Source organism: Neobacillus drentensis, from assembly GCF_036962125.1.
GTDB classification, from domain to species: Bacteria; Bacillota; Bacilli; order Bacillales; family Cytobacillaceae; genus Neobacillus; species Neobacillus drentensis_B.
Map to the genome: position 1 here is coordinate 1 of NZ_JBALOA010000002.1, position 56541 is coordinate 56541.

The following is a 56541-nucleotide window of genomic DNA, read 5'->3' on the forward strand; positions in this document are numbered from 1 at the left end:
GCAGCGGAAGCTCAGGCAGCGGAAGCTCAGGCAGTGGAAGCTCTGGAAGCCATGGAAGCAAGGGAAAAAAAGGTCCTAAAGGTCCAAAAGGTAAAAAACATTAACCAGCTTAAAACCGATACTTTCAAAGTATCGGTTTTTTTTGTCTATTTTTTTGAAAATAAACTTAAAAACTTCAGGGACAAGCGTCTATATTTTAAAAAATAGGTAAAAAACCAGACACCTTTCTATTAATTTTTCTAGATGAATGCTGATTTATCCATCTACGAGACATTCGTTTAGAACAAGCCTTCACAGTGGGACGTACTATGAAGCAAGGGACAAGAATAAAAAAAACGGAAAATGAAGAAGGAAACTTAAGTGAAGGGAGTAAATAAATTTTTATGTATCATCAATCGACGGTAATTATCACCATCTTTGCTTTTATCCTAACAATGGTTCTGATCTTTATCCGTCCAAAAAATATGAACGAAGCAATCCCAGCTACATTAGGAGCCATTCTCGTCTTTATTAGTGGAAGCGTTTCGATTGCGGATTTACTTGATATTAGCTCAAAGGTTACGGGGGCTGCCATTACCATCATAGCCACAATCGTTATGGCTATCGTACTCGAAAGTTTTGGATTTTTTAGTTGGACAGCCGCTTTAATGTTAAAAATCTCAAAGGGGTCTGGACTCCGGTTATTTTGGAATACCTTGTTACTCTGCTTTTTGATGACTCTATTTTTTAATAATGATGGAAGTATTTTAATTACAACACCGATATTGATTTTAATATTAAATAACCTAAAGTTAAAAAATCGTCAAAAAATCCCGTTCCTATTAAGTGGTGCTTTAATTGCGACAGCCTCAAGTGCTCCAATCGGTGTTAGTAATATTGTTAACCTCATCGCACTTAAAATTATTGGAATGGATTTGTATCTTCAAACGGAAATGATGTTTGTTCCTGGGGTGTTGGGATTACTATTTTTATCCTATTTATTGTTCCTAGTCTTCAAGAAAAACATTCCGAAAGAAATTCGCTTCCACTCCTTCTCAATCCCACTGCAAAAAAACCGCCCATACCATCCACTACAACAAGGGGCTGAAAATTTATTTAATCAACAAAAGAATCTCATGATCAAGATGCTCATCTTTGTATTCTTAGTAAGAATAAGTTTATTCGTAGCTTCCTTTATTGGCATCTCTGTCTCATTGGTTGCTGTATGTGGTTCCATCATCTTATTAATTTGGAGATGGATCTATTTAAAGGTAAACCCAAAGGATGTAGCCGGAAAAATTCCATGGCATATCTTAATTTTTGCCTTTAGTATGTATGTCATTATGTATGGATTACACAATATTGGACTATCCAATCTCTTAATAAACTATCTAAAGCCAATTGTGAATGATAGCTTGTTCCATGCTAGTTTAACCATGGGTGCCATTACGGCCTTCCTTTCGAATATTTTTAACAATCATCCGGCCTTAATGATATCAACTTTTGCCTTGACAGATATGGGACTAACCCCACTATTAACGAAAACCGTATACTTATCCAACATTATTGGCAGCGACATCGGATCACTCATTCTCCCAATTGGTACATTAGCGACACTACTTTGGATGCATATATTAAAAAAGAATAAGATTAAAATCACTTGGATGGAATATATCAAAGTTACCATCATTGTTATCCCTGCCACACTGATCTTCACACTGATTTGCTTATATTTATGGCTATTGCTTGTATTTGCATCATGATTATTCGAAAAAAGGACTCATCAATTGATGGGTCCTTTTTTCAGTGGAATATAGACAACTTGCCGAACAAAAGGAAAGAAAATGAGACCTAGGTAAACCCCAAAAACGTTCAAAATCAAATCGTCAATATCCAAACTGCCGCGATGGGTTAATAATTGCAGAACTTCAATGAATGAGATCAGTAAGCCTGCAATCGTTACTGCCTTCCATTGAGTAAACCGTCTAAACCTTAGGAAGATACCATAAGGTATGAACAAACCAATATTAGCAGCTAGATTATAAAAGGCAATTAACCAGTTTACTTTTCCTGACAAATAAAAAGCAACTGTAGAAAATGGAACAAGATTCATGGTGTTATAGTTTTGCTCATTTGGTCGAAAAAATAATAAAATCACCAGTGCCAACGTATACAGAATGATCAAGGACAACATAAGTGAATAGGGAATACTAATCGTTTCTTTTCTAAATAATAGAACCAAAAAACTGACCATCCACATAATACCTAACAAGACAACAATTAAAACAATGGGGTGTAAATAGGTAACCAAACGAATAAACACAGGGGATAAAACAATAAAAATTCCAATAGATATTGACGATGCAATAAAAAGTGTTTTTTTCACTTAAATAGTCCCTTTTTGGTAATATTCCTGCATCATTTCAGCAGGGACCATTCTTCCGCCAGTTGCCCAAATGATATGCGTGGCATTATTCATTTTTTTCGATAAATCATGCTTCTCTAAATAATCGCTTCCATCTCTGTTTAAGAAAGTAGGTCCCGCCATACCAGCTAGTGCAGAAGGTTCAAGATAAATTCCCTCCGTATCAACAAGGTCCTTAAGAAGTTTGTATAAGTTTTGATCACTAATCGTATAGCTTCCACTTAGAAAAGGCTCTATTATTTTCCCGACAAATCCAGAGGGTCTGCCAACAGCAAGGCCGTCTGCGTCTGTTAGATTATCGATTCCGACGTCTTGAACCGAGATTTGATCATGCAATCCCGTCATTAACCCTAGTACCATACAGGGGGAATGGGTCGGTTCTGCAAAGAAACAGTGCACATGATCTTTAAACAGTTGTTTTAACCCAAAGGCTACTCCACCTGGACCACCGCCAACTCCGCATGGAAGATAAACAATTAAGGGGTGGTTTTCATCGACAAGGATTTCTAACTGATCTAATTGCTTCATCAACCGTGAGGCGGCCACAGAATAGCCTAAAAATAAATCACTTGAATTTTCATCATCCACAAAATAGCAATTCGTATCTGCTTCCGCTTGGATGCGCCCTTGTTCGACCGCTTTGCTATAATCCGCTTCATATTCTATCACTGTCACATTTTTACTCCGCAGCAAGTCCTTTTTCCATTGTTTTGCATCCGCGGACATATGCACGGTTACCTTAAATCCTAATTTGGCACTGATAATTCCAATACTCAATCCTAAATTCCCAGTCGAACCGACAGCAATCGAATACTGGGAAAAGAACGCTTGAAACCTTTCACTTGCCATTATTGAATAATTATCCTGTTTCGTTAGTAAATGGTGAGAGAGCGCGAGATTTTCTGCATGTTTTAGTATTTCATAAATCCCACCTCTGGCCTTTATCGAACCAGAGATTGGAAGATGACTATCACACTTTAGTAGCAATGTCCCCGGAATAGATTGTCCGAAATGATGGGCTAACTTTTGCTGCATCGAGGGGATTCTCACTAATGGAGACTCAATGATCCCATTATCTGCTTTTGTTTCTGGAAAGACCTTTGAGATATAGGGAGCAAAACGTGCTAATCTTTCCTCTGCATCCTTAATATCTGCCGAAGTAAGCGGTGAATGAAGGATTCCTTGGTGGGTATTTTTTAAGTTTGGATTGATCCAAAATACTTCCTCTAAGGATTTCATTTTTTCCACTAAGGGGATGGGATGACTTTCGAGCCAAATTTTAAGTTCTTGGTTATTAAGTTTATTCATAGGATACCTCTGTTGTTGGAATAATTTTGGTGATTAGGTTTATTTTATCATATGACTTTTTTCAGCCGGAGCTTTAATAATAAAATTAGTGAAATAGTTCGCTATCTTTAACACAAAGCTCATTTTTGAATAGTATTTATATAAAAGGCATGTGAGGGAAATGTATTTAGTTGGCTTTTATTCTCCAAAAGCAAAATCAGGTGTGACTGAATTAGCCTTATCCATCTATAATTGGCTTAAATTAAATACAAATGTAGCTGCAGCTTTTATTTCGTATGGGACCTTAGAAAAAGAAACGACCTCAAACGAGCTTGTCCATGAGTTTTCACACTTATCATTAACTGAACAAAAACGGAAAGTGAAATTAATGAAAAACCAATATGATATCATCATTTATGATGCCTCCAGTCAACTGTCAGAGGGGGTATTAAGACTACTGCCGATTGTTGACCGCCTATTTGTAGTAGGGGAAGAACATACCGATTTTGCCGTAAAACTTCAAAAAATTATTCAGTTTGATAAAATTTTTGATAAAAGCGTTAAAAATTTTATTACCCATTTACGAGGGAGTAAAACGTATATCATCCGTGAAAATAAAGAAGATCGAGTGATTGGCTTCAATTTCACTAAGAATGAAACCAATACAATCGGGCAGATGGTGTACACAGATTATGTAACCCGTTATATTGAAGAAAAATTTATTGATAAAAATATCAAAATCTTTAATAAGATTATAAAAATACCAAAAAAGGAATTGTACAAAGGTCTCCACGAATTAGGAATTGATTTTGAAAAAGCACTCCTTTTTCATGAATACGTTTTTCTCAGGGAAGCGTTAGGTCAGGATTATCAAGAAGCCATCGAAAATTTGTTCCCCTTATTAATAAATTCCACGTACAAAGAAATTTTTGAAAAATTTCAACTTGAGATTAATTTTATCAAGAAAATAAAATCATTATGAATACAAAAAATACAGAGTCAGGATTACTGCTCTGTATTTTTTGCTTTTTTCAAGCTCAGAAAGTGCTAGGCATGGATTTTACCTTTGTTTAAATGTACAATCTAATAGGTGAACAATATTTAAGATCAATTATATAGGTGGGAAAAGAAATGATTGCAAAGACAGAAGAAGATTTTAACGGCTTAAAAGAAATTGGCCGAATTGTTGCTTCGATTCGCGATGAATTAGTCAGAAGAGCGGTACCAGGAGTTACTACGAAAGAACTCGATGATATAGCTGCAAAGTTATTTGAACAGGAAGGAGCTATTTCTGCTCCAAAAGGCGAATACGATTTTCCAGGCTACACATGTATTAGTGTCAACGAGGAGGTCGCTCATGGAATTCCAAGTGACCGAGTCATTAAAGAAGGCGACCTTGTTAATATTGATGTTTCCGGCTCCAAAAACGGTTATTTCGCTGATACAGGCGTCTCGATTGTTGTTGGCGAAGGGGAAGAAATTTTATCTAAAATCTGCGAAGTAGCAAAAGAAGCCTTTGAAGCTGGACTTAAAAAGGCAAAACCAGGTTCCAAAATTACCGGAATGGGGAAAGTAGTTTTCCAAACAGCAAGAAATCATGGATTAACAGTGATTAAAAATTTAACTGGTCATGGTATTGGCCGAACCATCCATGAACAGCCAGAATATATTTATAATTATAATGAAACCTCAGACCATGGTTTGTTAAAGGAAGGGATGGTTATTGCCTTCGAACCGTTTATTTCCACTCATGATGAAGAAGTATTTCAACTGGATGATGGCTGGACATTTGTCACGGAAAGAAGTTTTGTTGCTCAGTACGAACATACGATGATCATCACCAAAAATGGACCGATTATATTAACACGATAACGAAGCGGATATAGAACCATTTTTTGGTTCTATATTTTATTTTTAATAAGACCTAAACCATTGCTCTAACCGTTACGTTGACTGTACGGTTATCAATATGATATATTAATAGTAACATTTATTTTGGAAGGGGTGAGTAATTTGGGGAGTTGTATCGTATAGGTGAAATAGCAAAATTAAAGAATATTTCTAAACGGACAATTGATTATTACACCCAGATAGGCTTACTTAACCCTATTCGGACGGAATCTAATTATCGATTGTACGGGGAAGACTGCATAAAAGTGTTGAATATGATTGAGCATTATAAAAATCTCAACATACCTTTAGAGGATATCAAGTCCACGATTGAAATGATGAAGTCAGACAATACGCTTGATAAACAAAAGGTTGAAAAACATTTTGAGCAGATTGCTAGTATTATGCAGCATTTGAAAGAAGAAATTCATGTGATGGAGCCTATTCTACAAAGATTAAACCATCAACAAAAAGAATTGCTTGTGAACAGGCTATCATCAGAAGGTCGAAATCTGGCCCAATCCTTATTATTACTCTTTAGCTAAATGACTTTATATTAACTTGTAAAATAACAGGAGGTGTATTCCTTACTTAATGATTAAGTAAGGAGACCATTGATCATTAGTAATCTACTAATAATAGCAATTTTAATTGCTTTTACAGCATTTTTTGTGGCTTATGAATTTGCTATTGTTAAAATCCGCGGTACACGTATTGATCAACTCGTAAGTGAGGGGAACAAGAACGCCATTGCCGCGAAAACAATTGTTACAAACCTTGATGAATATTTATCAGCTTGTCAATTAGGTATCACCGTTACTGCTTTAGGTTTAGGGTGGTTAGGAGAACCAACGGTTGAACATATTCTTCACCCGCTCTTAAGTTATTTCAATATGCCTGAATCCATTTCAAGCGTTACTTCATTTATTTTAGCTTTTGCTTCCGTAACCTTTATCCATGTGGTGGTTGGGGAACTAGCACCGAAAACCTTTGCGATACAAAAAGCAGAAGAGGTTACTTTGTTTTTTGCAAGGCCGATGATTCTTTTTTATAAAATCATGTTTCCGTTTATTAAAGCACTAAACGGCTCTGCTCGTTTCATTACTGGAATTTTCGGGTTGAAACCGGCATCGGAGCATGAGGCTGCTCACTCAGAAGAAGAGCTTCAAATAATTATTTCTGAAAGCTACAAAAGCGGTGAGATTAATCAATCGGAATATAAATATGTAAACAATATCTTTGAATTTGATAATCGAAATGCAAATGAGATCATGGTTCCTCGAACGGAGATTGTTGCCTTTGATATTTCGCAGTCTTTAAATGAATGTCTGCAAATTGTGACGAAAGAAAACTACACAAGGTATCCAGTGATCGATGGTGAAAAGGATAATATCATCGGTATGGTCAATATGAAAGAAGTCTTTACGGAATATATCAGAGGTAAGAATGTGGAAACATCGATTCAAGAATACGTTCGTCCAGTCATACAAGTAATTGAATCGATTCCCATTCATGATTTACTTGTCAAAATGCAAAAAGACCGTGTTCATATGGCCATCCTAATGGATGAATACGGTGGTACTGCAGGATTAGTTACAGTCGAAGATATTTTAGAAGAAATTGTCGGCGAAATCCGTGATGAATTTGATGCTGATGAAGTACCAGAAATCAATAAAATAAGTGAAAACAAGACTATCGTAGACGGAAAAGTTCTGATTGATGAAATCAATGACTTATTTGGTCTCGATCTTGAAAATTCAGATATGGATACCATTGGCGGCTGGATTTTATCAGAAAAAATGGATGTCGTTGAAGGCGATAAAGTGAGATATGATGATTATGAATTTAAAGTGCTCGAAATTGATGGTTACCACATTAAATCTCTAGAAATTTTAAGAATTGCCAAACAAGAATCGATCGCTTAAACCACTCCCTCTTGTCTTATCAAGAGGGAGTTTTTATTTATAGTGGCAATTGCTCATGAATGTAGGTAAAGATGCTGAAATTAACGTGAGGATATTAAAGGATTGCTTACACTGTGGGTAAATGTGCACACGAACATGAAAATGTTCATACAGATTCCCATGAGTAACCTATAGGCAGCCTATCACATATAGTATCAATAAGCCAAAGGATAGAAAGGTGTTAAAGATGCCATCGGTTGTAATCAATTTATATTATTTAAAAATCAACAGTATCTCGGGTAATGGTTCCATCACGATTGGGGAGGCATCTCATAATAGTCCTACTTCTAATACAAAATCACAAGGAATAAATGCTTCATATGGAGATACTTCACCGACTGAGGCGATGATGGAAAACCTATTAAATGATCCTGATGTCAATGATCAAACTTCCATTGGAACTTCTGATGTTGCGAATGTAAATAGTGCCATTCCGCTTGTACCGCCAATCTAAATTATAGGAGTTATCTGATATGCCATTTCAAATCAATATTTTAAACTTTAAGATTAATGGAGCTAACCAAAATGGAAATGTTGATATAGGACCAACCGTCCATAACAGTCACACGGCTAATAGCAAATTTGTAGGTGCTAATTTTTCTTTAGGCGATTTTTCACCAGCCTCTTCTCTTATGAGCTCAGGTAATCTAGATCCAGATATCAGTGATCAGGATCAAATCGCTAATCCATCGATGCCTATTGCCAATCAATTATAAAGGAGGATTAAGATGGATATAGAAAAAATGAGAAAATGGCTAGAAATTACTAATGACTATAGAGAGAGTAATTTTTGGTCTAACGTACTTAAGCAAAAACATCCTGATGAATTTTTTAAAGAAGAGACCTGTAAACCTAAATTTGATATTTATCAAAATGAAACCTATAACTTTATTATTATTGAAATACCTGGGGTCAATCAAGAAGACTTGTCTATTAACTTAATCTCCAATACACATTTAAAAATTAATGGCAATATAAAGCCAATTTTACCTCTTGAAATGGAAATGAGAAGAGAGCGAGTTTATGGTGAATTTGAACGTGTCATTGAACTTCCGGAGGCAACACAGGCGCATTTAATGAATATTCAAATTTATAATGGACTACTTCATATATCATATCCTAGAAAATCCCATAATTATTAATTCTTGAACAAAAAGAAGAAAAAATCCATATGTTAGTAATAGGTAGTAAGCCTCAAAAAAAAAGACCGTGAGAAAAGACGCGGCCAAAAACATCTATATAAATGATAATTAATCCAACCTCGTCGGCCAAACAGGATGGATTTTTCTTTGTGACCATTTTTTTCTCTTAAATCTAAAAGATCAATATTCATTTTACTTCTCCTTTTTGAACTTTATGAGTTCTGAAGAGTTCCGCCAAAAAGCCAAGAAACCCAATAATAGAGAATGACCAAGGTTTGTACCTGTTTTTCCAAGAATCCGCTGAAGTCTAAAAAAAATAGCGCAAGCGCCTTGGAGCTGGACAATAATCGAGGTTCAAACTTTTGTACTAATCCTTTAAAAAATTTAATTGACAATCATTCTCACAAGAAATAGAATAATAGATAAGAAAATGATATTGAAATTCATTCTCAATTAAAATGATTCCAAATAAGGAGGTTCCAATGGGAAAGAACATATTACATAAAATAATTTTTATTCTCTTATTAATCGGAATTGGGATTCATAACCCTGTACATGCAGCAGGAAATTCCAGTGAAGATATGATGCTGGCTGAGGAATCAGTTGAAAAAGCGATTGAATTTACATCTAATGGGAACCTCTCAGAAGCTGAAAAGGCTTATGACCAATTTAATCAAACCTGGCGGAAAATTGAGGAAGGGATCAAAGCAGACTCAGCCACAGCCTATCGGGATATTGAATCCAATATGGGAAAGGTTGTCTATGCTCTTACCATTAAAAACCAAGACCAGGTTCTACAAGCTTTACAGGGGTTAAAGGCTGTAAATGAAAAGGTAGTTAGTGGTGGGTATCCTAAAGAAGCTGGTTTTAAAAAGGAAGATATTTCTTTAGAGGATTTTATTTTGCTTCTCCAAGAAACAAAAAATGAAGTTAAGGAGCAAAAACAAGCTGAAGCCCTCGAAGGTATTAAAAAGGCCAGCAGCAGCTGGCTAAGCGTGGAAGGAGTTGTTGTTTCACAATCAGCGTCCGTTTATAGTGATTCTGAAAGAGATATAGTAACTATTCAGGCCATGCTTGCAGCAAATCCTCCTAATTTCGAGGCTGCAAATAAAACAATCAATCAAATGGTCAAATACCTAACCCCCTTAGCTGAAAAATCGAGTTACAGCTATTGGGACGCAGCAATGATTCTTATACGAGAAGGATTAGAAGCATTACTTGTAGTCATTGCTCTTATGTCGTTTGTAAAAAAATCAGCCGACGGGAAGGGAAAAGGCTGGATTTGGACTGGTGTATTTTCGGGTCTAGGAGTTAGTATGATTCTTGCACTGATTGTGAAGTTCGTCATTTCATCAGGGGCGTTTGGAAGTAATAATGCCTTAATCGGTGGATGGACCGGAGTTTTTGCAGCAGTGATGTTATTGTATATGAGTTATTGGCTTCATAGCCAATCCAATATCGCTGATTGGAACAGATATATTCGTGAAAAAAGCCAAACAGCATTAACCACAGGTAAACTTGTTTCGTTAGGTGTGTTAGCCTTTCTAGCGGTCTTTAGAGAAGGCACAGAAACTGTTCTGTTTTATATCGGAATGGCAAGTCAAATTAAACTTCAGTCATTAATCATCGGCTTTTTGATTGGAGCAGCCATACTTGGGATTTTGGCCTATTTAATGGTATTCGTCGGATTGAAATTACCACTTCGTCCATTCTTTATGGTGTCGAGTGTCATCGTGTTCTACCTTTGCATTAAATTTACAGGAATGGGAATACACAGCCTTCAATTAGCGGGTTTCATCCAATCGACAAACTCAGAAAACATCCCAAGCATAGAATTTTTTGCATTGTATCCAACATGGGAAAGTACGATTCCTCAAATAGGACTCGTTCTTGGAGCAGTTATTATCCTATTAGCAAAGAAATATAAAAGTCAAAAACTTGCAATTATAAACAATAACTTATAGTGAAAGTAGGAATGATGATGAAAAAGTTAACAACAATGGTTTTAACCCTCGGTCTTGGAAGTGCTTTGCTCTTAGCAGGTTGTAGTTCAGCGGATAGTAAGGTTTCTGTTGGAGTTCATAAGATGTTAGAAACGACAGGGGAGTTATCAAAAGCAATTGAAAGTGGCGATCAGGGAAAAGTAAAAGAAGTGGGACCAACATTAGAGGATCAGTGGTCATCATTTGAAGATGATGTTAAAAAGGAAAACAAAGACCTATATGAAAAAATCGAAAAATATCTTGATCCAACGATTGCTGGTTCAGAAGCAGCTACACTTGATCAATCAGCATTAAGTTCCTTAAATGACCAACTCTCGAAAGCTTTGAAAGAATTAGAAGAAAAAACAAAATAATCTTAATCCATAAAAAAGAGACTTTTTAAAAGTCTCTTTTTTGGCCTGCAAGGAAAGCAGTACCTTCCTTGCAGGCCTAAGTTAAATCATTATTGTTGTTGATCATTCCAATATTGCAGCGTGTCTATTTTTCCAGTTGGCTCACTTTTTAGTACATTTCCATCTTTGTCTTTATATACCTCATACTCTTGGTACGTCTCGACGATATAGCCATCCACTTTTTCAACTTTCTCTAGTTTTTCCTCCAACACTGGAATATCGCTAGAAGGCTCGACTTCAAGTGGCTGTGCCATAACAGGTTGATCGGCAGAATAGGCATAATCTTTATTAATAAATGAGTAGGGTGAATCAAGATAGGCAGCAAAGCCTAAGGTAACCAATAGGAAACTCATACTAATGAAGGTTTTTAATTTCATACATTGGGCTCCTTTTTCACTTCGTCCTCGTAACCCATTTTATGCATGTCCTAAAAACATATGCCAATTGATTAGTTCTGAATATCGGTTGTTTTCACAGTAGCGGTCTGTGGGCGAAAAAGTAGAAATAGAATTAATGCTGCAATTGAAATAATCACACCTGAAATATAAGGGAGGCCAATCGCCATTGAAAACAGCCACCCACCGAGCGGGGGACCAATAATTCTTCCTAGAGAATCAAAGGAAGATAGAAGCCCAGTTGAACTTCCATAGCCCGCACTGGACGTTTTTGTAATGAGAGAAGAGACACTTGGACGAATTACACCATTCCCTAAACCAAAAATCGTTATATAAATAGCCGCAGTTGCAAAACTATCCACCAATAAAATCAAACCAAATCCAAGCGCTGAAACAATAATCCCCCCTTGGATCACCATCGTTTCACCGTATTTCTTAGTCAACCTACCAACCAAGCCACCTTGGACAATCGCACTTGCAAACCCCATAATCATAAAAATGTAACCAAGTTGAATGGCACCAAGATCTGCTTTTTTAGCGGCAAAGTAAGCAAACGTAGCTTCTAAACCAGAAAGAGATAAGGAAATTAATAATTGCACCAAATATAGGACGGTAACAGCACCACTAAATGCCTTCCAAAAAGAGGGTTTGTCTTGGGTAACCACTGCTTTAATCTGTTTTGATTCTTTTAGTAAAAGAAAAACAAGAATCAATGTAATGAAGGATGATCCACTCGCAAGATAAAAGGGCATATTCAAGCTGAATTTTGAAAAAATCCCGCCAATTGCAGGTCCGAATACAAAGCCTAAGCCTGTTGCTGCACCAACAATTCCCATTCCCTTGCTACGATTCTCCTCCGTGGTTATATCAGCGACGTAGGCCATTGCGGTTGGCATATTGGCTGAAGAAAGGATGCCGCCAATAATTCTTGCCGCAAATAACATCCAAAGCTCGGTAGACATAGCTTGAATTAAGAAGGATAAACCCAGCCCAGCAATCCCAATCATCATCACAGGTTTGCGCCCAATCCGGTCTGAAACTTGACCCCAAAGTGGAGCAAAGATAAGCTGCATGAGAGAATAGACGGCCATTAACAAACCTAATTCCGTGGGATTGGCCCCAATTTCTTCAGCATAGAAGGGTAAAACTGGAATGATAATTCCAAACCCTACCATGACCAAAAACATCACTACAAATAAAACCGGTAAAGCGGACTTTGATTGCAAAGCATTTTCACTCCTAGTTGACTTTTAAAGTCGGTATAATACTAACTTTTTCCATACCTATAGAATAAGGTAAAAGTTTATATGAAAACAAGTCTCATGATTCAATTATTTCCTTTGGCTGTAAGAGTATGCAATGGATGGAATTGACACCATCAGCTACCTATCCGATTGATAGTGTTGATTAAGCAGTGTGCTAGCAGATGATAGTATGTCTTTTAAAAGCAAAGAAAGACAAAAAAACACCGTTCCACAGGGAAGGTGTTCCTCTTTTATTTAACGGCCTTTCTCGTACTCTCGGATGCAAAGTCAGCAATAACAACAAGGATCATATAGCAAAGCAGCAATAGGGTGATTTCTGTATATTGGAAATAGCTCATGGCAAGCTTAAATTCCATACCAAGTCCTCCGGCTCCGACAAAACCAACGACAATTGTCGTCCTCATAATGACCTCCCACCGATAGAGAATATACGTGAGAAATCGTGGCATAACTGTAGGCAGGATACCGTAAAAGAAGATCTGAATGTTCGATGCCCCTGCGGAAGCTAAATTTCGGATAGGCCGAGGGTCCATATCCTCGATGACCTCAGCCCATAGCTTCCCGAGGATTCCAAAATTATGGAGTGCAAGAGCGATCGCTCCAGGCAAAATCCCAGGCTTGAAAATAAATATAATCATCATCGCCCAAACTAGTTCAGGGACAGAACGGGAAAATATATATGTGAGCCGAACGAATCCATAAAGAACCCAGCTATACCACCTTTTTGAGGATGTTAAACTTCCATTTGCGATATTTCGAGCGGCTGGTATCACGGTTAAGAATGCAGCTATTGTGGCAAATCCAATCGCGATCAAGCTCATTTCCAGTGTTTCGAGTGTGAGCTTTAATGCGGCTGACCAACTTCCACCATCTAGGAAGGCTGGATGTTTCTCATTTACCCCGATAAGACCACCAAAGAACTTTTTCGCATATTGGATATTTTTATCTGACAACAATTCAAACAAATTAGCATGCTCACTGACGGTAATAAATACCCAGGAGCAGATGATCAATAATAAGGCAAAGAGAGAGGAGCGCCAGCCAGTACTGAAACCTTTTCGACGTTTTTGTTCAGTCAAACCTTTTCTAACAAAATTGCTCCAGATATCGACCAGAAGGACAAGTGCAATTAGAAAATAAACATAGGACCATACCTGATCATAATTCAAATCAGCCAGTGACAATTGAATTTGATACCCTAAACCGCCAAGACCGATAAAACTCATAATCGCAGAAGAGCGAATCGCACATTCAAATCGGTACATAGTATAGCTAATCATATCTGCCCAAATTAATGGAAGGTAGCCGTAAAATAAGATTTGAAGTTTAGAAGCACCGGTACTTTTTAAGGCCGTAATTGGCTCCTGAGCGACATCGTTTAACATATCAGCAAAAATACGACCTAGGATACCTCCATACGGAATTGCCAAAGCAAAAATAGCTGCATAAGGGGATAGACCTACTGCAGCAACGAAAAGCCATGCCCAAATTAACTCATGAATCGAACGAGTAAACCCTAATATACCTCTAAAAAATACTTTTGAAATTAAACGGGAAACTCTGTTAGTTGTTAATGTGCCAGAAGCAAGAATGCCAACAATCAGCGCATAAATAACAGCCAAGGACATTCCAGCAACAGCATAGGCAAGCGTAATCCATGCGGCTTCAAGCCCTTTCATCAACACTTCTGTGGACAAATCAGGGCGAATGAGTCCTTCAACAATTTGCAGCATCGTTGGAATCCCACCCGCATGGAAGAGATCTGAATTCCAATGAATCGAAAACAAGCTCCAAACGAAAATGGCGGTTAATAGTAAAGTAAGAATGAGTCGATTATATCTGCCAACTACTGATACTTGTCTTAACATTTTACTCTTGCTCCTTTAGTCGATAAAGGTTAGCTAACAAGTCATCCGTTACTTTTTCCGTCGGTAAATCAAATTGGATTTCGCCATTTTTAAGAGCGATAATTCTTGTAAAATATTTACGTGCGTATTCGACGGAATGCAAGCTGGCTATTAATGTTTGTTTTTCTTCCGCAACGAATTTTATCATCATTTCTAAGACATCTTCTGCCCTTGCAGGGTCTAAAGAAGCGACTGGCTCGTCCGCCAAAATGACTTCAGGTTTTTGGACTATTAATCTCGCCATGGCAACACGCTGCTGTTCACCTCCGGACAAAGTGGAGGTAATTTCATACATCTTATCGCTAAGTCCGACTTTTTCAAGTGCTTTTAAGGCCATCCCTTTTTCTTGCGGAACTAGAAAGGAGAGGAGGGATTTGAAAAGGCTCCAGTCAGCTAATCGACCAGCTAAAACATTATGGATTACCGCTATGGAGCCAATCAAGTCAAATTGTTGCCTAATTACACCGACCTTTTTGGCAAAAACTTTCCCTTTTTTATAGGAGGAAATCGATCGGCTATCAATCAAAAGCTCACCATTTTGGAAAGGAATTATTCCAGCAATTGAATTTAATAATGTTGTTTTCCCAGCACCACTTGGTCCAATTAACGCGACCATTTCCCCTTGCTGAATAGAAAAAGAAAGGGAAGATAAGGCTATCTTCCCCTCAAAATATTTTGATATATTTTTTGCTTCAATCATGGTTCTTGAAGTCATGTCAGCGACACCTTCTACTTTATAATCTGTAATTCCTTTGCCACCTGTTCAATCTTTTTATAATTATCGTTATTTGTTTCGACAAAGCTGTCTGTTTGGAATAAGTCTGCAATATCTTTTTGCTCACCAGTAATGGAGAGAAGAGCATCTTTTACTTTTGTTTTCGTACCTTTACCAAAAACATCTTCGACATTACTATTAATTGTCCAGTTATAGTCGAAATAAGCAGGTGTGGTGTAAAATACCTTTACTTTTTTTGTATCCACTTTGCCTTCTTTAACAGCAGCCTCCCAAACGGCTTCATTTAAGGCACCGGCTTTAAAGGCACCCGATTCTACTAATTTATAGGTTGTATCATGGGAACCAGAGAAATTAGGTTTGCCATCAAAATCTTTATTGGCATCAATGCCAGCTTCAGATAAAAAGTAACGCGGCATTAAGTGGCCGGAAGTTGAGCTTTCACTTCCAAAAGTAAACGACTTTCCTTTTAGATCTTCAAGTTTGGTAATATTTTCATTGGATTGAGTAATAAAAACAGAATGGAATTCCGCGTCCCGTGGTCGTTGCACAATGGATTCAGCATCAGGAACAAGGTTTCTTGCTTGTACGCTTGTTAAGCCGCCAAACCAAGCCATATGAATTTCACCGCGTTGAAAGCCGGTTACTAGTGCGGCATAATCAACTGAAGGTACAAATTCAACCTTCATTCCAGTTTTTTCACTAAGATATTTAGCTACTGCAGTCATACCTTTATCTAAATCTGCCGCATTTTGGTCAGGGATTGCACCAATCTTAAACACCTCTTTTGATGAGGTTTCTTTTTTTCCTTCATTTGTTTTTTCATTTGTTTGCCCACATGCGGCCAATGAAAAGATAAGCATAACAAGTATAAGACTAGAAAGCCATTTCTTCACAATAATTCCACCTTAGTTATGATTTAAATAGAGGAGAATTCCTTTACTTTTAAGATTATACTTAAATGATGGATAGTAATAAATTCATTAAATCGATTTATAGTATTTTAAACTATCGGTTTTATCGATAGTAAACAATCAAAATTACACTATAAACCCCATGAAATCAAGAAAAACCCTTACAAGGATGCAGGGGTTCAATTTAGGCTATTCAATTGTTAATTGTGACCATTTTTCGACATACCACACCTTTATCGCAGTCCGCAAATGGAAATAATGATTTGTCCTTCAAAAGCCTTTTTTCATCAAGTGTATAATAAACCAGTAGGTATGGGTAATTTAAAGAAAAAAAGGAAAAAGATATGATTGGATTACTCATAGCCATTATCTTATTTAATTATCTCGCATTTAAGAAGAATAAGATCCTAACCGGAAATCAAACTGTTCAGATCTGGACATTTACCATTGCCTTTCAAGTCCTCTTTGATATATTTATTGAATTCAAATTTCATGGTTATTGGTATTTTGACAAAGGAATTGATTGGGAAGGAATCCTTCCACATGTCTTTTTAGTTCCACCTGCCAATATGATATTTTTAAATTGGTATCCATTTAAATCAAAAGTTATCAACAAACTTATTTATCTAGCCCTTTTCACTATTGGTATTTTGATTTATGAAGCAATCGCTTTACTTCCTGCTCCTTGGGGATACTTTCATTATGGATGGTGGAAACTGTGGCATGCTGCCATACTTGATCCAATATTACTGTTAATTTTATTAGGATATTACAAGTGGATTTGCAAATTAGAACTGAAAGCATGTTCTTCTCCAAAGTAATCTCCTAAAAATGTTTTAACATGCAGAACACCTTGTCCATATAATAGTAATAAAAGAATGGAAGGGTGGAAAACTTGGCTTCAAATCAAGATGGAATATCCATTGGTACCATTTCTGGCGGAATTGTAAACTTTGGAGGAGCTCAATGTATAGCTCCCATTACGATCACAACGACAACCTCTGGTTCTGGAAGTGATAATACAGGCACATCTGTGAATTCGAGTTCTGGACTAAGTTCAACAACACAAAGGACGATATCGAAAATTTTTGATTTAATTAAAACTAAGAATAATTAGAAATAAAGACGATACCTGAATAAGTATCGTCTTTTGGCTTTTTAAGATGCTGTTTGATTATTTACTTTATTCATTTGATTAAGTTTCTTGGTTGACTTTGAAACATTGAAAACGATGTTTAGAAAGATAGCAGTAAGGCTTCCGGTTACGATCCCGCTGCTGGTTAGGATTTTTACCCCTTCTGGTAAGTGAGAAAACATATCAGGTACAGCCGTCACACCCATTCCCATCCCAACAGAACAAGCAATAATCAATAGGTTTTCTTGTGAAGCAAAATCGACATTACCTAACATTTTTATTCCATAGGCGATGACCATCCCAAACATTGCGACCATTGCACCACCAAGCACAGGTGTCGGAATTACCGTCGTAAACGCAGCGATTTTTGGGATGAATCCAAGGAATACTAACATGCCGCCCATAGTATAAATAACGTTTTTGGTCTTTACACCTGAAAGCTGGACAAGTCCAACGTTTTGAGAAAAGGTGGTGTATGGAAATGCATTAAAGATAGCCCCGATAATACTTGCAAGACCCTCAGCCCGATAGCCTCTTGACAAATCTTTTTCCGTTAATTTTTTCCCAGTGATATCACTTAAAGCGAAATATACACCAGTTGATTCAACCAGACTGACAATGGCAACGAGAGTCATGGTAAGAATCGGAGTCCATTCGAAGGTAGGTGTACCAAAATAAAATGGCTTCACCATATGGAACCAAGAAGCATCGGCTACGGCTGAGAAATTTACCTTTCCCATAATGGTAGCAGCAAGTGTCCCACCAATTAATCCTAATAATATTGAGATCGAGCGAGTAAAACCTTTTGTAAATCGGTAAAGAAAGATGATAAAAAGTAAGGTTCCGAAAGCTAAACTGATATTTGACAGGCTGCCAAAATCAGGGCTGCCTTGACCGCCAGCGATGTTATTCATGGCGACAGGAATCAGGGTAATCCCAATAATAGTCACTACTGAACCTGTAACAACTGGAGGGAAAAACTTTATTAACTTTCCGAAGAATTGAGAAATAACTATAACAATGAGCCCAGAAATAAGAATCGAGCCATATATGGCAGAGACACCAAACTGCCCGCCGATGGCTATCATTGGTCCAACTGCAGTAAATGTGCAGCCTAGGACAATCGGTAATCCCACTCCGAAAAAGCGATTCTGCCAAACTTGTAAAATAGTCGCTATTCCACACATGAAGATATCAATGGAAACCAGGTAGGTTAGTTGTTCCCCCGAAAACTTAAGTGCACCGCCGACGATTAGCGGGACGATGATCGCTCCAGCATACATGGCTAATACATGTTGAATACCTAACGAGGCTATTTTAAAAGGATGTTGTTTCATTAGATTAATTCCTCCACATTTTCTTTAATATATGTCACTTCTCCATTTGCAAGCGAGGCAATCCTAGCTAATGATTCAACCCTAATACCAAGATCATGCAACTTTTTTGCCCCTTGTTGAAAAGACTTCTCGATAACAATTCCAATTCCGGCCACTTTCGCACCGCTTTGTTGAACCATTTTCACTAATCCAAGTGCGGCTTCCCCATTCGCAAGGAAATCATCAATGATGAGAACTCGATCACTTTTATCTACATATTTATTCGAAATGGAAATTTCGTTTGTTTCATTTTTTGTAAAAGAATAAACGGTTGCTGTCAGCAAGTCATCGACCAGTGTCAAAGATTTGCGTTTCCTTGCGAAGATGACGGGAACGTTCATCTGTAAACCAGCCATAACTGCAGGGGCTATACCTGAGGATTCGATCGTCACAATTTTTGTAATTTCTTCTCCAGCAAAAATTCTCGCAAACTCTTTGCCAATTTCAAGCATTAACTGGGGGTCAATTCGGTGGTTTAAAAAGGAATCGACCTTTAAAACATTTTCCGATAGGACCCTGCCGTCTTTGCTGATTTTCTCTTCTAGTAATCTCATGTTTAAATCTCCTTAGTATAAAATAAAAAGCCCGAAGATCATGACCTCACATCAAAATTGAGTGAGGCAATGACCTTCGGGCTCTTGTCCGAAAGAAAAGGAAGGACGCAACTAAAAAAGCTGTCGACTTTCCCATTACCCACTCATAGTCGGATTGTTAACGGCAATCCGGTAGATACTTGCGGGCCATATCCCCGCGATTATATGAGTGAAGCGATTAATTTAATCACATTATACGTATAGAAATCGAAGAAATCAATGATTATTTTATAAAATACGAACAATTGAATAATTTAAAACATAATTATTCGCTTTTGTAAGCGTTTCAAAAACACTGAAATAAAAGATTATCTCAATGATTGAATAACCATTCATTTTCAGTTACTATTAGAGTGTATATTTGTTCAGAAAATTCTAAATTAAAGGGTGAGCAAATTGAAAAAAAAGATTCCTGAATCATGGTGGAACCAGTTAAAATTACCAGTCATTTCCGCACCGATGTTTTTGGTGTCAGGTACCGAACTTGTGAAAAATTGCTGCTTAAATGGAGTAATTGGTTCTTTTCCTGCACCTAATGCACGACCGATCGAAGTTCTTGATCAGTGGATGGGCCAATTAAATGAAGAGCTGGAGCAGGCGAGAGTACTTGACCCGAACAGGAAAATTGCACCTTGGGCAATGAATATGGTGGTACATAGCTCATACAGCCGCCTTGAGGAAGAGCTCTCATTGATTAAAAAGCATCAGCCGCAATTAGTTATTACATCCTTAGGTAGTCCAAAACGCGTTGTTGATATCGTCCATGAATATGGTGGACTCGTATTCTCCGATGTTAGTGATTTGAAATTCGCAAAAAAAGCTGCCGAGGCTGGTGTTGATGGACTTATCTTGGTGGCAAGCGGTGCAGGAGGACATGCAGGTCAAATTAACAGCTTTGCCTTTGTCGATATGGTCCGTAACTTCTGGGATGGAATTATCGTCCTTGCTGGCTCCATTTCGACGGGGAAGGGAATTTTAGCAGCTCAAGCGGCTGGAGCGGACCTTGCCTATATGGGAACCCGTTTTATTGTTGCAACAGAAAGTATGGCCAATGACGAGTACCGGGAAATGCTTGTGGAGGCTACACAAGAAGATATTATTTTAACCGATGCATTTTCAGGGGTTATGTGCAATATGCTAGTACCTAGTATTAAAAAGGCAGGTTTGGACCCAGAAAAACTTGTGAAAAAAGACCAGGTTAACTTTGATAGTATGCAAAGGGAAACGAATGCGAAGGCATGGCGCGATATTTGGTCTGCAGGTCACGGTGTTGGAGCCATCAATAAAATTGCATCCGCTTCTGAAATTATTGAAAGTTTAGAAAGTGAATACAAAGAAGCATTACAAACCATTAATCAAAATGCAGGCAAATTGAGCTCTGTTTCTGTAAATTAATTTAATCCATCAGGGTTTAGAAACCATTTCATAAAAAAGGAACCATTCGATGGTTCCTTTTTCTGCGTAAGATTATTATTTTTTTCCCTTTTGTTTGTCCTTTGAGACGATTTTGATTACTTTATATCCCGGTTTCATCTTAATCTTCATTACTCCATGATTAGTTGTAACTTGGTACAGGGTAAATTTCCGAGGTAGAGACTCGAGTACGTCGATTTTTTTAATTGACTCGTTTCGAAAATATTTATGAATTTTCTTCGTTTGCTTTGCAGGCTTTTCTCCATAAAGAAGATCATAAGCAAGGATAAATAGAAAGATAAATACGGCGCCAATAATGAGTGTGTAAAAGGCAGAATACAAAAATGACAAGGTTGACATCCTTTCTTTCATGCAATGAAGTGCGAGGGTAGAGAACTATTATAACGTAAAATCTGTCTATATCTAAAATAATCTTTGAAAATACATATATTTTTCATCGAAATATCATGAATATGATTTGGGTATTCTAAAAGAATATATAAAAATTTTTAGTTTTTTGTCCACTAGATATGAACAAGTGCATAAATTTATGATAAAGTATACTTTGTAAATCCTTTAATACCGCTAAATAACAACAATAATTATGTCCACCTGAAAAGGACGATTGTTTTTTGGTAAACGACAAAAAAGGTTCAAAAGAACGAGGGGGAATGAAATATGTCAAGCAATATTCTGGAGCAATTTTTAAATGAAAATCTAGAGGATTTAAAAGGAAAAGGTCTATATAATGTGATCGACCCACTTGAAAGCCCAAATGGTCCTGTTATTACCATCAATGGCAGAGAACTTGTGAATCTTTCATCAAATAATTATTTAGGCTTAGCAACGGATGAACGCTTGAAAAAAGCCGCAAACAATGCAATTAAAAAATATGGTGTCGGTGCAGGAGCTGTTCGAACGATCAATGGGACGCTCAAGCTTCATGTGGAATTGGAAGAGAAATTGGCTGAATTTAAACATACAGAAGCTGCGATTGCCTACCAATCTGGATTTAATTGCAATATGGCCGCTATTTCTGCTGTCATGGATAAAAATGATGCGATTCTTTCAGATGAACTAAACCATGCATCGATTATCGATGGTTGCAGACTGTCCAAAGCAAAAATTATTCGTGTTAACCATTCCGATATGGCTGATTTACGAGCTAAAGCAAAAGCTGCGAAAGAGTCAGGTCTATACAATAAAATTATGGTTATTACAGACGGCGTGTTTTCAATGGATGGTGATATTGCCTTATTACCGGAAATTGTTCAAATAGCAGAGGAATTTGACTTAATTACGTATGTTGACGATGCCCATGGCTCAGGAGTGTTAGGTGATGGTGCCGGTACTGTTAAACATTTTGGACTCTCTGATAAAATTGACTTCCAAATTGGGACCTTATCAAAAGCAATAGGTGTAGTTGGCGGATATGTTGCTGGGAAGAAAAACCTGATTGACTGGTTAAAGGTTCGCAGCCGTCCATTCCTATTTTCTACTTCTTTAACTCCTGCTGACGTGGCTGCAAGTAAGAAATCAATTGAAATTTTAATGGAAAGTACAGAACTAAACAAGAAGCTCTGGGAAAATGGCGATTATCTAAAAAAAGGCTTGAAAGATCTTGGGTTTAATATTGGGAATAGCGAAACACCAATCACCCCTTGTATCATTGGGGATGAGGCACTTACTCAACAATTCAGTAAACGCTTGAATGAAGAAGGTGTTTATGCCAAGGCGATTGTCTTCCCAACTGTGCCACAAGGGACTGGACGGGTCCGTAATATGCCAACTGCTGCCCATACAAAAGAAATGCTCGACCAGGCCATTGCTATTTATGAAAAAGTCGGGAAAGAAATGGGCGTTATTTAAGTATCACTCGGAACGATAGGGTCATGTAAAATATAGTAAATCACTATTTTTAGGATAGATGAAGAGAACGGAGAAATTAAGATGAAGCGTATTTTAATCACGGGTGCATTAGGTCAGATTGGCTCTGAGTTAACATTAAAGCTGCGAGACATTTATGGTGCAGATCAGGTTATTGCGACCGATATTAAAAAAAATGATAGTGAAGCTGCTCAAAGCGGACCATTTGAATCTGTCGATGTAACGGATTTAAACAGAATGGTAGAGGTAGCTAAGAAATACAATGTTGATACTGTGATGCATTTAGCAGCGCTTTTATCCGCAACAGCGGAAGCTAAACCTGTGTTTGCTTGGAATTTAAATATGGGAGGACTTATGAATGCACTTGAAACCGCTCGAGAACTAAAAGCCCAATTTTTTACACCAAGCTCGATTGGTGCTTTTGGTCCATCTACACCGAAGGATAACACCCCTCAGGATACGATTATGCGACCTACTACGATGTACGGTGTCAATAAGGTGGCTGGCGAATTATTGTCAGACTACTATTACCAAAAGTTTGGTGTGGATACACGCGGCTTACGTTTTCCAGGGTTAATTTCCTATGTAGCACTTCCTGGTGGAGGGACAACCGATTATGCTGTTGAAATTTACTACGAAGCTGTCAAACATGGAAAATATACCTCGTACATTAATAAAGGTACTTATATGGATATGATGTATATGCCGGATGCCTTGAATGCAATTGTTGATTTAATGGAGGCAGATTCATCGAAATTAATTCATCGTAATGCTTTTAATGTGACGGCGATGAGTTTTGATCCAGAGGAAATTGCCGCTTCTATTGCAAAGGTTGTGCCTGGATTTGAAATTTCTTATGACGTCGATCCAGATCGCCAAAGAATAGCGGAGAGTTGGCCGAATTCCATTGATTCAACGGCAGCAAAAGAAGAGTGGGGCTTTAAATACGCGTTTGATTTAGATAAAATGACGAAGGACATGGTAGAGAAACTCCGTCAAAAATACTAAGTAGAAATGTTTACGCGTTTCGCTCTGATAAAAAATACCGGAACTCGTTAAAGGTCCGGTATTTTTTATCATTGTTAAGTTTTTAAACGGTCGATTACCGTTTTACATAAATATATTTATCCTTTTTCTCCGTAACTCTTCCCACAATCGATGCATAAGCTAATCCACTAGCTCTCAGTTTGTCAACATATTCTCCTGCTTCCTGTTCGCTAAGTGAGACAAACAGTCCGCCAGAAGTGATGGCATCGCAAAGGAGTAATTGCTCCTCTGGGAGGATATCCTCGTAAACGACATCGTCCGCTATCCATTTATGATTGGACTTTGACCCGCCGGGTACAATGCCATTTCTGGCAAGGTCAAGCGCACCCTCTAACACAGGTACTTGAGCAAGTGAAAACTCAAAGCTTACCTCACTGCCGCGTGCCATTTCACTGCCATGGCCTAGCAATCCAAAACCAGTAACATCTGTAACCGCATGAGGGTGATAATCTTTTAATACCTCTGATGCCGTTTTATTTAGTGTTGCCATGGTTTCTGTTACGATTTGTTCTTGCTCTAGGGTAACCGCAGATCTTTTTATTCCAGTGGTGATAATTCCAACCCCGATCGGCTTGGTCAAGACAAGGACATCACCAGGCAAGGCCCCGACATTTTTCCAAACTTTGTCTGGATGGACAAAGCCTGTAACAGAAAGTCCGAATTTTGGTTCCTGATCATCAATGGAATGTCCGCCCACGGTGATTGCCCCAGCTTCTTTTACTTTATCTGCTGCGCCGCGCAAAATATCCGCGAGCATATTTGCTCCAAGCTTTTTAATTGGGAAGCCAACGATATTCATTACGGTTTTTGGTTCGCCACCCATCGCATAAACGTCGCTTAATGCATTGGCCGCGGTGATTTGTCCAAACATATAAGGATCGTCGACAATTGGGGTAAAGTAATCAACCGTTTGGATCAATGCAATGGAGTCCGTAATCTGGTAAACTCCCGCATCATCAGATGTATCCAGTCCCACCAATAATTCAGGAATCGGTTCTTGTTTTGGTAATTGACGCAAAACTTGCGCCAGGTCCTCAGGACCAATTTTACAGCCTCAACCCGCTTTGGTTGACAAAGAGGTCAGGCGAATTTTATCTAGTTCACTCATGCAAGTCCACCTCCATTTTTATAGTATAACTCTTTTAAAAAAATTGCGCACGAGTAGACAAAAAAATTGCAGGAGAATAGGTGGATAGGTTAAAATATTATCACTATCCTGATGTAGGAAACACTTTTTTGGAGGGCACTTATCATGAAGAACTACCATATAATCGTAGAATTTTGCATGCAATGAAATTACGCACCTAAAGCCGCGAGTTTCGCGGAAGAGCTATTTAATCATTTTTTTAGAGATATTCAAAAGTTAGAACTAATTCCAAGTTCAGGTGGCGCCTTTGAGGTGACCGTTAATGGGGAAAAGATTTATTCTAAGCTTGATACAGGAGTTTTCCCTGATACTGAAGAAATGATCGAAATCATTTCTTCTAAATAGATAGAAACCTCATTTCCACTCGGAAATGAGGTTTTTTTACCAATAATAACATTCCGTCAACTGTGACAAAAAAAGCCACATCATTTATCTCAAGGCAGGGTTATAAATCTATTTTTTCCGATACAACCATCTATTTTAGAAATAACTACTTCTAATATCCCATTCGTAAAAGTTGCATATACGGACTGGTTGACTACTAGAAAGGGAAAGTTTATGGAACGGATTCGTTTATGTTGATTAGGGGAAGGGGGGTATTTTGATGCAGAAATCATTAATTTATTTCCTTCTATATATACCTTTATTTCAGAAGCCTCAAATTCACTTAAAATGGCTTCGACAATCCATTCCTTTTCTGTCTCATAAAGATCAATTTGAAATTGGGTTTCATCATAATATGATGTAAGCGGATCGAGGAAATATCTTTCCAGCCACTTTTCCACGATTTCAAAGTCAAAGCTTTGGTTTTGAAGTTGTTTCTTTTTTGACATATCTAATCCCCCTTGCTCGTTTCATTTTATTCATTGAGGATAAAAACGTGAAAATGATATGTTATAATTGGGAAGACGGAAGCGCCCCTTTTAGTCCAAGCTTGATGGAACGCTCCTAAATGCTGGACAAACCATAAACTAGTACGTCGATAAAGGAGTTTTTATCTTGAAAGAATGGCTACGTTCCATCCCAGCGGTTCATGAACTTCAAACACATGTAAGGTTTTTAAATCTGCTTAACGAAAATCAACTTGACCAAACACAGCTTACGAAACAACTAAAAGAGGTTATTGATACGATTAGAGGAGCAATCCTAAATGATAATTGGCGAGGCAATCGGCCTGGGACCAACCACTTTATTGAGGACCTTTTTTCTATTCTTGAATCGAAAATAAACAAACAATTTTCCTATACGATCGAAAAAGTCATCAATGCAACTGGCACCATTCTACATACCAATCTCGGAAGAGCGAGATTAAGTGAAAACGCAATCAACCATGTCATTGAAACGGCACGGAATTATTCAAATTTAGAATACAAGTTATCTGAAGGGGAAAGAGGCTCACGGCATAGTCATGTTGAAGCATTAATTAAAGAAATTACCGGTGCAGAAGCGGCTATGGTTGTAAATAATAATGCTTCTGCAGTTTATCTTGTATTAAGGGCTCTCGCTGCCGATAAAGAAGTGATTGTTTCAAGGGGGCAACTTGTAGAAATTGGCGGATCGTTTCGAATCTCTTCGATTATGGAAGAGAGCGGGGCAAAGTTAGTGGAAGTCGGCACCACCAATAAAACGCATTTATATGATTATGAAAAAGCTGTCAGCCCCGAAACAGCAATTGTCATGAAGGTACATACTAGCAACTTTAAGGTAATCGGATTCACCAAATCAGTGGATACAGAGGAATTAGTCAATCTTACCAAAGGCTTGGATGAAGTCATCTTTTATGAAGATCTCGGTAGTGGTGCATTATATGATTTTAGAAAACATGGTATTGGCGATGAACCAGTTGTAAAAGAAGTTATCGTATTGGGGGCAGATGTTGTAACTTTTAGTGGCGACAAGCTTCTCGGCGGCCCGCAGGCAGGAATCATTGCAGGTAAAAAAGAAATTATTGATCGCTTGAAAAAGCATCAATTGGCACGGGTGGTTCGCGTGGATAAGATGACGTTGGCAGCACTAGAGGGGACGTTAATTGATTATGCCCGCGGTGAAAGTGGATTGATAAATATTCCGACGGTTCGAGACTTATTAGTTTCTCTTGAAGAATTAGACGTTCGAGCACAGTCTTTTGTTACAAACTTATTACAAAATACTGGAAAATATGTTACAAAAATTACAAAAGGAACCAGTCAAGTGGGCGGGGGAACCATGCCGGATGTAGAGCTTCCAACCATGGTTGTGGGCTTGAAACACTGTACACTGACTGCGGAACAACTTGGAAGGAAACTTCGAACAGAAGTAAAACCGGCCATTGTCGGGCGAATTCAAAAAGAAGAATTCATTATTGATTTACGAACCGTGACCCCTGAAGAAGAACAGTACTTACTCCAAGCATTAATTAATATGAGCGAATCATAGAATGAAAACAAAGCCCAGCATTACACCAAGTGCTGGGCTTTTTGCATGACAATTCTACATATCGTGATGTGTATTATGTTTGGCTCTTGTATGGTTGCGATTCTTTACTTTTTTAGATCCACTCATTGGTTCAGGTTGCCCCGATTGTTTGGGCGCATTTTTTCTCATGTCTTTGCCATCGTTTTTGTTCATTTTTCATCCCTCCTATATGTTAGGATGCAGTCAATAAGTCCTTTTATACCGTATATTTTTTGTTGTTCTGTGCAATTTAACGGTAAGCAAATTGAAGGAGTGAATAAAGATTATGCAAAAATTTCCATACAACAAAGATAAACAGCAGGCGTTTCAAGCAGCCCAGCAAGGGTATGAGAATGCTCAAGGACTTTATGAGACCATCGTCAGTGATAGTGCAAGTTATGGCCATCAACTGAAACATCTGAAAGACGAAGTAAATGAAGCCTACCAGCAAATTTCAAATGCACTGGAAGTGGCCTCGGAACATCAGCGTGAGCAATTAGAGCGTTTCCAACAAGATTTATCAAGCATGGTTTCAGAAGTCAATCAGACAGAATAGAAAAAGCAGGCAATTGCCTGCTTTTTCTCAGGATCCAGCTCCAGCGCCTAGGTGCTGGAGCTTTTTATTACTGGTTCTTTTTCCGCTTTTTGTTATTCATTCTTTCTTTAGCCGTTAATTCTGGTTCACTAGCGAATTCTTCGTTAAAACCAGCACCTTTTCCTTGACCTGCGGCCGCATTCATCCCTGGAATTACATGATTAGACTTTCGTTTCACCATACCAATCACCTCCTACAACCTTACTATTTCCTGCACAGCAAAAATAATGACAAGGAAAAGGTTTTTTGAGATAATAAATGTGAAAATTTCGTTTTTTCCCTACCTGCATCCATATTAAGCACAATGGTGTTTTTTGAATTTTCAGAACAAAATACATAAAAAAACATAAGTGAAACTTATCAATCACAATAACTTTCTTGTTATTTACTTATGAATTAGGTTGTATTAAGATTAGAATTGTGAGAAAAGTTACAACGGATGGGAAAATTCAAACTTTTCGGCTTTTCGTTAATTTTGGTATATTATGACGACGAATGAGGGGGTTTTTAACAAATGGTTAAGAATGATGTATTTAACGCACGAGCTTCTTTTGAAGCCAATGGTAAACGTTATCACTATTACCGTCTAAGTGCACTTGAAGAGGCGGGAATCGGCAACGTTTCTAAATTGCCTTATTCTGTAAAAGTGTTACTTGAATCTGTATTACGCCAATATGATGGCCGTGTGATCGCAAAAGAACACGTTGAGAACTTAGCTAAATGGGGAACAGCTGAGCTTAAAGAGGTTGATGTTCCATTCAAACCTTCACGTGTTATCCTACAAGACTTCACTGGAGTTCCGGCAGTGGTAGACCTTGCTTCACTACGTAAAGCAATGGCAGACCTTGGTGGGGACCCAGACAAAATTAACCCTGAGAAAACAGTAGACCTTGTTATCGACCACTCTGTACAGGTTGATGCATATGGGTCCACTGACTCATTACGAGTAAACATGGATTTAGAATTTGAACGTAATGCTGAGCGCTACCAGTTCCTTAGCTGGGCACAAAAATCATTTAACAACTATCGCGCCGTTCCACCTGCAACAGGAATCGTTCACCAAGTAAACCTTGAATACTTGGCTGATGTTGTTCATGTAGCTGAAGTGGATGGAGAATTAGAAGCATATCCTGATACATTAGTTGGAACAGATTCACATACAACTATGATCAATGGTCTTGGTGTACTTGGCTGGGGCGTTGGCGGTATTGAAGCGGAAGCAGGCATGCTAGGACAGCCTTCTTACTTCCCAGTACCTGAGGTTGTTGGTGTTAAATTAGTCGGCGAACTTCCAAATGGAGCAACCGCAACCGACTTAGCCTTAAAAGTAACTCAAGTACTCCGCAGTAAAGGTGTAGTAGGTAAATTCGTTGAATTCTTCGGCCCTGGAGTATCTGTACTGCCGCTTGCTGACCGTGCAACGATTGCCAACATGGCTCCTGAATACGGTGCAACTTGTGGATTCTTCCCAATTGATGATGAATCACTTGCCTATTTACGTTTAACTGGCCGTGAAGAAGATCAAATCAATGTGGTTGAACAGTACTGCAAAGCAAACGGCTTATTCTTTGATCCTTCATTAGAGCCAGTTTACACAAATGTTGTAGAAATCGACCTTTCTGAAATTGAAGCAAATCTTTCTGGTCCTAAGCGTCCACAAGATTTACTTCCACTTTCAAAAATGAAGGAAGAATTCGTAAAAGCTGTTTCAGCACCACAAGGAAACCAAGGCTTCGGCTTACAAGCAGATGAGCTTGATAAGTCTGCTATAGTTAAATTTGACAATGGAAACGAAACCACCATCAAGACAGGTGCAGTTGCAATCGCTTCAATCACAAGCTGTACAAATACATCTAACCCTTACGTACTAGTAGGTGCTGGACTGGTTGCCAAGAAAGCAGTCGAATTAGGTATGGAAGTTCCAAAATTCGTGAAAACTTCTTTAGCACCAGGATCTAAAGTTGTAACTGGATATCTTCGTGATTCTGGCTTACTTCCATACCTTGAGCAAATCGGCTTCAACCTAGTTGGTTACGGCTGTACAACATGTATCGGTAACTCCGGTCCATTAAAAGAAGAAATCGAAAAAACAATCGCTGAAAACGATCTTTTAGTTACTTCTGTACTTTCAGGTAACCGTAACTTCGAAGGACGTATTCACCCGCTTGTAAAAGCTAACTATCTTGCTTCACCACCATTAGTTGTTGCTTACGCACTAGCTGGAACTGTAAACATCGACTTTGCTTCTGAAGCAATTGGTAAAGATAAAGATGGAAACGATGTTTTCTTCAAGGATATCTGGCCATCAACTGCAGAAGTGAATGATGTAGTGAAACGTACGGTTACTCCTGAATTATTCCGCAGCGAATATGCGAACGTGTTTGGTGACAACGAGCGTTGGAACGAAATCAAAACTAGCAATGAGCCGCTTTATACTTGGGATGAAGATTCAACCTATATTGCTAATCCGCCGTTCTTTGAAGGCTTATCACCAGAACCAGGTACGGTTGAGCCATTAACCGGACTTCGCGTTGTTGGTAAATTCGGTGATTCTGTAACAACTGACCACATTTCTCCTGCAGGAGCGATTGGTAAAAATACTCCAGCTGGTAAGTATCTATTAGAAAAAGGCGTTCAACCTCGTGACTTTAACTCTTACGGATCTCGTCGTGGTAACCACGAAGTCATGATGCGTGGAACATTCGCAAACATTCGTATTCGTAACCAAATCGCACCAGGTACAGAAGGTGGAGTAACTACTTACTGGCCAACAGGCGAAGTTACTTCCATATACGATGCATGCATGAAGTATAAAGAAAACGGTACTGGACTAATTGTTCTTGCTGGTAAAGATTACGGAATGGGTTCTTCACGTGACTGGGCTGCGAAAGGAACTAACCTTTTAGGGATTAAAACCGTTCTTGCTGAAAGCTTCGAACGTATCCACCGCTCAAACCTTGTGTTAATGGGTGTATTACCACTTCAATTTAAAGAGGGCGAAAGCGCTGAAACACTTGGTTTAACTGGTAAAGAAACGATTGATGTTCAAGTAGGTGAAGATGTAAAACCACGTGATCTTCTTAAAGTAACCGCAACTGATGAAGCTGGTAACAAGAAAGAATTCGAAGTTCTTGTTCGTTTTGACTCTGAAGTTGAAATTGATTACTACCGTCATGGCGGAATTCTTCCAATGGTTCTACGTGAAAAATTGCAAGCTTAATATCAAAGAACACCATGTCATGCGCATGGTGTTCTTTTTTAGGATTTGATTGACAAACTTTATCACCCTCAAATATACTATTAGAATTAAACGAAAAGGGAATGATTAAGGGCCGATGAAATTATAATCTTATTTTTCAGACATAATTCGAATAACGAAAAATGTAGAACCTGAAGAATAGGATTAGTGTGTCCTTTTTTATGTCCATATCGAGTATCCGCCTATACAACAAAACCTTTGCACAGGTTTATTTGTTGTGTTATTAAACGATATATCTAGACATAAATCTCTCTTCAGGTTCTCGTGAAGGGAGTTTTTTTATGCTTACAAATCAGCAGATAGTTTTGAGAGTAATCGATGTAGATAAAAGTTTTCATTTAAGGAAGGTATTGGACAATATTCAATTTGATATAAAGAACGGAGAACGAATCGGGCTAGTTGGCTATAACGGAACCGGAAAAACCACATTGGCTAATATCCTTTTCGGTAAAATTGCACCTGATAAAGGCATCATAGAAAAATCAAATGATTTAACGATCGGCTATCTTTCCCAATCCATTGATTATCAGGTTAGTGATTTTCAGCAGTCTCTAGCAGGAAATGCCACTCCTGATTTACTCGAGCATGCCAGCACGTTAGGCCTTACGAAGGTTCTTAACTGGGAAGAAGAGCGTTTAAATCACTTAAGTGGCGGGGAAAAGTTAAAGCTTGCATTAGCTAAGGTTTGGGCTTTAAAACCAGACTTTTTAATTTTAGATGAACCAACGAATCATTTAGATTATAAAGGGATTAGATGGTTGGTATCTGAAATAGAAAAGTTTCATGGTCCCGTCCTCATTATTTCGCATGACCGCCATTTCTTAGATAAAACAGTTACTAGAATTTTTGAATTAGAAAATAGCAGAATAAACTTTTACAATGGAAACTATAGTGATTATCGGAAAGAGAAGCAGCAAAGATTTCAAAATAGGAAGCACCAATATGATGTTCAGCAGCAAAAAATAAAAGAAGTAGAAACACAAATTACTCAATTAAAGACTTGGTCAGAAAAAGCCCATCGCGACTCGACAAAAAAGGGAAAGGGTCCAAGCAAAAGACAAAATGGGATTAAGGAATATCATCGGGTAAAGGCTAAAAAAACAGACAATCAAGTAAAATCAAAAATGAAACGACTTCAAAATGAGTTGGAAAGAAATAAGCTTGAAAAACCCTTAGATGTCATTCAAATTAGGTTCCAGTTTGATACACAAGGGAAGAGAGGCAAACGAATTGTTGAGGCTAAAAATTTGGCCAAATCGTTCGCAAATAGAACGCTTTTTCAAAGTTCCAACTTCTATATTAATTATGGAGACCGCCTAGGATTATTGGGTGAAAATGGCTGTGGTAAAACGACTTTAATAAAAATGATGTTAGGCCAAGAGGGTTATTCTAATGGGGATTTGTGGAGTAGTGACTCGATAAAAATCGCTTATTTAAGTCAAGATGTTGATGATTTACCTGCTGATAAAACGGCTATTGAGGCACTAGGGTTTAAAGACCGCGAGAATGTTCTGAAAGCAAGAACATTATTAGCCAATGTAGGATTAAATGAGGCGCTTATCACTAAGCCAATTGGGACATTGAGTTTGGGGGAACGAACGAGAGTAAAACTCGTTGATATGTTAATGAAAGAATATGACGTCCTCATTCTCGACGAACCAACCAATCATCTGGACTTACCGAGTAGAGAGCAGCTTGAAAATACGTTAGCAGAGTTTACTGGGACAATTATTACCGTTTCTCATGACTATTATTTCCTTAATAAGCTTTGTAACCGGCTGCTTGTATTTGAAGACCAGCAAATTCGACGGATTGAGATGAAACCTGATGAGTATTTAAATAAGGATGGAAACAATGAGGATGCCTTAAAAGAAGCACTGCTAATCATTGAGAACAAAATTGCATTAGTCTTAGGTGAGTTATCGTTCATGGAACAAAATGACCCTAGATATCGTGAGTTAGACAAAGAATTTAATGACTTACTTAATCAAAAACGGATACTAATGGGCAAAACTTAATATAAATCCGTTATGAGCTTACAATAAAAGGTCCTTAATAGTTTTTATTGAGGACCTTTTATCACTAACCCAAGTCAGAAAATAGCGAATTAATTATTAGCCAATAAATTTAAAAGTTCTTTTTCTCTATCCGCCTGCATCCCAGCTTGCCACTCATCCTCTGTTAAATGCCGAGTTTTCTCCCATTCATATATATCAGTGATACTATCTTCAATAGGCCGAAATGAAAGACCACTCTGAATGGCTTTATCTACATTAATAGAAAATGCGCCTTTCCATGGCTCCACAGACTCAGATGACAAGGGAGAATTCTCAGGAACCCAAAGCGGCATTTCCGTCCATGGGGCTACTTTTCGGTCCAGTAGAAACTGTTCCTCTGCCCATACCACATCTGCATTTGAACCTGTCACTTTAATGCATGCATCCACAAACTCTTTTTTCGTTAATGGATAATCTGGACCCGTTGCATTAAACGTTCCAGCGGAAAGTTTTTCTTCCATATTAAGGATCCAATTAGCCAAATCTTTGTTGTCGATTATTTGAACCCGGCGGTTTGGATTTCCAGGCACGAGAACCTTACCGCCTTTTGCAATTCTATTCACCCAATAGGGAACCCGGTCCGTATAATCATTGGGTCCAATTAATTGACCGGCACGTATATTTAACACACGACCCGGCATATTTTTCTCAGCTATTTGTTCACATAAAGCTTTAAAATGTCCGTAATATTGATAAATGGGACCGTCTGCATCCATCGAAAGCTGATTCGCTTCCTCCATTGACATTTCCAAGACAGGGTAGTTTTCATCTAAATTCTCCTGGATCCAATCTTTATAGACAGAAATACTCGAGATAAACGTATAATGCTGGACTTGGTCCCTTAATAAATTTGTTGTGTTCTGAACTGTATAGGGGATAAACCCGCTTGTATCCAATACAGCATCCCAATAGCGATTTTGAAGCGCTTTCAAATTTCCGAACCGATTGCCGGTTAGGATTTCAACATCCTTTATACCTGGACTTTGAATTCCTCGATTGAAAATGGTCACTTCATGATTTCGTTTCAAAGCCTCATCCACAAATGTTTTTCCTAAAAAGCGACTTCCACCTAAAACAAGAATCTTCAAAAGTATCCCCTCCTATTCCTGTTTCTATTTTAACAAATTTTCAGTCAATTTAGTATTATAATCAAAGGGACAATTAATAATATGTTGGTATTGCATATGTCTCGAATATTGTTAAAATTACAAATGGGTAAGTTGAATAAACAAATTGGACTCTTAAAATAAATTTACATATAGTTGAAGGGATGTTATTTACATGGAAAACACTTATTTACAATCAGTATCTTTTGAAAACGGAGTTCTGAAGATACTAGATCAAACCAAAATCCCGGCCATTACTGAGTATCTTGAAACGGAAAAAATTGAAGATGCATGGGATGCAATTAAGCAGTTAAAGGTTCGCGGAGCACCAGCAATAGGAATCGCGGCTGCTTACGGTTTAGTCCTCGGAATCAAAGATGCTCCCGAAAATTCCTTTGAAAGCTTTTATGCCCATCTGAAAAAACAATCTGATTATTTAGCATCCTCCCGTCCAACAGCTGTCAACTTATTTTGGGCGTTAAAACGAATGAATGAATGTGCTCTTAAGGAAAGAGATTTACCAATCAATCAAATTAAAAAGGCACTTGAAAATGAGGCCCATAACATTCGTAGTGAAGATGAAGAAGTATGTCGGACAATCGGAGAACATGCATTAAAGCTTTTAGAAAATGGGATGGGGATCCTTACACATTGCAATGCGGGCGGAATTGCTACAGCACGTTATGGCACAGCTTTAGCACCACTTTATTTAGCAAAAGAAAAGGGCTGGGATATCAAAGTCTATGCTGATGAAACAAGACCGCTCTTACAAGGAGCTCGTTTAACTGCATGGGAGTTGATGCAGGCTGGAATCGATGTCACACTCATCACTGATAGTATGGCGGCGATGGTCATGCAAAAGGGCTGGGTCCAAGCAGTCATTGTCGGTTGCGATCGTGTCGCAGCCAATGGTGATGTAGCAAACAAAATTGGGACATACGGAGTCGCCTTATTAGCAAAAGCCCATAATATACCTTTCTACGTGGCTGCACCGATCTCCACGATTGATTTGGATACAATAACAGGTACTGATATCCCAATCGAGGAAAGAGAGGCATCAGAGATTACTGAGGGCTTTGGAAGAAGAACAGCCCCTGAAGATGTAAAAGTGTTTAACCCGGCCTTTGATGTCACTCCAAATAATCTTATTACCGCTATCATTACTGAAAAGGGTATAATAAAAGGGAATTATCAAGAAGAACTAGTGAAACTTTTTCGGGCATAAGAATGGAAACTTGGAGTTAAAAATGCAATGATTTCAAGTGATTATTGTTAATTGTCACAGTTTTGGCATATCCTTGTTTGGTTTCACCTAACATTATAGTGTAAAATCGATGTAGCAGAAATATGAAGTGAAGGAGGATTCGGGATGATAAAAAAAGTAGTTGCTGCCGTAGTATTAGTCTCCTTACTTACAGTCGCGATTGTTCAGGCCATGGATAAGAAGACAGAAACTCCCGAAACTACAAATCAAACCACAGCAAGTAAGGAAGGTCTCTCTATTGGAGCAAAGGCACCCGATTTTGAACTTAAAACACTTACCGGAGAGAACATAAAACTGTCTAGCTTAAAGGGTAAAAAAGTGATGCTTAACTTTTGGGCTACTTGGTGCCCTCCTTGTAAAGCTGAAATGCCGGCAATGGAGCAATTTTCAAAACAAATGCCAAAGGATTTGGTAATCTTAGCGGTTAACATCGATCCACAATTAGATGTTAAAGGATTTGTTGATGAAAATAAAATTACTTTTCCAATTCTTCTTGATACCGATGATAAAGTAAATGAAACCTATCAAGTGTTGTCGATTCCAACTACGTATTTTATTGATAGTAAAGGGATTATCCAAAATAAATTTACAGGTTCAATGAATCTGGATGTCATGAAGGACTCAACAAACAAACTTAAATAGCTAAAAGACGTTGGATGATTCCAACGTTTTTTTCTTCCGCTTTTCTTTAAAATTTTCAAAAAGTTGTAATAATTGCAACCGTTTGCGGGCATAATAACTGTTAGAATAGGAAATAAGGACGGTGATACCGATGAGAAAACCTAGAAAACGCTCTTTTGCAGAGTTAGTTTCTGAAAATAAAAATCAATTATTGAAAGATCGTGCTGCGATGGAAAAAATTGAACAGCGCTTAGAAGAAAAACGTCTCGGTAAAGCAGAGTAACTAAAAAAGTTTCCAATCATGTTATCCTCCCTTATGGACAAAATGTAAATAAGGAGGGATTATCACATGGGTAAAAAATATCAAACGAAACGTTTTCAACCAGACCACGTAGGTACTCAACCGCGAGGCTTTAGTGGAAATAAAGGTAAAAAAATGAATGATACTTCTGGGCAGCACGCTCAAGTCATTCAAACAAAAGGTGAATAACTTTGACTTATAAGACTCTGTTGGCGAATGCCAGCGAGTCTTTTTTATTTAAAATATTCTCCGTTTATTTTTTTCAGTCCGTAACAAACTATATCTGTACCAATTACATCATAGGAGGAAATACAATGGCCTATAATAACAAACCCAATCCAGATGATCGCAGTGATAACGTTGAAAAGCTTCAAGCGATGATTCAAAATACAGAAAATAACATCGAAGCCGCAGAAGAATCATTAGCACTTACAGATAGCGAGCAACAACGTCAGCAAATTGAAGCAAAAAACGAACGCCGTCGCGAAAGTATTGACTCTTTCCGTTCAGAAATAAAGGATGAAGCACATAACCAACAAAGCTAAACCACGGGTAGACCTGTTCATTATGGACAGGTCTTTTGTTTAGGAAAGGAGCAACTGTTATGGTAAGATAGAAGGGAAATTTTGAAGAAGAAGTGATAATCTTGAGACAACAAGTAAATCAAAACTCAAATAAAGAAGATAGACTAAAGCAATGGGAACAGGAATTAAACCAAAATGGATTTATTTCAAATGAAAGCCCGATTATTTCTGCATTGGCGAATGAATCCAATCCCATCGTCTTATCTAAACTATTAACACTTGCCGCTCTCTCGCGTTTGGGGCGAAATAAACAGGATAAAATGGCGGTAGCCTGGCTGGAGAGAGCGCTTAAATTATACCCAACTAATCAAGCAGCTAAGGAATATATGCTGCAATTTGAATGGAAGAAAATGAGTGGATTCCTCTCGGCACTTACCTTTCCATCAATGAGAGAAACTGATAACCGAACAGCAAAAAAGAAAACGGCGGAACAATACATAGAGGTTTGTCAAAGCTTTCTAAATAACGCAGATGAAATACAAACCGATTTAGCTGCAAAAAAAGACCTCCCAGCAACATTCAATAAGACGGATATTTATCAAAAATACACTCAATTATATGAGTTGTTCTCTGATGCAATCGAGGAAACAGGAAGGTTATTAAAGGCAGTTGAGGAATATGATCAATCAATTACTGGTGTTTTCCATACGTCAACCTATTATGATGAGTTAAAATTGCATCTAGCTCATGTAGAGGAAATCAAAGATACTTGGCAAAAGCAATTTTATGAAGAAGAAACTCAATCGGACCACTCTCGAATCAATGCTCTGGATCAGCTCAATGATATGATCGGGATGGAGTTTGTTAAAAAACGAGTTAATGACTTTTACCGCTTTCTCAAGTACCAAAAGCAGCGGAAGGAACTCGGATTTCAAATTAAAGATGACATGAGTTTAAATATGATTTTAACTGGGAATCCAGGAACAGGAAAAACAACGCTAGCCCGGTTACTTGCGAAAATTTATCATGAATTGGGAGTCTTGCCTCATGAGGAAGTGATTGAGACGGATCGTTCCCAACTTGTCGGTTCTTTCGTCGGACAAACAGAGGAAAACGTTCGTGCCATTGTGGAACGCTCCATTGGTGGTGTGCTTTTTATTGATGAAGCATATAGTCTAAAGCGCGAGGGTCAAACCGGGAATGATTATGGTCAAGCGGCAATTGATACTTTAGTTTCACTTATGACTGGAAATGAATATGGCGGAAAATTTGCAGTGATTATGGCGGGATATCCTGAAGAAATGCGTTCTTTTTTGGACGCCAATCCAGGTTTACGGAGTCGATTTCCTCAATCCAATCTCATTCATTTGCCAAACTATTCGAATGAAGAGTTACTAAGTATTGCTGAGCAGGTTGCATCCGACAATGATTATTTCCTTACTGATGATGCGAAAATCGCTATTAGTCAGCGGCTCGAACGAGAACGGGTGGATGAAACCTTTGGAAATGCAAGGACAGTCCGCAATATTGTCATTGATGCTATTTTCATGAAAGGCTCTAAAAAGGAAATAATGGAAGAAAATATTCGGGAATACATGTTACTGAATAAAGAAGACTTCCTATTAGATAGAGAAGAAAGTGACGTATCGCCTTATGAAAAATTGGACCGGCTTATTGGTTTAGATGCATTAAAAGTTGAGATAAGATCACTCTTATCTTTTGTAAAGATGCAGCAGTACCGAATAAAAAAAGGTCTGTCGCCAGTACCTATCCAGCTCCATGCTGTTTTCACGGGAAACCCTGGCACAGGAAAAACAACGGTTGCTAAGATTTATGCGGAGCTTTTGAAGGATTGTGGAATTTTAAAACGCGGTCATCTGATTGTAGCAAGCAGAGCGGATTTTGTTGCAGGATATGTTGGTCAAACGGCTGGAAAAACGAAGAAAAAGATTAGAGAAGCTCTTGGGGGCGTCTTATTTATCGATGAAGCCTATTCCCTGTTCAGTTTAACCTCTGGTGATTTTGGGAAAGAGGTAATCGATACGCTTGTTGATGAAATGACCAAGCATAATGAGAATTTAGTGGTTGTCTTAGCTGGATACCCTCATGAAATGGATCAGCTGTTGGAAAGCAATCCAGGTCTACGCTCGAGGTTTAAAAAATTTTTTTTATTTCCGGATTATTCATCGGAAGAATTGCTAGAAATTATGGCAGTTTATGCTGAAAGTTTTCAATACCAATTAACCGAAGACGCCAAACAATTTGTATTGAAAAAATTAGAGGAAGAAGCCTTTAAAGGAAATGGCCGTTTCGCAACCAACATGGTTGATGAAATGATTCAAATTCAAGCATCAAGATTAATGGAAGCGGAAGAAGAATTAAACCTTTTTGAAAAGTCTTTATTGCTTGAAGCAGAGGATGTAGAAAAGGCCATCAGTAAAATATAAACAGATTGTTTGGAGGGTATGGCACGTGGAAAATTTTTTTATTTCGACAAGAGAAATTCAGCTTTATTATGCGGATACAGATATGATGGGTGTCATCTACCATGCAAACTATCTCAAGTTTTTTGAACTTGGCAGAACTGGGTTTATTGAAGATCTTGGCTATAGTTATCTTGCCATGGAAGAGGCAGGCTATTTCGCTCCCGTTTATGATGTCCAAGCCACCTACAAAAAGCCGCTGCGCTATGGTGACAAAGGTTTTGTAAAAACCTGGGTAGAATTAAATGATGGAATCAAAACTGTTTATGGTTATCAGGTAGTCAATGGAGATCAGGAGGTCTGTGTTGAAGGGAAGACAACCCATATTATTGTAAAGAAGGATAATTTCAGACCGACTTCCTTCAAAAAGACCTTCCCTGAATGGTTTTTAAAATATGAGGCAATTAAGAAAAAGTAGCAATCTATAGTTTAATCGTACATGTCCCATCAATTATTTGTTGGAAAGAGGTGACTTAATGGCTTTTGGAATCAAACGACACGAAGTCAACGAGTGGAAGAGGAAAATCGATCAAGGAGAGATTGCTTTTTTAACCCATTATTGGCTGGATGATCGCTTTCCAGGATGCAATACAGTCACAAAGGCGGGCTGTAATAACCTTGAAAAATTAGCCATTTGGGGAGAAAAATATGGTTTGAAAAAAGAATGGATTGATGTTCGTAAGGATGGTTATTCACATTTTGATTTACTTGGTGAACGCCAAAGAGAAATCTTACGAAGCGAAGGATTGCTAGATCATATTTGGGAAGTTCATAGCAGCACACGTAAAGATTAATCATCTATACGTGTGCTTTTCTATTGTCTTTACAGCACAGGGATGGTTATAAACCCAACTAGTAATAATAGGGTAGTTAATATAGCGTGGACAACAATAGAAGGAAAAATACTCTTTGATTTAACAGTTAATAATCCTAAAAATAATCCGATACAAAAATATACAATGCAGATTATTAATGAATAGCCAAACATGGTAGTATTTATGCCGAATGCAAAGCTGGTTACGATGAGTCCTGCCGGTGTATTGGTGACTCTGATCAGTTTTGGCAGCAGGATTCCTCGCCATAAAACCTCTTCAAGAATCGCATTAATCGTCGAGAACGCCAGAATCAATAGAAATGGTCGCCAATGAATTTCTTCTTGTTGAAATAAACCCGTTCCGATAAATGCTAGTGAAGTAAAGAGCACAAAAATTAGGAAGTATCTCTTCAAGGAGAACTTGCCTGTAAAACGGAGATTAACTTCATATTTAAATTGCTTAATCACATAGATTATCATCAAAATGGGAATCACCCATAATATTTGAGTAACCAAAACAAGGGAAAAGGGGGAAAAATGAAAACCCTCTATAAAATTATCAATATAAACTAGTACGATATTGGCTAGAAAAAATCCGATGATGATCCAGGCAAAAAGCCGATTCGTTTCATTTAAAAAACCAATGAATAGTAATAAAGCAATTAGAAAGACAAAAAAGGGGGTATAAAATCCTCTCGTAAAAAGTAACATCATGATTAAAAAATACAAAGATAACCAGATGCCTTTTTGATTCATCCGTTCATCCCACCCTCTCCTGTTTTTTAAAATTTCTAATAAAAAAAGAACCAAAAAACTGGTTCTTTTTGTCTCAACATACGACGCTGAACAGGGCACTTCCGCATTTCTATTGTCTAGCTCCAGTGCCCTAGCGGCTAGTGTCCTTCCACACTCCGCCCTACGATAAGNNTCCTTTATCTCAGTTGGAGTGCTCCAGGCCATACGCCGCTGTACAGGGCACTTCCGCTTTTCTTATAACCATTTAATTTTGGGTTCTGTTTTATTTATGATTCTTTTGATATTTGCTCGATGCCGGTAAATAACAAATGAAGCTAGTAAAAGGACCACGACGAGTAAGGGGATGTCCCATTCTCGAACCAAACCTGAAACTACCGCAAACAAAACTGCTGTAACTCCTGCGATCATTGATGATAAGGAAACATATTTTGATATGTATAAACTAATAAAAAAGAAAATCAGAACAGTAATAAACATAAACGGTGCATAAAGCAATACAACACCACCTGATGTGGCCACCGCCTTTCCCCCGCGAAACCCTGCAAAGATCGGATAGGTATGACCAACAACAGCAAAAATGCCAGCCAGTAATGGGCTTATCTCCATTTGAAAAAGAAGGGGCAAAGCTGCAGCTAATGTGCCTTTCAGGATATCAGCTAGTGTAACCACTAGGCCTGCTTTCACACCCAGTGTTCGAAAGGTATTGGTTCCTCCTAAATTTCCGCTCCCATGTTCACGAATATCTGTTTTATAAAATACCTTTCCGATAATTAAACCAGATGGGATGGAGCCAAGTAAATATGCCAGAATCAACACTAAAATAATTTGAACCATTAATAAATTCTCCTTCTAAAAAAGATCCAGTTCTTCTATTTTACCATGTAATCTAGAAAAAACACTATTATTCCTTTCACATGTTCTGCTTTTTTGATTTGGTCTAAAGTAAGAACAAATATAGTCAATTTTATTACAAAAATAAGGAGAAATTTCAAACCATTTGTTAATCCATTGAAAGCAAGGGATAGGGTCAATATAATTTAGATAATCATAAAAAAGCATATTAACTGGCCGAGATGACGAGAAAATTGGTCGGTTTTATTATATTATCTTGAAAGAATGAAAGAGGTGATTCCAAATGGCCACAAATCTTCAACAATATCTAAAGTATCAATACCCGGACGTGAAAGTACTATATGTCGAAGGGGAAAAGTTTACTCGTGAGAAGCTTTTGCGCGTTCTTAATCGTCGCTTTCCCCATGTGCATGTTGCTATTGACGGTGTCGAAGGCTTCCATCTTTACCAGCGTTATCAACCAGAGTTAATTATATGTGATATAAAGATGGATCAAAAAAGTGAATTAGACATGATCAAAAAAATACGCGAATTAAACGATCAAGTGCAAGTGATTGTTACGAGCGCATACGATGATCCAGCGTTCTTGATGCAGTCAAATACAAATCATGTAAATCATTTTATTCTAAAGCCAATCGACTTAAATCTATTATTGCAAGCCATTCAAAAATCTGTTTATCAAATGCAGCTAGAGAAAGAGCTCGCCAAACAAAAGAAGTTAAATAGAACATTATTGGATATCGAAGACAACCTTATCTTTGTGATTGAAAATGAAGAAATTATTGAATTCAATCAGGCTTTTACCAACTTTACTGGAATTAGTAAGGACCAGACACATTTACATAAGAGTAAATTATTGTCTAGTTTTTTTGTTGAAGATACTAATTACTTTTATCCTAAGGACAAGAGTAGCTGGAAAGAAGAAATAAATGAAACAGGGAAAGGTTCTTTAAAAGTACACTGGAAGGATATGGAGAGTAGAGACGTGATCTTTTACCTGAAGACTGAGACGATTCCAGGGACAAACCAAGCAATTTTTGTCTGTAAGGACATCACGTTTTTAGAGGAAGAGAGTAGAAAGAATAAACAATTAGTTTTGATGGATTCTTTAACGCATAGCATTAATCGGATGGAAATTGATGATATCTTGGAAAGCGAAATCAGACGTGCCGAACGACTAGGCCAACCTTTTTCAGTTATCTTAATAGATATTGATTCCTTTATTGAGGTAAATGAACAGTATGGAAAACAGGTTGGCGATAAAGTTTTATCTACTATTTCAATCATCGTACAGCAGCGAATAAGAGAATCTGATATTTTTGCCCGCTCGGGAAGGGAAGATTTTATGCTCCTCACCCCTGGAACAGATGGAAGTGGGGCAAAAGAATTAGCTGAGTCGATTCGGGCTATTATCGAAGAATTTCATTTTCCTGAAATTGACCAAATTACCTGCAGCTTTGGAATCGCTGAGTTTTCTACTGGCAAAGCGAAGGATGTATTATTGTTAGAGGCAAATCAAGCACTAACTGTATCTAAAAACAAAGGGCGAAACTGTGTAACAATTTACAACTTAGAGAAATAAGAAGGTGAACAAAGTGCAAATGTGGTATATATCCTTAATCCTTGTTTTTGGCGCTTGTATTTACCTTCTTTTCAAATATCGTTTTACTGTCAGTAAGTTAAAGAGCAAGCTAATGGAAAGTGAAAAGAGATATCAAGACTTAGCCAAGAACTATGAAGCGGTGGAGAGCTTAAACCAAAATTTAGAAAAAAGAATTCAAGAAGAAACAGTGAAAAGCCGTGAGAAAGATTTTGTTCTAATTCAGCAATCACGACTTGCGGCAATGGGAGAAATGATTACTAGCATGGGTCATCAATGGAGGGAACCGTTAAATAGTTTATCCCTTTTAATTCAGGACGTAAAAGAAGCACTTGAATTTGGGGAAATTGATGATCAATATATTGATCGTTTTATCAGAGACGGTATGCTGCAAATTAAGCGAATGTCACGAACCATTAATGATTTTCGGGATTTCTATCAACCGAATGAAGAAAAAATTCCATTCTCAGTGGGAGAAGCCATCGAGGATGCCCTTTCTATTTTTATATCAAATTTAAATGTTCACGGAATTCAGGTTGACTTCGAATACAGAGGTCAATCTATGGCTTTTGGTTTTCCCAACGAATACAGCCAAGTTGTCCTTAATTTATTAACAAATACAAGAGATGCATTTGTTCAGATGGATATCAACCAGCGAAATATAGTTATCCATATCGCTGAAACTGGTGACGAGATAACAGCAGAATTTATTGATAATGCTGGTGGAATTGAACCAGCATTCCTTGAAAAGATTTTCGATCCGTATTTTACTACTAGACATCACGGTACAGGTTTAGGCCTTTATATGGCGAAGAAAATCATCGAAAATATGGATGGAAGTGTGACGGTTGAAAATTGCGTTGATGGAGCGAAATTCTCCCTTATGATTCCGAAGTTAAATACATCGGTTAATTCGGAACTAATCGCAGTACAATAAGCATCATTAGCCTCTCGTAACTGAGGCTTTTTTTGTTGGAGTTTTTTATTAGGTAATTTTTGAAAATATAGGTAAAATAGACAGTAAAGGGAGTGAAACAGATGACAATTGAAAATCCAAGTCGCAGTGAAATTGGTTTAATTTTAAAAAAAGCAAAACGTATCGCGGTAGTGGGTTTGAGTAATAATCCAGAACGAACCTCTTATCAAGTGTCTGAAGCTATGCAAAAAGCAGGCTATGACATCATTCCGGTGAATCCGACAATTGATGAGGCACTAGGAGTAAAAGCGGTTGCCTCACTGAAGGATATTGAAGGGCATATCGATATTGTTAATGTTTTTCGCAGGTCAGAACGATTGTTCGATGTTGCGAAAGAATTTGATGAGATTGATGCAGATGTATACTGGGCTCAGCTTGGCCTCGAAAATGAAGAAGCATACGAATTCTTAAAAGATAAGGGATATACAGTCATTATGAACCGCTGTATTAAGGTCGAACATGCATTAACTAGAATTTAAAAATTCTTTAAAAACTGCTATTATTTAGCAGTTTTTTTCTTTCAATTCCCTTAAAAAGCCTTGAAAATTTTATTACAAAAATATGTTGTTTCAAATTTCATATTTGCTAAATCGAAATAAATCGCTAAAATAAAGCATAGACGCCGCAAGATGTGTGATAAAATAAGGAGCGGCAAACATTGGTTCTGTTTTTTTATAAAATATATATAAGAATGACTAATTATTAGTTCATGAAGCAATTAGAAGGATACTTCTTTTTGTAGGGAATGAAAGGGGTATTTTAGTGGCAAGGAATCAGCAAGTTTTTGATTATAATGATGATGCCATACAGGTACTAGAAGGCCTTGAGGCCGTTAGGAAACGTCCAGGAATGTACATTGGCAGCACGGATTCACGCGGCCTTCATCATCTCGTTTATGAGATTGTCGATAATTCCGTTGATGAAGCTCTTGGTGGATTTGGTGATCAAATCATTGTCAAAATACACAAAGATAATTCAATTAGTGTGCAAGACCGCGGACGCGGAATGCCTACTGGTATGCACAAAATGGGGAAACCGACACCAGAGGTTATCTTAACCGTCCTTCATGCCGGCGGTAAGTTCGGTCAAGGCGGATATAAAACCAGCGGCGGTTTGCACGGCGTTGGGGCATCAGTTGTTAATGCGTTATCAGAATGGTTAACTGTCACCATTAAAAGAGACGGTTTTGTATATGAACAGCGCTTTGAAAATGGCGGAAAACCCGTAACTACTCTTGAAAAAATCGGTAAAACCAATCAAACGGGGACGACGATTCACTTTAAGCCCGATCCGACGATTTTTTCAGTAACCACCTATAACTTTGAAACGTTATGTGAAAGGTTAAGAGAATCTGCCTTTTTACTTAAAGGATTGAAAATTGAAATTCATGATGACCGCAATGACTTTCATGAAATTTTTCATTATGAAAACGGAATTGAAGCCTTTGTAGAATATTTAAATGAAGATAAAGAGACACTCCATCCTGTTGTTAGCTTCGAAGGAAATCAAAATGGAATTGAAGTAGAATTTTCCTTCCAGTTCAATGACGGTTACTCCGAGAATGTCTTGTCCTTTGTTAATAACGTGCGGACAAAAGATGGCGGTACCCATGAAGCAGGCGCAAGAACGGCAATGACAAGAGTGTTCAATGACTATGCTCGTAAAGTTGCTTTCTTAAAAGAAAAAGACAAAAACCTAGAGGGTAATGATATACGTGAAGGACTATCGGCGATAGTTTCGGTTCGAATTCCTGAAGACCTACTCCAATTTGAAGGTCAAACGAAGGGGAAATTAGGAACCAGTGAAGCTAGATCATCTGTAGATTCGGTTGTATCTGAACATCTGACTTATTTCCTTGAAGAAAACCCTGATATCAGCTCTCTCCTAGTTAAAAAATCGATAAAAGCTTTTCAAGCCCGCGAGGCAGCAAGGAAAGCACGTGAAGATGCCAGAAGCGGCAAAAAGAAGAAACGGTCAGAGGCGATGCTTTCAGGAAAACTGACCCCTGCGCAATCACGAAATCCGAAAAAAAATGAACTATACCTAGTGGAGGGAGATTCCGCGGGAGGTTCTGCCAAGCAAGGTAGAGACCGACGCTTTCAGGCAGTCCTGCCACTTAGAGGTAAAGTCATCAATACCGAAAAAGCAAAGCTCGCTGACATTTTTAAAAATGAAGAAATCAATACGATGATTTATGCAATTGGCGGCGGAGTTGGTGCTGACTTTACCGTTGAAGACATTAACTACGATAAAATCGTCATTATGACGGATGCCGATACAGATGGGGCTCATATCCAGGTTTTATTACTTACCTTCTTTTACCGGTATATGAAGCCGCTTATTGAAGCTGGTAAAGTGTTTATCGCTCTACCTCCGCTTTATAAGGTTAGTAAAGGGACTGGGAAGAAAGAAATCATTGAATATGCTTGGAGCGATGATGATCTCCAAGACGCGATTAAAAAAGTGGGCAGAGGCTACATCCTGCAGCGCTATAAGGGTCTTGGTGAAATGAATGCGGACCAGCTTTGGGAAACAACGATGGATCCAGAAACACGCACGTTGATTCGTGTGAAAATTGATGATATTGCCAGAGCGGAACGAAGGGTTACCACTCTTATGGGTGATAAAGTGGAACCGCGCCGTAAATGGATAGAAACCAATGTCGAGTTTGGTTTAGAAGAGGATGACACGATTTTAGAAAATGAAAATATTACCGTTTCAGAGGAGGGTTCTGAAGAATGAGTGCCAATGAAATATTTCGGGACTTGCCTCTAGAAGAGGTTATTGGGGATCGGTTTGGCCGATATAGTAAGTACATTATTCAAGAGCGTGCCTTGCCAGACGCAAGGGATGGATTAAAGCCGGTTCAACGAAGAATTCTATATGCTATGCATGTAGAAGGGAATACTTTTGAAAAAGGATTTCGTAAATCAGCCAAAACTGTTGGTAACGTCATTGGTAACTATCACCCACATGGCGATTCCTCTGTTTATGATGCGATGGTCCGGATGAGTCAGGATTGGAAGGTTCGCAATGTCCTCGTGCAAATGCACGGAAACAACGGTAGCATGGACGGCGATCCGCCAGCGGCGATGCGTTATACAGAAGCCAGGCTATCGGCGATTTCGAGTGAACTCATGCGCGATATTGAAAAAAATACCGTTGAATTCATTCCAAACTTTGATGATACGTCGAAGGAACCTACCGTGTTGCCAGCAAAGTTCCCAAATTTACTTGTAAATGGTTCGACAGGGATCTCGGCAGGTTATGCAACGGATATTCCCCCGCATAATCTTGGAGAAGTTATTGACGGCGTAATCATGAGGATGGAAAATCCGGATGTTTCTGTCGATGAGTTAATGACTGTTATTAAAGGTCCTGACTTTCCGACAGGTGCCATTATCCAAGGGATAGATGGGATAAAGAAAGCCTATGAAACTGGTAAAGGCAAAATTATTATCCGCAGCAAAACCGAGATCGAAGAGACTCGTGGCGGAAAGCAGCAAATTGTCATAACGGAAATTCCTTATGAGGTCAACAAAGCCAATCTTGTCAAAAAAATGGATGAGTTCCGCATTGACCGAAAAGTAGAAGGAATGTCAGAGGTTCGCGATGAAACCGACCGAACCGGCCTAAGAATTGTCATTGAGTTAAAAAAGGATGTCGATGCAGAAGGCGTCTTGAATTATTTATATAAAAACAGTGATCTTCAAGTAACCTATAATTTTAATATGGTCGCTATCTATAACAAGCGGCCAGTACAAATGGGTATCCGCGAATTACTTGATGCTTATATTGGCCATCAAAAGGAAGTAGTTACAAAAAGTACGCAGTTTGACCTGAATAAAGCGAAGGAACGCCAGCATATTGTTGAAGGATTAATGAAGGCTTTGTCAATCCTCGATGAAGTGATTGCGACAATCCGTGCTTCGAAGGACAAGCGTGATGCGAAAGACAATTTAATTTCTAAATTTGATTTTACCGAGCTGCAGGCAGAAGCGATTGTTTCTTTACAGCTTTATCGCTTAACCAACACGGATATCACGGCATTAAGACTGGAAGCAGAAGAGTTAGCCAAAAAGATTGAAGAATGGACTAGCATCTTAGCTAGTGAGAAAAAGCTTCTCTCCGTAATCAAAAAAGAATTAAAAGATGTGAAAAAACGCTTTTCGGATGAGCGTCGTTCAAAAATCCAAGCAGAGATTGAAGAAATTAAAATCAATCTAGAGGTAACCGTACCAAGTGAGGATGTCATTGTGACGGTAACAAAACATGGTTATGTAAAGCGAACTAGTCCGCGGTCCTATGCGGCATCAGGCGGACAGGATCCTGCGATGAAAGAATCCGATCGCCTCTTGGCACAGCTTGACATGAATACAAAGGACGTCCTGCTCCTGTTTACCAACAAGGGGAATTACCTATTCTGCCCTGTTCATGAACTGCCAGACATCCGTTGGAAGGATATGGGTCAGCATGTGGCTAATATTATCCCGATTGAACGAGACGAAGAAATTATTCAAGCCATTTCAGTAAAGGATTTTGAATCAGATGCCTACTTAGTTTTTGTAACCAAGCAGGGTATGGTCAAGAAAACGGAATTGAAGGCTTATAAAGCACAGCGTTATTCCAAACCACTTACTGCCGTTAATCTGAAGGAAGATGACCAGGTTCTTGATGTCCATTTAACGGATGGGACAAAGGAACTTTTCATCGTCACCAATCTTGGCTATGCCTTATGGTTCCATGAGGAGGAAATTAGTATTGTTGGTCAACGTGCTGCAGGTGTGAAAGGAATTAACTTAAAAGATGACGATTATGTTATCGGCGGCAAACTCATTCATGCTGACAGTAAGGAAACCATCGTGATTGCAACCCAGCGCGGATCCTTGAAAAGAATGAAATTAAAAGAATTTGAAAAAGCAACCCGGGCGAAGCGCGGTGTCGTGATTTTAAGAGAACTTAAATCCAATCCGCATCGTGTTATGGGCTTTGTCGTTGCCAATGACAAAGACAGTATTTTTGTTCAAACCGATAAAGGATATATTGAAACATTAACTGCGGGCGATATACACTTCAGTGACCGTTACTCCAACGGCTCGTTTATCATTGATGAAGATGAGAACGGCAAGGTAGCGACGGTTTGGAAAGTGGATGCTCCAACCGAAACAGTTCCTGAATAAAATTGAAGACTCCTTTCTTAGAGGGAGTCTTCTTTTTCATCTTTAAGGGGTCTATTGGAATGGCTGTTTTTTTATCCTATAAATTAATTTGAAAACACCTGAAAATTTATTGTTTTTTTTGTTCATATTCAGTTCATAAAGATATTATAGAGTTAGTCGTAATCAAACGAAAACGGAGATGAACACTATTGATTAAATTAATTAAATTTCTAAAACCATTTCAAATTCCAATTTACTTGGTTTTAGGCCTTGTCCTTTTACAATCCTTATCAGAGCTGTATTTGCCTACATTAATGGCCGACATTGTCGATAAAGGAGTCGTTACCGGAGATACGGACTACATATGGAAAATTGGCGGATTTATGTTGCTTGTGGCGGCAGGGGGGATGGTTTGTTCCATTGCTGCCAGTTTCTATTCTGCAAAAGCCGCATCGGGATTTGGAAAATTATTGCGAAGCAGAGTTTTTTCACACGTAGGTAATTTTTCGTTACATGAGTTTGACCAACTAGGTACAGCTTCGCTGATCACAAGAACAACCAATGATATTACTCAAATTCAGCAGGTGTTGGTCATGATGCTGAGAATGATGGCAATGGCACCGATGATGTGTATAGGCGGCATCATTATGGCGTATTCCAAAGATGCAAAGCTTACCCTGGTACTTGCGGTTGCCCTGCCTGTTCTCGTACTGGCAATCGTAGTCATTGCAAGAAAAGGTATTCCACTTTTCAAGGCGATGCAAGTAAAATTAGATAATCTCAATCGAGTTTTACGTGAGAACTTAACGGGTATTCGTGTCATTCGCTCCTTTAACCGGGTGGAGCATGAGAAAAAGCGTTTTGATGAGGCGAACTGGGACTTAACCCAAACAGCTATTAAGGTTAATAAGATCATGGCTGCGATGATGCCGATCATGATGATTGTGCTAAACCTTACAACAGTGGCCATTGTCTGGTTTGGCGGCATTCGCATCAGCAATGGCCATATGCAGGTTGGCGATATGATGGCATTTATTCAATATGCGATGCAAATCATGTTCTCCTTCATTATGCTCTCGATGATGTTTGTGATGATCCCTAGGGCCTCGGTGTCTGCGGTCAGAATTAATGAAGTGTTGGCAACAAACGCGGACATTTCCGACCCTAAAGTTCCTGTTTCAAGTACAGACAAAAAAGGGCATGTCGAATTTCAACATGTCACCTTCAGCTATCCAGGTGCTGAAATGCCAGCAATATCAAATATTTCGTTTTCTATGGAACCAGGTAAAGTGACGGCCATCATCGGTGGAACAGGTTCAGGAAAATCAACTCTTATTAACTTGATTCCCCGCTTTTATGACATAGATAATGGAAAAATCCTAGTCGATGGGGTAGATGTTCGTGATCTAACCCAAGAACAACTTCGTGAAAAAATAGGTTTTGTTCCACAACAAGCCATTCTTTTCACTGGTTCCATTGCAGAAAACATTCGGTATGGAAAAGAAGAGGCAACCATCGAAGAGGTAGAGCATGCGGCAGAAATTGCTCAGGCGAAAGAGTTTATTTCCACTATGCCTGATGGATTTGATGCTGTAATTGCCCAAGGGGGAACAAATGTTTCGGGTGGTCAAAAACAGCGTTTATCGATTGCCCGTGCGCTTGTGCGAAAACCAGAGATATATATTTTTGATGATAGTTTCTCGGCTTTAGACTTTAAGACTGATGCCAAACTGCGCGCTGCTTTAAAGCGTGAAACAGGTGATTCGACTGTGTTAATCGTGGCCCAGCGTGTGAGTACGATTATTGATGCGGATCAGATCATTGTTTTAGATAATGGAGAAATTGCTGGGATAGGCACACATAGAGGTTTAATGGAATCAAGTGAGGTTTATCGCGAGATTGTCATGTCACAGCTGTCAGAGGAGGAAATCGCATGAGCAGAGATTCCAAACATCAAACTAGTGAACAAAATTCCGGAGCGCGAAAACCTGGCCCAGGCCCTGGCGGTGGATTTGGTCCAATGGGAATGGGAATGCCCGTTCAAAAAGCAAAGAATTTTAAAGGAACATTAAATAGATTAATTACGTATCTAAAACCTTATAAATTACAGCTTCTAGCGGTATTATTAACTGCAATTATCAGTACGATTTTTGCGATTGTCAGCCCAAAAATTATGGGGAAAGCAACGACAAAATTATTTGAAGGCTTGATGATGAAGCTTCGAGGAGTTCCTGGGGCTAAAATCGATTTTGATTATATCGGTCAAATTATTATCTTCTTAATCGGTCTTTATATATTAAGTGCTATTTTTGCTTATATTCAGCAATATATCATGGCTGGTGTCGCGCAGAAGACGGTCTATAATCTTCGTAAAGAAGTGGAAGAAAAACTGAATCGTCTTCCATTAAAATATTTTGATGCACGTACTCACGGTGAAATCCTCAGCCGGGCGGTCAATGATGTTGATAACATCAGTACGACGTTGCAGCAAAGCTTAACACAATTGATAACTTCGGTAGTGACAATCATTGGTGTAATTATCATGATGTTAACCATTAGTCCGTTAATGACGCTCATCGTCATCGTGACACTGCCTTTAAGCGGGATTGCTATCGCAAAGATAGCTAAGAAATCTCAACTTTATTTTAAGGGACAGCAAAAATCACTTGGCCAGTTAAATGGCCATGTTGAAGAAATGTATACAGGTCATAAGGTAGTCAAGGTTTTTGGGCATGAGCAGAAATCGATTGAAACGTTTGAGGGGATAAACGAGGAACTATATCAATCAGCCTGGAAGGCTCAATTTGTATCTGGGATGATTATGCCGCTTATGTCGTTTATCAATAATATCGGTTATGTCTTAGTTGCCGTAGTGGGCGGGATATTAGTGACGAAAAAAGCAATAGAAATTGGGGATATTCAGGCGTTTATCCAATATTCACGTCAATTTTCTCAACCAATTGCACAAACAGCTTCAATTGCCAACGTGATTCAGTCAACAATCGCAAGTGCAGAACGAGTGTTCGAGATTTTGGATGAACAGGAAGAGGTTCCTGAAGCCTCAAATCCAAAAGTAATTGCCTCGCCTAAAGGGGAAGTGAAATTTGAACATGTTTCCTTTGGCTATGATGAAGAGGAACTGTTGATTGAAGAAATGAACATCGATGTGAAATCCGGACAAAAGGTTGCAATTGTTGGACCAACAGGTGCCGGTAAAACAACCCTCATCAATTTATTAATGCGGTTCTACGAAATCAATTCTGGGAAAATTTTAATCGATGGAATGGATACGAGGGACTTAAAAAGGGAACATCTAAGAAGTTTATTCGGAATGGTACTTCAAGATACATGGTTATTTAACAGTACAATTCGTGAGAATATTGCCTATGGAAGGGAAGGAGCAACAGAGGATGAAATCGTGGCTGCAGCTAAAGCGGCCAATGCTGACCATTTTATTCGAACACTTCCAGATGGCTATGATACGATTTTGAATGAGGAAGCGTCTAATATCTCACAAGGTCAAAAGCAGCTGCTAACGATTGCCAGAGCCATTCTTGCTAATCCGGCCATGTTAATTTTGGATGAAGCAACAAGCAGCGTCGATACCCGAACAGAGGTTCAAATTCAAAAGGCGATGGACCATTTGATGCAGGGAAGGACCAGCTTTGTGATTGCGCACCGATTATCAACGATCCGAAATGCTGATATGATCCTTGTCATGAATCAAGGAAAGGTCATAGAAAAAGGAAACCACGAGGAATTATTAGCAAAAGGCGGTTTTTATGCTGATTTGTATAATAGTCAGTTTACAGGTGGGAATTCAGTTAAAAATGTAGGCTAGATGGTGGCGTTTAGGGAGCTTAATAGCTTTCTAAACGCTTTTTTGTTTGCTAAGAGAGATTCTAATAGTAGGGGAAGGTACCATTTAGGAGTTAATCGTGCCCTTCAACACGGAAAAACGTGTTGAAGGGTAACAATTAGCAATTAATCTTACCCTTGATCCTGAAAAAATGAAGACAAAGGTAACAATTAGAGCTTATTCGTGACTTTGAACACAGAAAAACATAAGGAACGGTCATAAGTAATAGAAAACCATGTGAAATGTATATTATTAAAATTTTTGTCACATCTCATTATCTTAAGTATACTTAGAAATTGAGATATCTCGAATTTTAGTTACCATAATAATATTATGTAAACTGATAAAATAAACAAATTTAAGGCTGCTTTAATCACAGCCTCTATATACTTATTCTATTTGTTCTTTCGGCATATCCATCTTATCAACCGCAATTTTTAGGTCATCGTTTTTAATATGCGTATAAATCATCGTCGTTTGGATGGATGAATGGCCTAATTGACGTCTTAATTTCGGTACATCATTGATTTCAGCATGGTATCTGGTTGCAAATGAATGACGCAGCTTATGTACGGATAACGATGGTTTCCCAAATGCCGTAGCATATTTTCCAATCAGATTTTCAACTGAGCGTGCGGTTAATCGTCGTGATTTACCTTTAGGGCCGATTGGTGCTGATATGAACAGTGCTTTATTGGTTTTCTCTACTTGATATTTAGCGATCCTAACCGATAAATATTCCTGTAAATCCGCCATAGCAACCTGACTAAAATAAACGAATTGCTCTTTATTTCCTTTACGGATCACTCTGACACAATACTTTTTAAAATCAATATCATCCAATTCGATTCCTGTTAACTCCGAAAGACGCAGCCCAGACCCTAGGATTAACGAGACAATCGCCGTGTCACGTTCCTTATTTAATTGATAAAAGTTATAGATTCTTTTGTTTTCCTTAAATAATTCACCATATTCAGTCGCAACAAACAAGCGAAATTTCTCATATTCATCGCCGAGGAGGATTTTACCTTCCATTTTCGTTGCTTTTGTTTCCATGCTGTCTTTTACTTCATTAAATTCGATTTTTGCCATCACATTCCGATTTATATAGGGCCTTAAATCTGGTGTTTCAGCAATATTTTGTAAGTAATTAAACAGTGATTTGAGCGCCGATAATTTTCGATTCACAGTGAGCTCTTTATTATTTAATTGATAATGGAGATAGTTTAAAAAACTTTCAATCTCCAAGACTGTCATTTTCTCTAACCGTTCTAAAGGAATATCTTTGATGGTACCTGACACCAATTGCTCACTGATCATCCAGTTGAAGAAGATCTTATAATCATGACAATAATTAAATAAAGAAGCCGTCGAAAGTTTACGTAATTTATGATTGATATATTCATCAACATACCATGGAAGTTCACTCAGAAGTGTTTGAAGTTTTTGAAACTGTTGCTGCTTGGATTGATTTACCATAATATCACCTCACTTCTATATTTTACTAAATTGACTTAACTGCGTCAAATTTATATTTTACGCAGTTTTGTACAAAGAAGTTCAGGAACGCTGTTTGTTCACTGCCTTCTTTGACGAGTAACACAAAAGTACTAAATATTTAATCCATGAAAAACAAATTTTTTTATTTTGGAAAATATAAATGCACTTAGGGACGCTATTAGTCATTTATATCTAATCCAGATAAATTTAATGAAAGTTCATCTATTACTAAAAACACACAACCAAAAACAGTTCTGTAATCGATGAAGTCCCCTTTTACTTCAACATTCACCTCAATAATATTCCTTTTATTATGTATTTGTTTTTCTTCAAATAGATTAAACTTAATATATGAAACAGATACACTAATTTCCTCTAAGGATTTTTTTAACTCCCTTTCAAATATTGAATTATTAAAGTTTTCCCTGTAGTAAATACGAATAGTAAATTTCATCTTAAAAATCTCCCTCTTTTTATATTTTTCCAAAACTCCCCCTTCAAAAAATGCATCATGAGTTTAAGCAGTTCTCACCATCCTTTTTGTTTCTAAGATTAATTCGTATTATCGGTACCTCTCTTCTTTAAATGGATTTGCTGTCATCGAATATCCTCTCTCTTCCCAAAATCCAGCCTCATCTATCTTCATATACTCAATCCCTGACACCCACTTTGAGCCTTTCCATAGATAAAATACTCCTGGTGGAATAAACCTTAGTGGATAACCATGTTTTGGATCAATATCCTGCCAATAATGATTTTTATCTTTCCAACGGTATACAAACAAAGAATCGTCCCCTAATAAAGGCTCGAGAGGTAGGTTTGCAGAATAACCGAATTATGCTTAATAGCTTTATTATCGCTCTGAGGTTCCAAAAATAATCGTTGATCCTTCTTGAATCAACGATTAGCTTAATATCCCTTACTGTATTCATTCATATTATCTTCGTATTTATTTACCTTAAACAAAAATAGAATTAATTAATTCTAAAAGTAAAAACTATATATTGAAGGAGGATAATTAATGAAATACAAAGCAGAGAAGACAATCGTAATTTCATCCTGGATAATTGTGTCATTATTATTAATAAAACTTACACCAAAAAATAAAATTCGTGAATCATTAGTTGTATTTTTATTTAAACAAGCACTAACATGGATTTTTGGATTATTAGTGGTGGAAAAAAACTTAATTTCCTATCCATATCGCTTATTTTTCAAAAAAGCAAATAAATCTTCTTTTTCATTTGAATACTTTATATATCCTGGACTGTGTGCTTTATTTAGTTTGTACTATCCAAAAAATAAATCTAAGCTTCTAATAATCCTGCATTGCTTTATTAGTACTTCTGTAATAGTCATCTTTGAAATTATTGCAGTGAAATATACAAAATTAATTAAATATAAAAAATGGACTTGGTATTGGAGTTTTATAACAATTTGGATAACTGATTACTTAACACAAGCTTTTCATAACTGGTTTTTTAAAAC

The 56541-nt window shown here is 38.0% G+C and carries 56 protein-coding genes, 1 pseudogene and 1 riboswitch; of the genes and pseudogenes, 37 read left to right on the forward strand and 20 right to left on the reverse strand.

The genetic code is table 11. The annotated features are described in order from the left end of the window. A partial coding sequence (locus V7121_RS00955) for a hypothetical protein (protein WP_335545437.1) occupies positions 1-207 on the forward strand: 207 nt, incomplete at its 5' end. Positions 208-383: 176 nt separating this feature from the next. Beyond that, the gene (locus tag V7121_RS00960; protein WP_335545438.1) at positions 384-1742 is read left to right on the forward strand and encodes an arsenic transporter; all 1359 of its coding nucleotides are present in this window, start codon (positions 384-386) and stop codon (positions 1740-1742) included. 20 nt (positions 1743-1762) lie between these two features. Here V7121_RS00960 and V7121_RS00965 read toward each other — a convergent pair whose 3' ends face one another. Beyond that, entirely contained in the window at positions 1763-2365 is a 603-nt protein-coding gene (locus V7121_RS00965; RefSeq protein WP_335493965.1) for a VanZ family protein, read from the reverse strand. Further along, a complete protein-coding gene (locus V7121_RS00970; protein ID WP_335545440.1) occupies positions 2366-3712 on the reverse strand; it encodes a D-serine ammonia-lyase in 1347 nt (448 codons plus the stop codon). A gap of 160 nt (positions 3713-3872) precedes the next feature. Between V7121_RS00970 and V7121_RS00975 the strand changes: the two genes are divergently transcribed. The 9 genes from V7121_RS00975 (at position 3873) to V7121_RS01015 (ending at position 11043) form a co-directional block, all read left to right on the forward strand. Then, positions 3873-4673 carry a hypothetical protein gene (locus V7121_RS00975; protein ID WP_335493962.1) on the forward strand — a complete coding sequence of 267 codons (801 nt, stop codon included), beginning with the start codon at positions 3873-3875 and terminating at the stop codon, positions 4671-4673. 149 nt (positions 4674-4822) lie between these two features. Then, entirely contained in the window at positions 4823-5563 is a 741-nt protein-coding gene (gene map / locus V7121_RS00980) for a type I methionyl aminopeptidase (protein WP_335493961.1), read from the forward strand. A gap of 149 nt (positions 5564-5712) precedes the next feature. After that, complete coding sequence (locus tag V7121_RS00985) at positions 5713-6126, forward strand: MerR family transcriptional regulator (protein WP_335493959.1); 414 nt, start codon at positions 5713-5715, stop codon at positions 6124-6126. 69 nt (positions 6127-6195) lie between these two features. Then, positions 6196-7506: a hemolysin family protein gene (locus V7121_RS00990; protein WP_335493957.1), complete on the forward strand. Its 1311-nt coding sequence runs from the start codon at positions 6196-6198 to the stop codon at positions 7504-7506. Between the two features lie 226 nt (positions 7507-7732). Continuing rightward, positions 7733-7999, forward strand: a complete 267-nt coding sequence (locus tag V7121_RS00995; RefSeq protein WP_335493955.1) for a spore germination protein — start codon at positions 7733-7735, stop codon at positions 7997-7999. 19 nt (positions 8000-8018) lie between these two features. Continuing rightward, positions 8019-8261: a spore germination protein gene (locus V7121_RS01000; RefSeq protein ID WP_335493953.1), complete on the forward strand. Its 243-nt coding sequence runs from the start codon at positions 8019-8021 to the stop codon at positions 8259-8261. Between the two features lie 12 nt (positions 8262-8273). After that, positions 8274-8687 carry an Hsp20/alpha crystallin family protein gene (locus tag V7121_RS01005; RefSeq protein ID WP_335545442.1) on the forward strand — a complete coding sequence of 138 codons (414 nt, stop codon included), beginning with the start codon at positions 8274-8276 and terminating at the stop codon, positions 8685-8687. A gap of 482 nt (positions 8688-9169) precedes the next feature. Further along, positions 9170-10651, forward strand: coding sequence for an FTR1 family iron permease (locus V7121_RS01010; RefSeq protein ID WP_335493950.1), 1482 nt, complete (start codon positions 9170-9172; stop codon positions 10649-10651). Between the two features lie 17 nt (positions 10652-10668). Continuing rightward, complete coding sequence (locus V7121_RS01015; RefSeq protein WP_335493948.1) at positions 10669-11043, forward strand: hypothetical protein; 375 nt, start codon at positions 10669-10671, stop codon at positions 11041-11043. Positions 11044-11132: 89 nt separating this feature from the next. Here V7121_RS01015 and V7121_RS01020 read toward each other — a convergent pair whose 3' ends face one another. The 5 genes from V7121_RS01020 to V7121_RS01040 form a co-directional block, all read right to left on the reverse strand. Next, on the reverse strand, positions 11133-11459 hold the full coding sequence (locus V7121_RS01020) for a hypothetical protein (protein ID WP_335493946.1): 327 nt from the start codon (positions 11457-11459) through the stop codon (positions 11133-11135). Positions 11460-11530: 71 nt separating this feature from the next. After that, the gene (locus V7121_RS01025; RefSeq protein ID WP_335493944.1) at positions 11531-12703 is read right to left on the reverse strand and encodes an MFS transporter; all 1173 of its coding nucleotides are present in this window, start codon (positions 12701-12703) and stop codon (positions 11531-11533) included. Positions 12704-12972: 269 nt separating this feature from the next. Next, positions 12973-14610: a PhnE/PtxC family ABC transporter permease gene (locus tag V7121_RS01030; RefSeq protein WP_335493942.1), complete on the reverse strand. Its 1638-nt coding sequence runs from the start codon at positions 14608-14610 to the stop codon at positions 12973-12975. Between the two features lies 1 nt (position 14611). Continuing rightward, positions 14612-15364 carry a phosphonate ABC transporter ATP-binding protein gene (locus V7121_RS01035; protein WP_335493940.1) on the reverse strand — a complete coding sequence of 251 codons (753 nt, stop codon included), beginning with the start codon at positions 15362-15364 and terminating at the stop codon, positions 14612-14614. A gap of 14 nt (positions 15365-15378) precedes the next feature. Beyond that, positions 15379-16278: a putative selenate ABC transporter substrate-binding protein gene (locus V7121_RS01040; RefSeq protein WP_335493938.1), complete on the reverse strand. Its 900-nt coding sequence runs from the start codon at positions 16276-16278 to the stop codon at positions 15379-15381. A gap of 362 nt (positions 16279-16640) precedes the next feature. Here V7121_RS01040 and V7121_RS01045 point away from each other — a divergent pair, with 362 nt between their 5' ends. Together V7121_RS01045 and V7121_RS01050 are read left to right on the forward strand one after the other, a co-directional pair. Beyond that, positions 16641-17117, forward strand: coding sequence for a hypothetical protein (locus V7121_RS01045; RefSeq protein ID WP_335493937.1), 477 nt, complete (start codon positions 16641-16643; stop codon positions 17115-17117). Between the two features lie 74 nt (positions 17118-17191). Next, complete coding sequence (locus V7121_RS01050; RefSeq protein WP_335545444.1) at positions 17192-17413, forward strand: spore germination protein; 222 nt, start codon at positions 17192-17194, stop codon at positions 17411-17413. Between the two features lie 41 nt (positions 17414-17454). On the opposite strand, the gene V7121_RS01055 is transcribed toward V7121_RS01050, so the two are convergent. Both V7121_RS01055 and V7121_RS01060 read right to left on the reverse strand, forming a co-directional pair. Next, positions 17455-18768, reverse strand: coding sequence for a nucleobase:cation symporter-2 family protein (locus V7121_RS01055; protein ID WP_335493934.1), 1314 nt, complete (start codon positions 18766-18768; stop codon positions 17455-17457). Beyond that, positions 18768-19361 (reverse strand): xanthine phosphoribosyltransferase, encoded by a 594-nt coding sequence (locus V7121_RS01060; RefSeq protein WP_335493933.1) that lies wholly within the window; start codon positions 19359-19361, stop codon positions 18768-18770. Before V7121_RS01060 ends, V7121_RS01055 begins: the two co-directional genes overlap by 1 nt. A gap of 126 nt (positions 19362-19487) precedes the next feature. After that, positions 19488-19589: riboswitch (purine riboswitch) on the reverse strand. Positions 19590-19796: 207 nt separating this feature from the next. On the opposite strand from V7121_RS01060, the gene V7121_RS01065 reads away from it, so the two are divergent. Continuing rightward, entirely contained in the window at positions 19797-20795 is a 999-nt protein-coding gene (locus tag V7121_RS01065) for an NAD(P)H-dependent flavin oxidoreductase (protein WP_335493932.1), read from the forward strand. A 75-nt stretch (positions 20796-20870) separates the two neighbouring features. Here the strand turns inward: V7121_RS01065 and V7121_RS01070 are convergent, their stop codons facing one another. After that, on the reverse strand, positions 20871-21164 hold the full coding sequence (locus V7121_RS01070) for a hypothetical protein (RefSeq protein WP_335493931.1): 294 nt from the start codon (positions 21162-21164) through the stop codon (positions 20871-20873). Between the two features lie 327 nt (positions 21165-21491). Between V7121_RS01070 and V7121_RS01075 the strand changes: the two genes are divergently transcribed. After that, positions 21492-22682: a glycine C-acetyltransferase gene (locus V7121_RS01075; protein WP_335493929.1), complete on the forward strand. Its 1191-nt coding sequence runs from the start codon at positions 21492-21494 to the stop codon at positions 22680-22682. Positions 22683-22763: 81 nt separating this feature from the next. Beyond that, positions 22764-23708, forward strand: coding sequence for an L-threonine 3-dehydrogenase (locus tag V7121_RS01080; protein WP_335493928.1), 945 nt, complete (start codon positions 22764-22766; stop codon positions 23706-23708). Positions 23709-23802: 94 nt separating this feature from the next. Here the strand turns inward: V7121_RS01080 and selD are convergent, their stop codons facing one another. Continuing rightward, positions 23803-24855 (reverse strand): selenide, water dikinase SelD, encoded by a 1053-nt coding sequence (gene selD / locus V7121_RS01085; protein ID WP_335493926.1) that lies wholly within the window; start codon positions 24853-24855, stop codon positions 23803-23805. A gap of 144 nt (positions 24856-24999) precedes the next feature. Between selD and V7121_RS01090 the strand changes: the two genes are divergently transcribed. Next, positions 25000-25239: an Rdx family protein gene (locus V7121_RS01090; protein ID WP_420490524.1), complete on the forward strand. Its 240-nt coding sequence runs from the start codon at positions 25000-25002 to the stop codon at positions 25237-25239. An 89-nt stretch (positions 25240-25328) separates the two neighbouring features. Here the strand turns inward: V7121_RS01090 and V7121_RS01095 are convergent, their stop codons facing one another. After that, the gene (locus tag V7121_RS01095; RefSeq protein ID WP_335493925.1) at positions 25329-25727 is read right to left on the reverse strand and encodes an Hsp20/alpha crystallin family protein; all 399 of its coding nucleotides are present in this window, start codon (positions 25725-25727) and stop codon (positions 25329-25331) included. A 166-nt stretch (positions 25728-25893) separates the two neighbouring features. On the opposite strand from V7121_RS01095, the gene selA reads away from it, so the two are divergent. Further along, positions 25894-27309, forward strand: a complete 1416-nt coding sequence (gene selA / locus V7121_RS01100; RefSeq protein WP_335493923.1) for an L-seryl-tRNA(Sec) selenium transferase — start codon at positions 25894-25896, stop codon at positions 27307-27309. A 54-nt stretch (positions 27310-27363) separates the two neighbouring features. On the opposite strand, the gene V7121_RS01105 is transcribed toward selA, so the two are convergent. After that, positions 27364-27501 carry a small acid-soluble spore protein P gene (locus V7121_RS01105; RefSeq protein ID WP_335493921.1) on the reverse strand — a complete coding sequence of 46 codons (138 nt, stop codon included), beginning with the start codon at positions 27499-27501 and terminating at the stop codon, positions 27364-27366. Between the two features lie 112 nt (positions 27502-27613). Here V7121_RS01105 and V7121_RS01110 point away from each other — a divergent pair, with 112 nt between their 5' ends. Next, entirely contained in the window at positions 27614-27883 is a 270-nt protein-coding gene (locus V7121_RS01110; protein ID WP_335493919.1) for a hypothetical protein, read from the forward strand. Between the two features lie 67 nt (positions 27884-27950). On the opposite strand, the gene sspO is transcribed toward V7121_RS01110, so the two are convergent. After that, complete coding sequence (sspO, locus tag V7121_RS01115) at positions 27951-28103, reverse strand: small acid-soluble spore protein O (RefSeq protein ID WP_335493917.1); 153 nt, start codon at positions 28101-28103, stop codon at positions 27951-27953. A 333-nt stretch (positions 28104-28436) separates the two neighbouring features. On the opposite strand from sspO, the gene acnA reads away from it, so the two are divergent. Further along, entirely contained in the window at positions 28437-31142 is a 2706-nt protein-coding gene (gene acnA, locus V7121_RS01120) for an aconitate hydratase AcnA (RefSeq protein WP_335493916.1), read from the forward strand. 320 nt (positions 31143-31462) lie between these two features. Then, the gene (gene abc-f, locus V7121_RS01125) at positions 31463-33199 is read left to right on the forward strand and encodes a ribosomal protection-like ABC-F family protein (protein WP_335545446.1); all 1737 of its coding nucleotides are present in this window, start codon (positions 31463-31465) and stop codon (positions 33197-33199) included. 89 nt (positions 33200-33288) lie between these two features. On the opposite strand, the gene V7121_RS01130 is transcribed toward abc-f, so the two are convergent. Then, entirely contained in the window at positions 33289-34326 is a 1038-nt protein-coding gene (locus V7121_RS01130) for an NAD-dependent epimerase/dehydratase family protein (RefSeq protein ID WP_335545448.1), read from the reverse strand. A gap of 193 nt (positions 34327-34519) precedes the next feature. Between V7121_RS01130 and mtnA the strand changes: the two genes are divergently transcribed. The 8 genes from mtnA (at position 34520) to V7121_RS01170 (ending at position 40331) form a co-directional block, all read left to right on the forward strand. Next, on the forward strand, positions 34520-35569 hold the full coding sequence (gene mtnA, locus V7121_RS01135) for an S-methyl-5-thioribose-1-phosphate isomerase (protein ID WP_335493910.1): 1050 nt from the start codon (positions 34520-34522) through the stop codon (positions 35567-35569). A gap of 144 nt (positions 35570-35713) precedes the next feature. Further along, entirely contained in the window at positions 35714-36250 is a 537-nt protein-coding gene (locus V7121_RS01140; RefSeq protein ID WP_335493909.1) for a TlpA disulfide reductase family protein, read from the forward strand. 130 nt (positions 36251-36380) lie between these two features. Continuing rightward, positions 36381-36512 (forward strand): FbpB family small basic protein, encoded by a 132-nt coding sequence (locus V7121_RS01145; protein WP_335493907.1) that lies wholly within the window; start codon positions 36381-36383, stop codon positions 36510-36512. 66 nt (positions 36513-36578) lie between these two features. After that, complete coding sequence (locus tag V7121_RS01150; protein WP_335493906.1) at positions 36579-36719, forward strand: acid-soluble spore protein N; 141 nt, start codon at positions 36579-36581, stop codon at positions 36717-36719. 125 nt (positions 36720-36844) lie between these two features. Beyond that, the gene (gene tlp, locus V7121_RS01155) at positions 36845-37075 is read left to right on the forward strand and encodes a small acid-soluble spore protein Tlp (protein WP_335493904.1); all 231 of its coding nucleotides are present in this window, start codon (positions 36845-36847) and stop codon (positions 37073-37075) included. A 101-nt stretch (positions 37076-37176) separates the two neighbouring features. Continuing rightward, a complete protein-coding gene (locus tag V7121_RS01160) occupies positions 37177-39501 on the forward strand; it encodes an AAA family ATPase (RefSeq protein WP_420490693.1) in 2325 nt (774 codons plus the stop codon). A gap of 25 nt (positions 39502-39526) precedes the next feature. Further along, a complete protein-coding gene (locus tag V7121_RS01165; protein WP_335493900.1) occupies positions 39527-39955 on the forward strand; it encodes an acyl-CoA thioesterase in 429 nt (142 codons plus the stop codon). Between the two features lie 58 nt (positions 39956-40013). Further along, on the forward strand, positions 40014-40331 hold the full coding sequence (locus tag V7121_RS01170) for a hypothetical protein (protein ID WP_335545452.1): 318 nt from the start codon (positions 40014-40016) through the stop codon (positions 40329-40331). A gap of 29 nt (positions 40332-40360) precedes the next feature. Here the strand turns inward: V7121_RS01170 and V7121_RS01175 are convergent, their stop codons facing one another. Together V7121_RS01175 and plsY are read right to left on the reverse strand one after the other, a co-directional pair. Next, positions 40361-41107, reverse strand: coding sequence for a CPBP family intramembrane glutamic endopeptidase (locus tag V7121_RS01175; RefSeq protein WP_335493896.1), 747 nt, complete (start codon positions 41105-41107; stop codon positions 40361-40363). A gap of 234 nt (positions 41108-41341) precedes the next feature. Further along, complete coding sequence (plsY, locus tag V7121_RS01180) at positions 41342-41941, reverse strand: glycerol-3-phosphate 1-O-acyltransferase PlsY (RefSeq protein ID WP_335493894.1); 600 nt, start codon at positions 41939-41941, stop codon at positions 41342-41344. Positions 41942-42242: 301 nt separating this feature from the next. Between plsY and V7121_RS01185 the strand changes: the two genes are divergently transcribed. The 7 genes from V7121_RS01185 (at position 42243) to V7121_RS01215 (ending at position 53535) form a co-directional block, all read left to right on the forward strand. Beyond that, positions 42243-43541 carry a diguanylate cyclase domain-containing protein gene (locus V7121_RS01185; RefSeq protein ID WP_335545454.1) on the forward strand — a complete coding sequence of 433 codons (1299 nt, stop codon included), beginning with the start codon at positions 42243-42245 and terminating at the stop codon, positions 43539-43541. A gap of 19 nt (positions 43542-43560) precedes the next feature. Next, positions 43561-44496 carry a sensor histidine kinase gene (locus V7121_RS01190; protein WP_335545507.1) on the forward strand — a complete coding sequence of 312 codons (936 nt, stop codon included), beginning with the start codon at positions 43561-43563 and terminating at the stop codon, positions 44494-44496. Between the two features lie 101 nt (positions 44497-44597). After that, positions 44598-45014: a CoA-binding protein gene (locus V7121_RS01195; RefSeq protein WP_335545456.1), complete on the forward strand. Its 417-nt coding sequence runs from the start codon at positions 44598-44600 to the stop codon at positions 45012-45014. Positions 45015-45297: 283 nt separating this feature from the next. After that, a complete protein-coding gene (gene parE / locus V7121_RS01200; protein WP_335503250.1) occupies positions 45298-47277 on the forward strand; it encodes a DNA topoisomerase IV subunit B in 1980 nt (659 codons plus the stop codon). Next, positions 47274-49715, forward strand: a complete 2442-nt coding sequence (gene parC, locus V7121_RS01205; protein WP_335503253.1) for a DNA topoisomerase IV subunit A — start codon at positions 47274-47276, stop codon at positions 49713-49715. The genes parE and parC overlap by 4 nt, the downstream gene beginning before the upstream one ends. 188 nt (positions 49716-49903) lie before the next feature. Next, complete coding sequence (locus tag V7121_RS01210; protein WP_335503255.1) at positions 49904-51631, forward strand: ABC transporter ATP-binding protein; 1728 nt, start codon at positions 49904-49906, stop codon at positions 51629-51631. After that, positions 51628-53535, forward strand: a complete 1908-nt coding sequence (locus V7121_RS01215) for an ABC transporter ATP-binding protein (protein ID WP_335503258.1) — start codon at positions 51628-51630, stop codon at positions 53533-53535. The genes V7121_RS01210 and V7121_RS01215 overlap by 4 nt, the downstream gene beginning before the upstream one ends. Before the next feature lie 408 nt (positions 53536-53943). Here V7121_RS01215 and xerS read toward each other — a convergent pair whose 3' ends face one another. The 3 genes and pseudogenes from xerS to V7121_RS01230 form a co-directional block, all read right to left on the reverse strand. Beyond that, positions 53944-55032: a tyrosine recombinase XerS gene (gene xerS / locus V7121_RS01220; protein ID WP_335503261.1), complete on the reverse strand. Its 1089-nt coding sequence runs from the start codon at positions 55030-55032 to the stop codon at positions 53944-53946. 199 nt (positions 55033-55231) lie between these two features. Further along, complete coding sequence (locus tag V7121_RS01225; RefSeq protein WP_335503264.1) at positions 55232-55540, reverse strand: hypothetical protein; 309 nt, start codon at positions 55538-55540, stop codon at positions 55232-55234. Between the two features lie 75 nt (positions 55541-55615). Beyond that, a pseudogene (locus V7121_RS01230) lies at positions 55616-55888 on the reverse strand (molybdopterin-dependent oxidoreductase); the annotation flags it as partial. Between the two features lie 186 nt (positions 55889-56074). Here V7121_RS01230 and V7121_RS01235 point away from each other — a divergent pair. Then, a partial coding sequence (locus tag V7121_RS01235) for a CBO0543 family protein (protein ID WP_335545458.1) occupies positions 56075-56541 on the forward strand: 467 nt, incomplete at its 3' end.

What these genes read in the sequence shown, in the direction of transcription:
- V7121_RS00960 (WP_335545438.1), top strand. Translation starts at nt 384, where the DNA reads ATGTATCATCAATCGACGGTAATTATCACCATCTTTGCTTTTATCCTA.
- V7121_RS00970 (WP_335545440.1), bottom strand. Translation starts at nt 3,712, where the DNA reads ATGAATAAACTTAATAACCAAGAACTTAAAATTTGGCTCGAAAGTCAT.
- V7121_RS00975 (WP_335493962.1), top strand. Translation starts at nt 3,873, where the DNA reads ATGTATTTAGTTGGCTTTTATTCTCCAAAAGCAAAATCAGGTGTGACT.
- map (WP_335493961.1), top strand. Translation starts at nt 4,823, where the DNA reads ATGATTGCAAAGACAGAAGAAGATTTTAACGGCTTAAAAGAAATTGGC.
- V7121_RS00995 (WP_335493955.1), top strand. Translation starts at nt 7,733, where the DNA reads ATGCCATCGGTTGTAATCAATTTATATTATTTAAAAATCAACAGTATC.
- V7121_RS01000 (WP_335493953.1), top strand. Translation starts at nt 8,019, where the DNA reads ATGCCATTTCAAATCAATATTTTAAACTTTAAGATTAATGGAGCTAAC.
- V7121_RS01005 (WP_335545442.1), top strand. Translation starts at nt 8,274, where the DNA reads ATGGATATAGAAAAAATGAGAAAATGGCTAGAAATTACTAATGACTAT.
- V7121_RS01010 (WP_335493950.1), top strand. Translation starts at nt 9,170, where the DNA reads ATGGGAAAGAACATATTACATAAAATAATTTTTATTCTCTTATTAATC.
- V7121_RS01015 (WP_335493948.1), top strand. Translation starts at nt 10,669, where the DNA reads ATGAAAAAGTTAACAACAATGGTTTTAACCCTCGGTCTTGGAAGTGCT.
- V7121_RS01020 (WP_335493946.1), bottom strand. Translation starts at nt 11,459, where the DNA reads ATGAAATTAAAAACCTTCATTAGTATGAGTTTCCTATTGGTTACCTTA.
- V7121_RS01030 (WP_335493942.1), bottom strand. Translation starts at nt 14,610, where the DNA reads ATGTTAAGACAAGTATCAGTAGTTGGCAGATATAATCGACTCATTCTT.
- V7121_RS01035 (WP_335493940.1), bottom strand. Translation starts at nt 15,364, where the DNA reads ATGACTTCAAGAACCATGATTGAAGCAAAAAATATATCAAAATATTTT.
- V7121_RS01045 (WP_335493937.1), top strand. Translation starts at nt 16,641, where the DNA reads ATGATTGGATTACTCATAGCCATTATCTTATTTAATTATCTCGCATTT.
- V7121_RS01055 (WP_335493934.1), bottom strand. Translation starts at nt 18,768, where the DNA reads ATGAAACAACATCCTTTTAAAATAGCCTCGTTAGGTATTCAACATGTA.
- V7121_RS01060 (WP_335493933.1), bottom strand. Translation starts at nt 19,361, where the DNA reads ATGAGATTACTAGAAGAGAAAATCAGCAAAGACGGCAGGGTCCTATCG.
- V7121_RS01075 (WP_335493929.1), top strand. Translation starts at nt 21,492, where the DNA reads ATGTCAAGCAATATTCTGGAGCAATTTTTAAATGAAAATCTAGAGGAT.
- V7121_RS01080 (WP_335493928.1), top strand. Translation starts at nt 22,764, where the DNA reads ATGAAGCGTATTTTAATCACGGGTGCATTAGGTCAGATTGGCTCTGAG.
- V7121_RS01095 (WP_335493925.1), bottom strand. Translation starts at nt 25,727, where the DNA reads ATGTCAAAAAAGAAACAACTTCAAAACCAAAGCTTTGACTTTGAAATC.
- V7121_RS01105 (WP_335493921.1), bottom strand. Translation starts at nt 27,501, where the DNA reads ATGAACAAAAACGATGGCAAAGACATGAGAAAAAATGCGCCCAAACAA.
- V7121_RS01110 (WP_335493919.1), top strand. Translation starts at nt 27,614, where the DNA reads ATGCAAAAATTTCCATACAACAAAGATAAACAGCAGGCGTTTCAAGCA.
- sspO (WP_335493917.1), bottom strand. Translation starts at nt 28,103, where the DNA reads ATGGTGAAACGAAAGTCTAATCATGTAATTCCAGGGATGAATGCGGCC.
- acnA (WP_335493916.1), top strand. Translation starts at nt 28,437, where the DNA reads ATGGTTAAGAATGATGTATTTAACGCACGAGCTTCTTTTGAAGCCAAT.
- abc-f (WP_335545446.1), top strand. Translation starts at nt 31,463, where the DNA reads ATGCTTACAAATCAGCAGATAGTTTTGAGAGTAATCGATGTAGATAAA.
- mtnA (WP_335493910.1), top strand. Translation starts at nt 34,520, where the DNA reads ATGGAAAACACTTATTTACAATCAGTATCTTTTGAAAACGGAGTTCTG.
- V7121_RS01140 (WP_335493909.1), top strand. Translation starts at nt 35,714, where the DNA reads ATGATAAAAAAAGTAGTTGCTGCCGTAGTATTAGTCTCCTTACTTACA.
- V7121_RS01145 (WP_335493907.1), top strand. Translation starts at nt 36,381, where the DNA reads ATGAGAAAACCTAGAAAACGCTCTTTTGCAGAGTTAGTTTCTGAAAAT.
- V7121_RS01150 (WP_335493906.1), top strand. Translation starts at nt 36,579, where the DNA reads ATGGGTAAAAAATATCAAACGAAACGTTTTCAACCAGACCACGTAGGT.
- tlp (WP_335493904.1), top strand. Translation starts at nt 36,845, where the DNA reads ATGGCCTATAATAACAAACCCAATCCAGATGATCGCAGTGATAACGTT.
- V7121_RS01170 (WP_335545452.1), top strand. Translation starts at nt 40,014, where the DNA reads ATGGCTTTTGGAATCAAACGACACGAAGTCAACGAGTGGAAGAGGAAA.
- V7121_RS01175 (WP_335493896.1), bottom strand. Translation starts at nt 41,107, where the DNA reads ATGAATCAAAAAGGCATCTGGTTATCTTTGTATTTTTTAATCATGATG.
- plsY (WP_335493894.1), bottom strand. Translation starts at nt 41,941, where the DNA reads ATGGTTCAAATTATTTTAGTGTTGATTCTGGCATATTTACTTGGCTCC.
- V7121_RS01185 (WP_335545454.1), top strand. Translation starts at nt 42,243, where the DNA reads ATGGCCACAAATCTTCAACAATATCTAAAGTATCAATACCCGGACGTG.
- V7121_RS01190 (WP_335545507.1), top strand. Translation starts at nt 43,561, where the DNA reads ATGTGGTATATATCCTTAATCCTTGTTTTTGGCGCTTGTATTTACCTT.
- V7121_RS01195 (WP_335545456.1), top strand. Translation starts at nt 44,598, where the DNA reads ATGACAATTGAAAATCCAAGTCGCAGTGAAATTGGTTTAATTTTAAAA.
- parC (WP_335503253.1), top strand. Translation starts at nt 47,274, where the DNA reads ATGAGTGCCAATGAAATATTTCGGGACTTGCCTCTAGAAGAGGTTATT.
- V7121_RS01215 (WP_335503258.1), top strand. Translation starts at nt 51,628, where the DNA reads ATGAGCAGAGATTCCAAACATCAAACTAGTGAACAAAATTCCGGAGCG.
- xerS (WP_335503261.1), bottom strand. Translation starts at nt 55,032, where the DNA reads ATGGTAAATCAATCCAAGCAGCAACAGTTTCAAAAACTTCAAACACTT.